The sequence below is a fragment of the Meridianimarinicoccus aquatilis genome (assembly GCF_004358675.1).
Taxonomy (GTDB): domain Bacteria; phylum Pseudomonadota; class Alphaproteobacteria; order Rhodobacterales; family Rhodobacteraceae; genus Meridianimarinicoccus; species Meridianimarinicoccus aquatilis.
The window spans coordinates 1-54,474 of the sequence record NZ_SMZO01000020.1 but is presented as its reverse complement, the minus strand read 5'-3'; the positions used below and the strand labels follow the sequence as shown (position 1 = coordinate 54,474).

Annotated in this window: 61 protein-coding genes and 1 tRNA gene (1 of these 62 only partly in view); 27 read left to right on the top strand and 35 right to left on the bottom strand. The window is 59.8% G+C overall.

What is annotated here, in order from left to right:
- The 4 genes from tolR to E2L05_RS10510 form a co-directional block, all read right to left on the bottom strand.
- A protein-coding gene (gene tolR / locus E2L05_RS10525; RefSeq protein ID WP_133342868.1) for a protein TolR crosses the window boundary here: on the bottom strand, positions 1-386 show its 5' portion. 103 nt of this gene lie to the left of the window's left edge; only the first 386 of its 489 coding nucleotides appear in the window; its start codon is at positions 384-386; its stop codon lies off the left edge, out of view.
- On the bottom strand, positions 386-1,057 hold the full coding sequence (gene tolQ, locus E2L05_RS10520) for a protein TolQ (protein ID WP_133342867.1): 672 nt from the start codon (positions 1,055-1,057) through the stop codon (positions 386-388). Before tolQ ends, tolR begins: the two co-directional genes overlap by 1 nt.
- 165 nt (positions 1,058-1,222) lie before the next feature.
- Positions 1,223-1,621, bottom strand: a complete 399-nt coding sequence (gene ybgC / locus E2L05_RS10515; RefSeq protein ID WP_133342866.1) for a tol-pal system-associated acyl-CoA thioesterase — start codon at positions 1,619-1,621, stop codon at positions 1,223-1,225.
- Positions 1,622-1,730: 109 nt separating this feature from the next.
- Positions 1,731-1,997 carry a DUF6356 family protein gene (locus E2L05_RS10510; protein ID WP_133342865.1) on the bottom strand — a complete coding sequence of 89 codons (267 nt, stop codon included), beginning with the start codon at positions 1,995-1,997 and terminating at the stop codon, positions 1,731-1,733.
- Between the two features lie 106 nt (positions 1,998-2,103).
- Here E2L05_RS10510 and E2L05_RS10505 point away from each other — a divergent pair, with 106 nt between their 5' ends.
- Entirely contained in the window at positions 2,104-2,565 is a 462-nt protein-coding gene (locus tag E2L05_RS10505) for an Lrp/AsnC family transcriptional regulator (RefSeq protein ID WP_133342864.1), read from the top strand.
- 18 nt (positions 2,566-2,583) lie between these two features.
- Here E2L05_RS10505 and E2L05_RS10500 read toward each other — a convergent pair whose 3' ends face one another.
- From E2L05_RS10500 to ruvC, 4 genes are all read right to left on the bottom strand, one after another.
- Positions 2,584-3,225: a hypothetical protein gene (locus E2L05_RS10500; RefSeq protein ID WP_133342863.1), complete on the bottom strand. Its 642-nt coding sequence runs from the start codon at positions 3,223-3,225 to the stop codon at positions 2,584-2,586.
- A 174-nt stretch (positions 3,226-3,399) separates the two neighbouring features.
- Complete coding sequence (gene ruvB, locus E2L05_RS10495) at positions 3,400-4,431, bottom strand: Holliday junction branch migration DNA helicase RuvB (protein WP_133342862.1); 1,032 nt, start codon at positions 4,429-4,431, stop codon at positions 3,400-3,402.
- A 4-nt stretch (positions 4,432-4,435) separates the two neighbouring features.
- Positions 4,436-5,113 carry a Holliday junction branch migration protein RuvA gene (gene ruvA, locus E2L05_RS10490; protein ID WP_133342861.1) on the bottom strand — a complete coding sequence of 226 codons (678 nt, stop codon included), beginning with the start codon at positions 5,111-5,113 and terminating at the stop codon, positions 4,436-4,438.
- Positions 5,110-5,616 (bottom strand): crossover junction endodeoxyribonuclease RuvC, encoded by a 507-nt coding sequence (gene ruvC, locus E2L05_RS10485; RefSeq protein ID WP_133342860.1) that lies wholly within the window; start codon positions 5,614-5,616, stop codon positions 5,110-5,112. The genes ruvA and ruvC overlap by 4 nt, the downstream gene beginning before the upstream one ends.
- Positions 5,617-5,945: 329 nt before the next feature.
- On the opposite strand from ruvC, the gene E2L05_RS10480 reads away from it, so the two are divergent.
- Positions 5,946-6,152 carry a DUF1127 domain-containing protein gene (locus E2L05_RS10480; protein ID WP_208016247.1) on the top strand — a complete coding sequence of 69 codons (207 nt, stop codon included), beginning with the start codon at positions 5,946-5,948 and terminating at the stop codon, positions 6,150-6,152.
- Positions 6,153-6,254: 102 nt separating this feature from the next.
- Here the strand turns inward: E2L05_RS10480 and E2L05_RS10475 are convergent, their stop codons facing one another.
- From E2L05_RS10475 to E2L05_RS10460, 4 genes are all read right to left on the bottom strand, one after another.
- Positions 6,255-7,124, bottom strand: a complete 870-nt coding sequence (locus E2L05_RS10475) for a 50S ribosomal protein L11 methyltransferase (RefSeq protein ID WP_133342859.1) — start codon at positions 7,122-7,124, stop codon at positions 6,255-6,257.
- A gap of 84 nt (positions 7,125-7,208) precedes the next feature.
- Entirely contained in the window at positions 7,209-7,871 is a 663-nt protein-coding gene (msrA, locus tag E2L05_RS10470) for a peptide-methionine (S)-S-oxide reductase MsrA (RefSeq protein ID WP_133342858.1), read from the bottom strand.
- 64 nt (positions 7,872-7,935) lie between these two features.
- Positions 7,936-9,171 (bottom strand): MFS transporter, encoded by a 1,236-nt coding sequence (locus E2L05_RS10465; RefSeq protein ID WP_133342857.1) that lies wholly within the window; start codon positions 9,169-9,171, stop codon positions 7,936-7,938.
- A gap of 187 nt (positions 9,172-9,358) precedes the next feature.
- Positions 9,359-11,551 (bottom strand): primosomal protein N', encoded by a 2,193-nt coding sequence (locus tag E2L05_RS10460; protein ID WP_133342856.1) that lies wholly within the window; start codon positions 11,549-11,551, stop codon positions 9,359-9,361.
- A 115-nt stretch (positions 11,552-11,666) separates the two neighbouring features.
- Between E2L05_RS10460 and fsa the strand changes: the two genes are divergently transcribed.
- The 3 genes from fsa to E2L05_RS10445 are packed head-to-tail and all read left to right on the top strand — an operon-like array spanning position 11,667 to position 13,996.
- Positions 11,667-12,320, top strand: a complete 654-nt coding sequence (gene fsa / locus E2L05_RS10455) for a fructose-6-phosphate aldolase (protein ID WP_133342855.1) — start codon at positions 11,667-11,669, stop codon at positions 12,318-12,320.
- Between the two features lie 42 nt (positions 12,321-12,362).
- Positions 12,363-13,079, top strand: coding sequence for a DUF484 family protein (locus E2L05_RS10450; protein ID WP_133342854.1), 717 nt, complete (start codon positions 12,363-12,365; stop codon positions 13,077-13,079).
- Complete coding sequence (locus E2L05_RS10445) at positions 13,076-13,996, top strand: tyrosine recombinase XerC (protein ID WP_133342853.1); 921 nt, start codon at positions 13,076-13,078, stop codon at positions 13,994-13,996. Before E2L05_RS10450 ends, E2L05_RS10445 begins: the two co-directional genes overlap by 4 nt.
- A 41-nt stretch (positions 13,997-14,037) precedes the next feature.
- Here E2L05_RS10445 and E2L05_RS10440 read toward each other — a convergent pair whose 3' ends face one another.
- The 5 genes from E2L05_RS10440 to folK form a co-directional block, all read right to left on the bottom strand.
- Positions 14,038-14,793 (bottom strand): pyridoxine 5'-phosphate synthase, encoded by a 756-nt coding sequence (locus tag E2L05_RS10440; protein ID WP_133342852.1) that lies wholly within the window; start codon positions 14,791-14,793, stop codon positions 14,038-14,040.
- 35 nt (positions 14,794-14,828) lie between these two features.
- A complete protein-coding gene (locus E2L05_RS10435) occupies positions 14,829-15,473 on the bottom strand; it encodes a DUF2062 domain-containing protein (protein ID WP_133342851.1) in 645 nt (214 codons plus the stop codon).
- A 30-nt stretch (positions 15,474-15,503) separates the two neighbouring features.
- Complete coding sequence (locus tag E2L05_RS10430) at positions 15,504-17,633, bottom strand: RelA/SpoT family protein (RefSeq protein ID WP_133342850.1); 2,130 nt, start codon at positions 17,631-17,633, stop codon at positions 15,504-15,506.
- Between the two features lie 24 nt (positions 17,634-17,657).
- Entirely contained in the window at positions 17,658-18,011 is a 354-nt protein-coding gene (gene rpoZ, locus E2L05_RS10425; RefSeq protein WP_133342849.1) for a DNA-directed RNA polymerase subunit omega, read from the bottom strand.
- Positions 18,012-18,083: 72 nt separating this feature from the next.
- Entirely contained in the window at positions 18,084-18,671 is a 588-nt protein-coding gene (folK, locus tag E2L05_RS10420) for a 2-amino-4-hydroxy-6-hydroxymethyldihydropteridine diphosphokinase (protein ID WP_133342848.1), read from the bottom strand.
- A 118-nt stretch (positions 18,672-18,789) separates the two neighbouring features.
- On the opposite strand from folK, the gene E2L05_RS10415 reads away from it, so the two are divergent.
- Positions 18,790-19,377 carry a LabA-like NYN domain-containing protein gene (locus E2L05_RS10415; protein WP_133342847.1) on the top strand — a complete coding sequence of 196 codons (588 nt, stop codon included), beginning with the start codon at positions 18,790-18,792 and terminating at the stop codon, positions 19,375-19,377.
- A 40-nt stretch (positions 19,378-19,417) separates the two neighbouring features.
- Positions 19,418-19,861, top strand: a complete 444-nt coding sequence (locus E2L05_RS10410; protein WP_394346551.1) for a YqaA family protein — start codon at positions 19,418-19,420, stop codon at positions 19,859-19,861.
- Between the two features lie 13 nt (positions 19,862-19,874).
- Here E2L05_RS10410 and E2L05_RS10405 read toward each other — a convergent pair whose 3' ends face one another.
- Positions 19,875-20,474 (bottom strand): hypothetical protein, encoded by a 600-nt coding sequence (locus tag E2L05_RS10405; protein ID WP_133342846.1) that lies wholly within the window; start codon positions 20,472-20,474, stop codon positions 19,875-19,877.
- A 205-nt stretch (positions 20,475-20,679) separates the two neighbouring features.
- Here E2L05_RS10405 and ispH point away from each other — a divergent pair, with 205 nt between their 5' ends.
- From ispH to E2L05_RS10375, 6 genes are read left to right on the top strand one after another with little or no spacing between them, the layout of a single operon-like run.
- On the top strand, positions 20,680-21,630 hold the full coding sequence (gene ispH, locus E2L05_RS10400) for a 4-hydroxy-3-methylbut-2-enyl diphosphate reductase (RefSeq protein ID WP_133342845.1): 951 nt from the start codon (positions 20,680-20,682) through the stop codon (positions 21,628-21,630).
- A 5-nt stretch (positions 21,631-21,635) separates the two neighbouring features.
- Positions 21,636-22,250, top strand: a complete 615-nt coding sequence (locus E2L05_RS10395; RefSeq protein ID WP_133342880.1) for a LysE family translocator — start codon at positions 21,636-21,638, stop codon at positions 22,248-22,250.
- Entirely contained in the window at positions 22,247-22,723 is a 477-nt protein-coding gene (locus tag E2L05_RS10390; RefSeq protein ID WP_133342844.1) for a DUF3429 domain-containing protein, read from the top strand. The genes E2L05_RS10395 and E2L05_RS10390 overlap by 4 nt, the downstream gene beginning before the upstream one ends.
- 1 nt (position 22,724) lies before the next feature.
- On the top strand, positions 22,725-23,348 hold the full coding sequence (locus E2L05_RS10385; RefSeq protein WP_133342843.1) for a glutathione S-transferase family protein: 624 nt from the start codon (positions 22,725-22,727) through the stop codon (positions 23,346-23,348).
- Positions 23,345-23,812 (top strand): ribonuclease HI, encoded by a 468-nt coding sequence (rnhA, locus tag E2L05_RS10380; protein ID WP_133342842.1) that lies wholly within the window; start codon positions 23,345-23,347, stop codon positions 23,810-23,812. The genes E2L05_RS10385 and rnhA overlap by 4 nt, the downstream gene beginning before the upstream one ends.
- Positions 23,809-24,435 carry a trimeric intracellular cation channel family protein gene (locus E2L05_RS10375; RefSeq protein ID WP_133342841.1) on the top strand — a complete coding sequence of 209 codons (627 nt, stop codon included), beginning with the start codon at positions 23,809-23,811 and terminating at the stop codon, positions 24,433-24,435. Before rnhA ends, E2L05_RS10375 begins: the two co-directional genes overlap by 4 nt.
- A gap of 79 nt (positions 24,436-24,514) precedes the next feature.
- Here the strand turns inward: E2L05_RS10375 and E2L05_RS10370 are convergent, their stop codons facing one another.
- The 4 genes from E2L05_RS10370 to def (E2L05_RS10355) all read right to left on the bottom strand — a co-directional run bounded on the left by E2L05_RS10370 (position 24,515) and on the right by def (E2L05_RS10355) (position 27,226).
- Entirely contained in the window at positions 24,515-25,102 is a 588-nt protein-coding gene (locus tag E2L05_RS10370) for a L,D-transpeptidase (RefSeq protein WP_133342840.1), read from the bottom strand.
- A 92-nt stretch (positions 25,103-25,194) separates the two neighbouring features.
- Positions 25,195-26,094, bottom strand: coding sequence for a methionyl-tRNA formyltransferase (gene fmt, locus E2L05_RS10365; protein WP_133342839.1), 900 nt, complete (start codon positions 26,092-26,094; stop codon positions 25,195-25,197).
- A 103-nt stretch (positions 26,095-26,197) separates the two neighbouring features.
- The gene (def, locus tag E2L05_RS10360) at positions 26,198-26,701 is read right to left on the bottom strand and encodes a peptide deformylase (protein ID WP_133342838.1); all 504 of its coding nucleotides are present in this window, start codon (positions 26,699-26,701) and stop codon (positions 26,198-26,200) included.
- Positions 26,702-26,704: 3 nt separating this feature from the next.
- Positions 26,705-27,226: a peptide deformylase gene (gene def, locus E2L05_RS10355; RefSeq protein WP_133342837.1), complete on the bottom strand. Its 522-nt coding sequence runs from the start codon at positions 27,224-27,226 to the stop codon at positions 26,705-26,707.
- A gap of 97 nt (positions 27,227-27,323) precedes the next feature.
- On the opposite strand from def (E2L05_RS10355), the gene E2L05_RS10350 reads away from it, so the two are divergent.
- Both E2L05_RS10350 and E2L05_RS10345 read left to right on the top strand, forming a co-directional pair.
- Positions 27,324-28,499, top strand: a complete 1,176-nt coding sequence (locus E2L05_RS10350; RefSeq protein ID WP_133342836.1) for a MalY/PatB family protein — start codon at positions 27,324-27,326, stop codon at positions 28,497-28,499.
- A 19-nt stretch (positions 28,500-28,518) separates the two neighbouring features.
- Positions 28,519-29,109 (top strand): hypothetical protein, encoded by a 591-nt coding sequence (locus E2L05_RS10345; RefSeq protein ID WP_133342835.1) that lies wholly within the window; start codon positions 28,519-28,521, stop codon positions 29,107-29,109.
- 24 nt (positions 29,110-29,133) lie between these two features.
- Here the strand turns inward: E2L05_RS10345 and cobM are convergent, their stop codons facing one another.
- The 4 genes from cobM to dgcN form a co-directional block, all read right to left on the bottom strand.
- Positions 29,134-29,910, bottom strand: coding sequence for a precorrin-4 C(11)-methyltransferase (gene cobM, locus E2L05_RS10340; protein WP_133342834.1), 777 nt, complete (start codon positions 29,908-29,910; stop codon positions 29,134-29,136).
- 4 nt (positions 29,911-29,914) lie between these two features.
- Positions 29,915-30,769, bottom strand: coding sequence for a D-amino-acid transaminase (locus E2L05_RS10335; protein ID WP_133342833.1), 855 nt, complete (start codon positions 30,767-30,769; stop codon positions 29,915-29,917).
- Positions 30,770-30,973: 204 nt separating this feature from the next.
- Positions 30,974-31,939 (bottom strand): N-acetyl-D-Glu racemase DgcA, encoded by a 966-nt coding sequence (gene dgcA, locus E2L05_RS10330; protein ID WP_133342879.1) that lies wholly within the window; start codon positions 31,937-31,939, stop codon positions 30,974-30,976.
- 4 nt (positions 31,940-31,943) lie between these two features.
- Entirely contained in the window at positions 31,944-32,945 is a 1,002-nt protein-coding gene (dgcN, locus tag E2L05_RS10325; RefSeq protein WP_133342832.1) for an N-acetyltransferase DgcN, read from the bottom strand.
- Positions 32,946-33,103: 158 nt separating this feature from the next.
- On the opposite strand from dgcN, the gene E2L05_RS10320 reads away from it, so the two are divergent.
- From E2L05_RS10320 to E2L05_RS10310, 3 genes are all read left to right on the top strand, one after another.
- A complete protein-coding gene (locus tag E2L05_RS10320) occupies positions 33,104-34,060 on the top strand; it encodes an L-malyl-CoA/beta-methylmalyl-CoA lyase (RefSeq protein ID WP_133342831.1) in 957 nt (318 codons plus the stop codon).
- Between the two features lie 138 nt (positions 34,061-34,198).
- Positions 34,199-34,624, top strand: coding sequence for a DUF4399 domain-containing protein (locus E2L05_RS10315; protein ID WP_133342830.1), 426 nt, complete (start codon positions 34,199-34,201; stop codon positions 34,622-34,624).
- Between the two features lie 95 nt (positions 34,625-34,719).
- The gene (locus E2L05_RS10310; RefSeq protein ID WP_133342829.1) at positions 34,720-35,682 is read left to right on the top strand and encodes an acetyl-CoA carboxylase carboxyltransferase subunit alpha; all 963 of its coding nucleotides are present in this window, start codon (positions 34,720-34,722) and stop codon (positions 35,680-35,682) included.
- A 75-nt stretch (positions 35,683-35,757) separates the two neighbouring features.
- Here the strand turns inward: E2L05_RS10310 and E2L05_RS10305 are convergent, their stop codons facing one another.
- Positions 35,758-36,411 (bottom strand): hypothetical protein, encoded by a 654-nt coding sequence (locus tag E2L05_RS10305; protein ID WP_133342828.1) that lies wholly within the window; start codon positions 36,409-36,411, stop codon positions 35,758-35,760.
- A gap of 182 nt (positions 36,412-36,593) precedes the next feature.
- Positions 36,594-37,316, bottom strand: a complete 723-nt coding sequence (locus E2L05_RS10300) for a lysophospholipid acyltransferase family protein (RefSeq protein ID WP_133342827.1) — start codon at positions 37,314-37,316, stop codon at positions 36,594-36,596.
- A gap of 38 nt (positions 37,317-37,354) precedes the next feature.
- On the opposite strand from E2L05_RS10300, the gene E2L05_RS10295 reads away from it, so the two are divergent.
- On the top strand, positions 37,355-38,281 hold the full coding sequence (locus tag E2L05_RS10295; RefSeq protein WP_133342826.1) for a zinc-ribbon domain-containing protein: 927 nt from the start codon (positions 37,355-37,357) through the stop codon (positions 38,279-38,281).
- 6 nt (positions 38,282-38,287) lie between these two features.
- On the opposite strand, the gene E2L05_RS10290 is transcribed toward E2L05_RS10295, so the two are convergent.
- On the bottom strand, positions 38,288-40,864 hold the full coding sequence (locus E2L05_RS10290) for a TIGR02302 family protein (protein WP_133342825.1): 2,577 nt from the start codon (positions 40,862-40,864) through the stop codon (positions 38,288-38,290).
- 160 nt (positions 40,865-41,024) lie between these two features.
- Positions 41,025-42,305, bottom strand: coding sequence for a diaminopimelate decarboxylase (lysA, locus tag E2L05_RS10285; RefSeq protein WP_133342824.1), 1,281 nt, complete (start codon positions 42,303-42,305; stop codon positions 41,025-41,027).
- A 448-nt stretch (positions 42,306-42,753) separates the two neighbouring features.
- Here lysA and E2L05_RS10280 point away from each other — a divergent pair, with 448 nt between their 5' ends.
- The 6 genes from E2L05_RS10280 to E2L05_RS10260 all read left to right on the top strand — a co-directional run bounded on the left by E2L05_RS10280 (position 42,754) and on the right by E2L05_RS10260 (position 48,435).
- On the top strand, positions 42,754-43,878 hold the full coding sequence (locus E2L05_RS10280; protein ID WP_133342823.1) for a TRAP transporter substrate-binding protein: 1,125 nt from the start codon (positions 42,754-42,756) through the stop codon (positions 43,876-43,878).
- A 77-nt stretch (positions 43,879-43,955) separates the two neighbouring features.
- Positions 43,956-44,540 carry a TRAP transporter small permease subunit gene (locus tag E2L05_RS10275; protein WP_133342822.1) on the top strand — a complete coding sequence of 195 codons (585 nt, stop codon included), beginning with the start codon at positions 43,956-43,958 and terminating at the stop codon, positions 44,538-44,540.
- On the top strand, positions 44,537-45,955 hold the full coding sequence (locus E2L05_RS10270) for a TRAP transporter large permease (RefSeq protein WP_133342821.1): 1,419 nt from the start codon (positions 44,537-44,539) through the stop codon (positions 45,953-45,955). The genes E2L05_RS10275 and E2L05_RS10270 overlap by 4 nt, the downstream gene beginning before the upstream one ends.
- The gene (locus tag E2L05_RS10265; RefSeq protein ID WP_133342820.1) at positions 45,945-47,288 is read left to right on the top strand and encodes an amidase; all 1,344 of its coding nucleotides are present in this window, start codon (positions 45,945-45,947) and stop codon (positions 47,286-47,288) included. Before E2L05_RS10270 ends, E2L05_RS10265 begins: the two co-directional genes overlap by 11 nt.
- A 16-nt stretch (positions 47,289-47,304) precedes the next feature.
- Entirely contained in the window at positions 47,305-47,466 is a 162-nt protein-coding gene (locus tag E2L05_RS20775) for a hypothetical protein (RefSeq protein WP_164685229.1), read from the top strand.
- 3 nt (positions 47,467-47,469) lie between these two features.
- Entirely contained in the window at positions 47,470-48,435 is a 966-nt protein-coding gene (locus E2L05_RS10260) for a 2-hydroxyacid dehydrogenase (protein ID WP_133342819.1), read from the top strand.
- A gap of 73 nt (positions 48,436-48,508) precedes the next feature.
- Here the strand turns inward: E2L05_RS10260 and E2L05_RS10255 are convergent.
- Positions 48,509-48,594: transfer RNA gene (locus E2L05_RS10255), tRNA-Leu, on the bottom strand.
- A 103-nt stretch (positions 48,595-48,697) separates the two neighbouring features.
- Here E2L05_RS10255 and E2L05_RS10250 point away from each other — a divergent pair.
- Positions 48,698-49,501: a rhomboid family intramembrane serine protease gene (locus E2L05_RS10250; RefSeq protein ID WP_133342878.1), complete on the top strand. Its 804-nt coding sequence runs from the start codon at positions 48,698-48,700 to the stop codon at positions 49,499-49,501.
- Here E2L05_RS10250 and E2L05_RS10245 read toward each other — a convergent pair whose 3' ends face one another.
- From E2L05_RS10245 to E2L05_RS10230, 4 genes are all read right to left on the bottom strand, one after another.
- Positions 49,502-50,761: a D-amino acid dehydrogenase gene (locus E2L05_RS10245; RefSeq protein ID WP_133342818.1), complete on the bottom strand. Its 1,260-nt coding sequence runs from the start codon at positions 50,759-50,761 to the stop codon at positions 49,502-49,504.
- Positions 50,762-50,925: 164 nt separating this feature from the next.
- Positions 50,926-51,747: an inositol monophosphatase family protein gene (locus tag E2L05_RS10240; protein WP_133342817.1), complete on the bottom strand. Its 822-nt coding sequence runs from the start codon at positions 51,745-51,747 to the stop codon at positions 50,926-50,928.
- Between the two features lie 67 nt (positions 51,748-51,814).
- A complete protein-coding gene (locus E2L05_RS10235) occupies positions 51,815-52,438 on the bottom strand; it encodes an FMN-binding negative transcriptional regulator (protein WP_133342816.1) in 624 nt (207 codons plus the stop codon).
- The gene (locus E2L05_RS10230; protein ID WP_133342815.1) at positions 52,435-53,349 is read right to left on the bottom strand and encodes a LysR family transcriptional regulator; all 915 of its coding nucleotides are present in this window, start codon (positions 53,347-53,349) and stop codon (positions 52,435-52,437) included. The genes E2L05_RS10235 and E2L05_RS10230 overlap by 4 nt, the downstream gene beginning before the upstream one ends.
- Before the next feature lie 92 nt (positions 53,350-53,441).
- Here E2L05_RS10230 and metF point away from each other — a divergent pair, with 92 nt between their 5' ends.
- A complete protein-coding gene (metF, locus tag E2L05_RS10225) occupies positions 53,442-54,308 on the top strand; it encodes a methylenetetrahydrofolate reductase [NAD(P)H] (RefSeq protein ID WP_133342814.1) in 867 nt (288 codons plus the stop codon).
- Positions 54,309-54,474: the final 166 nt, after the last annotated feature.

Here is a 54,474-nt window from a genome sequence, read left to right as displayed (position 1 = left end):
ATCACGCGCGCATAGGAAATGCCCCCATCTGCGCGCAAATAAATCTGGTCATCGCTGCGCTCAGCCGCAATGCCCTGCAAACGCGTCACCAACTCGGCTGGGGCAACTTCGGTCGTCTGAATCATCACCTGACCGTCTGGCAATAGCGTCACTGTCAGGGGCTCTTCTTCGCTGGATGGCAATGAGGTCGCCGCAGTCTCTGGCAATTCGATTGGCACCCCAACGGTCATTAGCGGCGCGGCAACCATGAAAATCACCAGCAAAACCAACATGACATCCACAAAGGGCGTCACGTTGATCTCGGACATGGGCGCAACAGCGCGGCGTCGGCGCGAGCGTCCGCGGCGTGCTGATGGCTGACCTGAACTTGATAATTGCGCGCCCATCAGTCGTCGGCCTCTCTCGACAAGAGGGTCGCGAATTCATCTGCAAAGACTTCGTACCCGCCGACGATCTGCCCGCTGTCAGTTGTGAGTTTGTTATAGAAAACAACTGCCGGAATTGCCGCCAACAGGCCGATCCCCGTCGCCAAAAGCGCTTCGGCAATGCCCGGCGCGACCACCACAAGCGACGTGTTCTGGCTGACCGCGATCTGCTCAAACGCGTGCATGATGCCCCACACGGTGCCGAAAAGGCCAACGAAAGGCGCCGTAGAGCCAATCGTCGCCAGCACGGTCAACCCTTTGTTCAAACGCTCGGATTCACGCGCGATTGACACGTCAAGCGAACGGTCAATCCGCGCCGTTGCCCCGGGGATCATCCCGCCGGTGCTGCGCAAAGACCGATGCCATTCTGTCATCCCCGCCACAAAAATCCGTTCGGGGCCGGTGCGCGGGTTATCAACCAAGTCGGCAAACAACCCGTCCAGCGGCTCACCCGACCAAAAAGCACGGTCAAACCGCGCAGCAGCCCGGCGCGCAGACCTGAACGCAAGGTGTTTTGAAATAATGATCGCCCAAGACCAAACCGACGATGCGATTAGCAAGATCATCACCAGCTTTACGGTCAGGGTGGCGCGCGCAAACAGCGCCCAGAAGGAAAAATCTATCGGATCCATATGCTTGCCTGTCTGCCCGCGGCGGTTTTGCCGCATTTGTTAAGGGGATATTACCTCAATCAAGCATTCGGCGCCATGCTGCGCGGTGTGCGCAGGCGGTCACTTTTTCGCGGCCCGGCGACACAGCCCAGCGTTCAAGCGGTTAAGTGTCTGCACTGATTGCGCTTATTCCCCAGCCTTCGCCATCGCAATGCGCAGGTTTTGCGGCATCCGGGCCGGGCGGCCATTTTCTTGCAAGGCGGCGATCGTCACGACGGATCGCACAAGAACATCGGCCCCCCGCAGCACGTTTTGCTGCAAAGTCACACGCGCGCCACCAATGTGAGTGACCGTAGTTGCAACGATCAACAAGTCATCGAAAACCGCAGGCGCAACATAGTCGATTTCAACACGCCGAACCGCAAAGACAACGCCCGCGTCGCGCTTCAGCGCCACTTGATCAACGCCGATCTCGCGTAAAAACTCCGACCGGGCTCGTTCAATGAACTTCAGGTAATTGGCGTAATAGACGATTCCGGCAAGGTCAGTGTCCTCGTAGTAAACCCGGATTGAATGACTATGCATGGGGTCGTCCGATTTGATGAGGTCGAAAGCAACAGGTGCATCGCAGGAAAACCCGATCACCCGCCCAAGTGCAAGCATCGGCGATACTGTGGCCTGTCACCCAGTCCTTTCAATCAGCATCCAAACGCTCGCCATGCGGATGACGCGCTTCGATTTGTGCATGGATCGCCTTGATCTTGCGGCTCGCCGTTGTCTCGAACAATGGCGGGATCAACGCATGTACCAGCGCAGCAAACGCGGCCATGAAAAGACTGGCAGAAAAGCCGAATGCAAACCGCGCATGCTGAGCATAGGTTTCGTTAACGCTTGCCGGATGGTCCACGAAGCTTCGGAAGAAGCCGGGTTTGACATGAGGGGCGGTGCTTTCTGTGGCCATGATTGCCTCCAGTTAAAAGTTGATGACCCTAGATTCGTCGATTCTGCAGTCAATTGTTTCCCATTTTTCCTTACTTTTTCTAATTTTTTGGGATAAATTCCCGAAAATGGAACTATCAATCGACGAAACAGACCGCCGTATCTTGCGAGCCCTGCAGCGAGACGCCGGATTGAGCGCAGACGCGCTTGCAGAGGCGGTCGGCATGTCGCGGAACGCCTGTTGGCGACGGGTCAAGCAGCTGGAAGCGTCTGGCGTGATCGCTCGCCGGGTTGCCTTGGTCGATCCCGAAGCGGTTGGCATGGGTTTGTCCGTCTTCGTTTTGCTGCGCACCAGCCAACATGACGCCGACTGGCTAACGAAATTCGAACGCGCGGTGCGTAGCATGCCGGAAATCGTGAGCGCCCACAGAATGGCAGGCGATATCGACTACATCCTGCGGGTGCGGATCGGCTCAATGAAAGAATATGATAATTTTTATCAGCGCCTGATAACACGGGTTCCAGTGTCAGAAATCTCGGCAAGTTTCGTGATGGACGATATCAAAGACACCACTGAACTTCCAGTCTGACACCGCGACGCCCAGTCCCTATTGCGCCGCCGCCATACGTGCGAACAGGCGCAGCGCGTGGCTGGCATCTTCGGATGCGGGCGGCAGCACTGGATCATAAGCTGCTCGGATCAAGGCCCCTATTTCCGGGCGCAAAACCACGCGGCCACCCGGCGTTTTGGCAAGCGCTGACTGCTCGGTAAACGCTGCGTCGGACCACAGCAGAACAGATTGAACCATCTGCGTCAGCGCAAGCGTCTCCGCATCAAGGCTCGCCAACTGCGCATCCATCCGCAGAAAGACAAAGCACGCCTTTATTCCGCCATCTTCATCAAATCGGAAAATGCGATATTGATTGGCACCCACCGTCTGAAGTCGATCCACCAAGGGACCAAGGTCGGGGATCATCCGGTCAAGGTTCGGCGTTTCCGTCAATTCTGACCAGTCGCGAACAAAGAACACCATCAGGTTCGCGCCCAGTTCAGGGTCAGTTTCCGCCATCTTGTGGTCGGCCAACGCTACAACGGCCTCGATCGCGCCCTTCAAAACCGGGATCGTTTCTTCTGTTACGCCGAAGATCACCGGAACGATAGGGCGACCCCACCGGGCAAACAGAAACTGGCCGTCAGTACGGGTAAACAGCGCGGATACGGCGTCGGGAGAAAGGGATGTGTCTTGCATGACGGCTTTATGCCCGGCACATCTCGGCTGAGCAACCACGCAGCCCCGCCATCAAGCCACATCATCGCCCCCAAAATCCGACCGCGCGGCGCGAAGCGACGCGCCGGGCCCAACGGGAGTAGCGGCTTGCAAAGGCGCGTGCGACGGGCGGGAGTTCCCCGGCTCTGGCTTCGCTCAACCTCCGCCAAAGAGATCGTCCTGCGGCCGCCGAGGGGCGTCGAGCCCAAGATGCCTCCAGGCTCCCTGCGCCAGCATCCGCCCTCGCGGGGTTCGCTGGATCAACCCCTGCTGTAGCAAATAGGGCTCAATGACTTCCTCAAGCGCATCCCGGCTTTCAGACAGAGCCGCTGACAACGTCTCAATCCCCACAGGCCCGCCGCCATAATGGTCCGCGATCAACTTCAGGTATCGCCGGTCCGCTCCATCAAGGCCAAGATCGTCCACACCCAGCCGGGTCAGCGCGCTATCCGCGATGGCGTGGTCAATGCGCCCATCCCCTTCAACCACGGCGAAATCTACCACCCGACGCAAAAGTCGGCCCGCGATCCGCGGCGTGCCCCGCGCGCGCCGCGCTATTTCCCGCGCGCCAGCTGGATCGGCGGGAACCCCCATCAACCGGGCACCGCGCGTCACGATCTTGTCCAACTCGTCGATGGTATAAAAATTCAACCGTGTTGGAATCCCGAACCTGTCGCGCAGCGGCGTGGTCAAAAGGCCAAGCCGCGTGGTGGCACCAATCAGGGTGAAAGGTTGCAATTCGATCCGAACGGTCCGCGCGGCAGGGCCTTCGCCGATGACCAGATCCAATTCATAATCTTCCAGTGCTGGGTACAGCACTTCTTCCACCGCCGGGTTCAGGCGGTGGATTTCATCGATGAACAGCACATCGCGCGCTTCAAGGTTGGTCAGAATCGCCGCCAGATCCCCGGCCTTGGCCAGAACCGGCCCTGAAGTCATACGAAAATTCACACCCAGTTCGCGGGCAATGATCTGCGCCAGCGTTGTCTTGCCAAGCCCGGGCGGGCCGTGGAACAACGTGTGATCCATCGCCTCGCCACGCTGACGGGCGCTTTGAATGAACACCCGCAGGTTGGCGCGTGCCTCTGCCTGACCGGTGAACTCGTCCAGAGTTTGTGGGCGCAGAGCGCGATCCCGATCCTCGGGCTGCGGGTCGGGGCGCAGGTCGGGGTTCAGGTCGTCTGACATGGGTTCAGTCCTTTGGCGCGAGCAGTCTAAGCGCGGCGCGGATCAGCGTTTCTGTGCTTGCATCAGGCGCCTCGCCCGCCGCTTGCGCAACGGCAGAGGCGGCATCAGACGGGCTGTATCCCAGATTGGTCAATGCCGACAGTGCATCAGACTGGGCAAACGCATCAGTGGTTCCGGCGGATGGTGCCGGTGAAACGGCCACAGGCGGCTCAATCACCCCTCCAACCGGATCACCCGTCGGTGCAGCGGGTTGCGCTCCCACGCCCGACATCGCCATGACCGACGGCGCTTTGTCTCGCAGTTCATTCACAACCCGCTGTGCAATCTTCGGGCCGACACCGGGGGCCGCCTTGACCGCATTTGCATCGCCAAGCGCGATCGCCCTGCTCACCCCGTCTGGCCCCAACGTCCCAAGGATCGCCACGGCAGCCTTGGCGCCGACGCCCTGCACCGTGGTCAAAAGGCGATACCATTCCTTTTCTGCCAACGTCTGAAAGCCGAACAATTGCAGATTGTCTTCGCGCACCAGTAAATCCGTATACAGCGACACGAACCCGCCCTTGGCAGGCAGGGTCGCCATGGTCCGGTCAGAGCAATAGACCAAGTACCCTACGCCGTTCACGTCGATCATCACATGGTCTGCCCCGCGATACGCGAGCTGCCCCGACAACCGCCCGATCATGACGCTGCCTTTCGCAATGCGGCCTGAAGGCGCCCCGATGATTGCAAATGCCACGCGTGACACATGGCGATTGCCAATGCGTCCGCCGCATCAGGCCCATCTACCGTCACTCCGGGGAATTGCAGCCCGATCATATGCTTTATTTGGGCCTTATCGGCATGCCCCACGCCCACGACGGCTTTCTTGACCGCGTTGGGCGCGTATTCCCCAACCGTCAGCCCGGCTTGCGCGGGCACCAAAAGCGCAACTGCGCGCGCCTGTCCCAGTTTGAGCGTTCCCACCGGATCGCGATTTACAAAGGTTTGTTCGACGGCAGCGTGGGTGGGTGTGTACCGTGCCACCACAGCGGTCAATTCGGTATGAAGCGCCAGCAACCGTGTGGCCAGATCACCGGTTCCAGACAAGCAGGTGCCATGGGCAAGGTGACGAAATCGCGAGCCATCCACATCCACGATCCCCCAACCCAGTCGCCGAAGCCCTGGGTCAATCCCCAATATCCGCATCGTTGATCCTGCTCTTTATAGTTTTTCAACGGATTAGCACGAAACAAGAACATTCGCAAAGACCAAAGCCTTGAAGCGACCACTGGCCTCGCAGGGGCCGCGCATTGCGCCCCTCATGCTCCGCCATCCAGGCTTTGCGCACAGGCACGCCCTGAAACTATTTTTCACAATATTGTCATACAATTAACCACAAACGAAGCCATGCGAAAAACGCAGGGGCGCCTTGCAATTTGCGCCATTGCGCGACGCGCGCGGCAGGCATAGCTGCAAGTTTCCAAACCGCACAATGATTCAGCGGTTCGCCCACGTTCAAATCAAAGGACCACACCATGACGACCCAAGCTAACGCAATCTCGACAGGCATGGCGCCAGCCGCGCCGTCGTTCTTCAGCACCGCCTTGAAAACACTTCGCGCTTACTACACCGCCGAAATGACCCGCCGCGCCCTTGCTAACCTGACCGCGCGCGAATTGGACGATATCGGCATCACTGCCGGCGATATTGATCGGATTGCCCGCCGCGGCGCAGGCTTGTGAGTGCTGCGCACCGAATGCGCGCGCATTCCTTCAGGGCCGCTGGATGCAAGACATCTCGCGGCCCCTTTCATTGCACCTGACCGCCAAACCTAGCTGCCCCGGTCAGTCCCGGACCAAGGTCAGCGTTGTCCAATCGCCGATCACTTCCGCCGTTCCGTTGGTGTAACCGGCTTCGGCATAGGCCGCGCGCACATCCGCCGCCTGTTCATTCAAAATCCCAGACAGAATCGCGATCCCGCCTTGGGCGGTCGCCGCAGCCATATCCGGCGCAAGGTCGATCAACGGCCCTTTCAGGATGTTTGCGAACACCAGATCATAGGGCATTTGCGCCCGGCACATCGGATGGTCGAACCCAGCGCCTACAAAGCAATGCACACGGTCCGCGACACCGCCGGCGGCAAGGTTCGCCTCTGCCACTTCGATAGCGACCGGATCAATGTCTCCGGCAACCACATCAATGTCGTACAAGCGCGCCGCCGCCATCGCGAGAACAGCCGTACCGCATCCGATATCGGCCACCTGCTTGGGCGAAAAACCATCATCGGCCAGACGGTCAAGCGCCCGAAGGCACCCCAAAGTCGTCCCATGATGGCCGGTTCCAAATGCCATGGACGCCTCGATCAACAGACCAATGCGGCCTTTGGGCAACTTGTCGGCATCGTGACTGCCATAGACAAAGAACCGCCCCGCTTCGACCGGTGCAAGTTCGCGCCGCACCTTGGCAACCCAATCCGTCTCGGGCAATTCGGACACCGTAAAAGGCCGTGCAGAGTGCACAGCGGCAAGAAGTGCGAGGCCAATCTCGTCTGGCGCTTCTTCAAAATATGCGCCGACCTCCCAAAGGCCGGAGCCGTCTTCCATTTCAAAAGCCCCGACCCCTGTGGGCTCAGGCTCAAAAGCTTCTAGGGCGTCGGCAAGAGCACGGGCGTCATCGCCGGTGTCCAGTGTCGTCAGGGCGGTCCAGGTGGTCACGTCTCGTCTACCTCGTTGCCGGTCTCGTTCAATCGCGGCAGATGTCATGGCAGCGGGCCAAGATCAAGCCGCGCTGCTGACCGCTTACACGTCAGGCTCTGCAAGCACGCCGATCGGACAGGTCACACCGGTGCCGCCCAGACCGCAATATCCTGCGGGATTTTTGGCAAGATACTGCTGGTGATACTCTTCGGCGAAGTAGAAACTTGGTGCTGGAAGCACTTCTGTCGTCGGCGCACCAAACCCTGCCGCTTCGAAACGCGGCGTGATCATTGCCAAACTGGCGCGGGCTGCGTCGGCCTGTGCGTCATCATAGGTATAGATGCCCGACCGGTATTGAGTCCCCACATCGTTGCCTTGCCGCATGCCTTGCGTGGGATCGTGCCCTTCCCAAAACACCTTGAGCAGATCGTCATAACTGACTTTTTTGGGATCAAAGATCAGGCGCACCACTTCATTGTGACCCGTGCGGCCTGTGCACACTTCTTGATAGGTTGGGTTCGGCGTATACCCACCCGCATAGCCCACCATTGTCAGCCACACGCCGGGAATGTCCCAAAACATTCTTTCAACGCCCCAGAAACACCCCATGCCGAACATCGCTTCGCACATGCCAGCCGGGGTTTCAGCATCCAACGGACGATCTGACAGAAAATGTGTCCCGGGCATTTCATTCGCTGCATTGCGCCCCGGAAGCGCTTGCTCAGGCTTGACCATTACGGCCTTCTTTGTCTGAAAAAAGAACATGTTTCTTCCCCCCAATCGCAGACGAATACTGTCCGAAAGATATGGTGACGCGCAAGTCCGTTAACTAGACGGGTCGCGATACGACTCTTGCCGAAAACACTGTTTCCGCGCCGGGCGATGGATTTCGCGGGATGATCAGGGCCAATCCGAGGGATACAGCCGCCATAGCGGCCGCGAGGCCAAACACCGATGCGGGTGACGTTAACCATAAATAGCCCAAAAGCGCCGGAAGGAAAACGGCGGCGATGTGATTGATCGTAAAGGCAACCGCAGCCGTTGGGGCAATATCTGCCGGGTCAGCAATCTTCTGGAAATATGTACGCAGCGCAAAGGCGAGCGCAAAGAACGTATGATCCGCGATATAAAGCCCGATTGCCAGCCCGACTCCCCATCCAAATTGGTACAAACCGCCATAGGCCAGAAAAACACCCATCAACCCGATATATTCAAAGCTTAGCGCAGCGCGTTCCCCGAATCGCCCGACGGCGCGGCCCATCAGTGGGGCGATCACCATACTCACCACATAGTTGACCAGCAGAAGCATCGTGACTTGGTGAACCTCAAAGCCGAACTTCTCAACCATCATGAATGCCGCGAAGACCACGAATATCTGCCGACGCGCGCCCGACATGAACTGCAATGCGTAGTACAGCCAGTACCGGCGGCGCAGCACCATACGGCGCACCTGCGGATGGGGCGTTTCAAATTGCGGAAACGCAAATAGGGCAAAGATGGCCAGCGCCGCAGTCGTACCGCCGGCAATCATATAGACGGTATTGAATTCCAAATCCAACGCCAGCCAAGTCAACGCCAGCAGCCCATAGGCAACCAGTGACGCCGCTGACCCGGCCGACACCAACCAACCAAGCACGCGCGGTGCATTGTCCTTGTCGATCCATTGCAATTGCAGGGATTGATTGACCGTCTCGAAATAGTGGAACCCGATGGAACTGAGCATCGTCAATGTCAGAATTCCGCCCAAACTTGGGAACTGTGCGGTCAGCGCCGTCGCGACGCCCAACAGGATCAGCGACACGAGACCCAAGACCTGCTCGCGTATAAACAGCAGCAGGGCAATCACTCCGACAGCCAAAAATCCCGGAATCTCGCGCACCGTGTGTAGCCAGCCGATATCAGACCCGTCGAAGCCCGCAGCTTCGATCACAAAATTATTGAGCAGCGCAGACCACGTCGCAAAGGCAATCGGCATGGCTGCGGCCATCAAGACGAGCAATGAAACGGGCCGCCGCCAACGCGGAAGCGTGGCCGCCCCGGACAAGGTATGGGTACTTAGCTTCATGCCGACCCCATACTCCCCCACACCACCTTGTGCGAGAAAAATCACGCTATCACGGCAATGATCCTGACGGTTTCTTTGGCCTTCATTCCTGCGCAGAATTGCACGCCCCGTGAGGTTACACGCAATTCCGCACAGGCTGGAATGAAGTTACTTGGTCAGCGGCTCCCGGCGGACGCCGTTGCAAACATTACAGGAAGCTTTGCGGATCGACATCCACAGACAGCCGCAGCCCGCCACGCAGGCGAATTGGTGCGATCCAACGCGACAAGGCGGCCTGCAGCGGAGCGGTGCGCGGGGCTCGAACAAGCAGCCTTACCCGGTGACGCCCCCGTATTCGGGCAATCGGGGCGGGCGCAGGGCCCCAAACCTCTGCACCGATCTCTCGCAAGGGCTGTGCATTGCGTGCAAGCTGGTTGCCCAGTTCAAACACCGCTTGCACTTCCGGCCCAGACAAGATGATCCCGGCCATCCTCCCGAATGGTGGCATGCCCAGCGCCTCGCGTTCTGCTGCCTCTGCGGTCCAGAAAGGCTCCTCCGCGCCAGTCAGGATCGCGCGGATGACGGGGTGCTCGGGCTGAAACGTTTGAAGCAGAGCCTGACCGGGGCGCTCTGCGCGTCCTGCCCGCCCGGCAACTTGCCGCATCAACTGAAAAGTCCGCTCTGCCGCGCGCAAATCTGACCCTTGCAGCCCGAGATCCGCATCTATGACACCGACCAGTGTCAACAAGGGGAAGTTGTGCCCCTTTGCCACCAATTGCGTGCCGATAATGACATCCGCAGCGCCTTCGGCGATGGCCGCTATCTGAGCTTTCAACTCTCGCGCGGTTCCGAACAAATCTGACGACAGCACGGCAATCCGCGCATCCGGAAAAGCGGCCGCAGCTTCTTCGGCCATACGCTCGACACCTGGACCAACGGCTGCAAGCCGACCTTCTACACCGCATGTAGGGCAGGCTTCCGGCATCGGGCGGGACGCGCCGCACTGATGGCACACCAACCGCTTCAGGAAACGATGTTCGACCATTCGCGCATCGCAATCATCGCAGCCAATCTGCCCCCCGCAGGCCCGGCACAGCGTGACAGGAGCATAGCCGCGCCGGTTGAGAAACAGCAGCGCTTGTTCACCCGCTTCCAGTCGGGCCTCTACGGCCTTGCGCAGCGTGGGCGAAATCCATGTTGAGCCCGGCAACTCCTCGGCCCGCATGTCAATCGCGGCCATATCCGGCAAAGACGCCGTGCCATGGCGCGATGACAAAACACAGCGATCATACTTGCCGGACTGCGCATTGACCCATGTCTCAAGGCTAGGTGTCGCAGAGGCCAGAACTACGCGGCACCCTTCCAGCGAAGCGCGCAAAACGGCCATATCGCGAGCGCTATAGAACACGCCCTCTTCCTGCTTGTACGAACTGTCGTGCTCTTCGTCGACGATGATCAGCCCCAAATTTCGGAACGGCAAAAACAAAGCCGATCGTGCGCCGACGACCATCTGCGCCTGCCCTTGCCCAACCATAGCAAAGGTGCGCCGCCGCTCGGTCATGGTCACACCTGAATGCCATTCAGCAGGGCGCGCGCCGAAACGCGCTTCTACCCGCGTCAAGAATTCGGATGTCAGCGCGATCTCCGGCAACAGAACCAACGCTTGCCGACCCCGCGCAAGGCATTCCGCGACGGCCTCAAGATAAACCTCTGTCTTACCCGATCCGGTCACGCCCTGCAGCAAGGTCGTGCCGTACTGTCCCGACGCAACCGAGGCGCGCAGGCCCGATGCCGCAACACTCTGATCAGCAGACAACGGGTGGCCGAGTCGGGCGGGGTCCAGCCGGGCAAAGGGCAGATCGCGGGGCACATCGACCGCCTCCAGCACACCTTGTGCAACCAAGCCCTTGATCACTGATCCGCTGACGCCGGCGCCCGCCGCCAGTTCTGCTTGCGTGACCGGGGCGCCATCCCATGCGTCCAGCGCATCAAGTACCCGTGCGCGGGCATCAGTCATCCGGTCCGGCTCTCGCACACCGCGCCGATACACACGCCGCAGGGCCTGTTCGCTGCCAAGCCCCGGCACTCGCGTCGCCAGCCGAAGCATCATCGGCAGGGGTGTCATGGTATACTCCGCCGCGCGGTCCAGAAACCTGCGCAACACTGCAGCCATCGGCACCGCATCCAGCACACGCCCCACCGGGCGCAGCTTTTCACGCGGCAACCCGCTAATGCCCTGCCCCCAGACGATGCCAAGCACACGCCGGGGACCAAGCGGTACCTCGACATAATCGCCGGTGGCGCAGCCGCCCTCGGGCGCAATGTAGTCCAGACACCCGTCAAGCGGCTGAGCCGTCAGAACAGCCACCGCGTCGCCGGGCGCGAAATGCAGATCTTCCATGCCCCACGGCTTACCCAAGCCTGCGCGCGCCGGAAAGGCCCCATGCGACCCTTCCCCTTGCGCTACTGCTGCGGTATCGACAGCGCAACCTTCACTCCCATCCAAGGAGACAGCTATGAAATTTTTCGTGGATACCGCTGAGATCGACGCAATCGCTGAATTGAACGATCTGGGCATGGTTGACGGGGTCACAACAAACCCGTCGCTGATTGCGAAGTCCGGTCGCAACATTCTCGAAGTCACAAAGGAAATTTGCGACCTCGTCTCTGGCCCGGTCAGCGCCGAAGTCGTCGCCGCTGACGCCGAAGGCATGATCGCAGAAGGTCGCAAACTTGCCACCATCGCCGAGAACATCACCGTGAAAGTGCCCTTGACCTGGGATGGCCTGAAAGCCTGCAAGGTACTGTCCGGCGAAGGCCGCATGGTTAACGTGACCTTGTGCTTCTCGGTTAACCAAGCGTTGATCGCGGCCAAAGCAGGCGCAACTTTCATTTCCCCATTCGTCGGGCGGTTGGACGACGTCAACATCGACGGCATGGAACTGATCGCCGACATCCGCGAAGTTTACGACAACTATGGCTTCGACACCCAAATCCTGGCGGCATCAATCCGCACGGCCAACCACATCGCGGAATGCGCGCGCATCGGAGCGGATGTCATCACGGCACCGCCTGCTGTGATCAAGGGGTTGGCCAACCACCCGCTGACCGACAAGGGCCTCGCGACCTTTGCAGCAGATTGGGAAAAGACGGGACAGACGATTCTGTGATGTGCTAAGCTACCTCAAAACAAAATCGTTAGAGGCAGCAGCATGACCCAAACTGATATCGGCAGCGCCCCTGCGGCGCTGCGCGAGCAACTCCTTTCTGACCCCGGCATTATCCTGGACGACCCGGACATCTTGCGTGCCTTGGTTGGTGCCGAAGAGGCCTCACGCGGGGCTAACGTGCGGGATATGCGCGGGCTCGCTATGAAACGGCTCGAAGATCGGCTTGATCAGCTTGAGAACCAGCATCAAAGTGTCATTTCCGCCGCCTATTACAATGTGTCGACCACCAGTCAGGTGCATCGCGCGATCCTGACAATGATCGCACCGACAGATTTTGATTCCTTCCTCGAAAATCTTGATAGCAATGTAGCCGACTGTTTGCGCATCCGCGCCGTGCGATTGGTGATGGAAGCCGAAACCGACAGCCCCGACAGCGACCTGAACCCGATCTCCGGCACGCTCAGTGTGCTGCCGATCGGCGGCGTCGCTCAGGTCCAGACGCTCGGCGGCAAGACTGAGAGGCGCTATCCGGTCATCTTGCGTCAGGTCGCCACCGGGGCACCGCTGGTCTATGGCACTGCGGCGGCGGACATCCGATCCGAAGCAGTCGTGCAATTAAACCTCGGCGAAGGGCGTGCACCGGGCTTGCTGATCTTGGGCGCAGATGATCCGGCCCATTTCGCGCCGGGTCAGGCCACCGACCTGCTAGAGCTTTTTGCCCGCGTTTGCGAACGGCTTGTGCTTGGTTGGCTGGGATGAGCCTGATCGCCCCGGCCATGGCAGACCGGCTGGGCACCTGGTTAACTGCGCTGTCGTCTCTTGATGATGCGTCGCCGGCAACCGTGACCGCCTACCGCGCAGATGTGACGGGTTTTCTGGCATTCATGGGCGACTATAAGGGCGGCGCAGCAGCACCAGCCGCCCTGCGTACGCTGACAATCACCGACATGCGCGCGTGGATGGCATCAGAACGCGGGCGGGGCCGGTCGGCCCGATCATTGGCCCGCGGCTTGTCAGCTGTAAAAAGTTTCTATCGCTGGTGGGCAGACCATGATGATTTTGATGCAACCCCCGTGCTGTCAACACGCGCGCCAAGGTTTCAGCGTAAACTGCCGCGCCCGCTTGATGAAGATGCCGCAAGGGCAGTCATCGCTCAGGTTGATCTGCAATCGATGGAACCGTGGATCGCAGCCCGCGACAGCGCAGTTGTCACGCTATTGTACGGCTGCGGGCTTCGCATTTCAGAAGCCCTGTCCCTGAAAGGGCGCGACGCCCCCCTGCCCGACATGCTGCGGATCACCGGCAAGGGCAAGAAGCAGCGTGTGGTGCCCGTGCTGCCGGTCGCGGTACATGCCGTCGAGGTTTATCGCAAATCCTGCCCCCATGACCTGCCGCCGGACCAGCCATTGTTTCGCGGCGCACGTGGTGGCCCGCTGTCGCCCGCATTGGTCCAACGGTCCATGCGCGCCGCCCGGATGCAGCTTGGCTTGCCTGCCACAACCACGCCGCATGCCCTGCGTCACTCATTCGCGACGCATTTGTTGAACAGGGGCGGCGATCTTCGCACGATTCAGGAACTGTTGGGCCATGCCAGTCTGTCCACGACAGAAGCATATACCTCAATTGATGCGGCGCGGCTGCTATCGGTGTACAAGGCAGCGCACCCGCGGGCATAGCGGCGACTGCTACCCCCCAGCGAATGTTCGTTAGGGCAAGCCTAAATTGTGGCAGTTCGCGCGGCATCCATGTGTTTGCGCATCTCGGCAATAGCGGCCTCAAGTCCGACAAAAACGGACTCGCCAATCAGGAAGTGCCCGATATTCAACTCGCGCACCTGCGACAGTGCAGCGATAGGGGCAACACAGTCATAGGTCAGCCCGTGCCCGGCGTGCACTTCCAAACCCAGATCATGGGCAAATGCAGCCATCTCAGTCAGACGCGCAAGCTCGGCATCCCGTTCTTCCAATCGGCCTTCGGCATGCAGGTCACAATAGGCGCCCGTATGCAGTTCAATCACTGGTGCGCCTATTCGATGCGCAGCCTCAATCTGCCGTTGATCCGCAGCGATAAAGATCGAAACGCGGCAGCCTGCCTCGCGCAATGGCGCGATGAAATGGGCAAGACGGTTTTCTTCGCGCGCGACTTCAAGACCGCCCTCGGTGGTCCGCTCTTCGCGCTTTTCCGGCACGAGGCAAACAGCATGGGGCCGGTGGCGCAAGGCAATCGCCTGCATTTCGTCCGTCGCGGCCATTTCAAAGTTCAATGGCACGCTCAGCGCCTGTACCAAGCCATCGATATCCGTATCGGTAATGTGGCGCCGATCTTCGCGAAGATGCGCCGTAATACCGTCAGCCCCGGCAGCTTCGGCCAGCAAGGCCGCCCTCACAGGGCAAGGATATGTCCCGCCGCGCGCGTTTCGCACTGTGGCAACATGATCAATATTTACACCAAGGCGGAGTGGCTGGGATGACATGCCGCGTGATCCTTTTTTAGACGCTGAACAGCTACCTAGGGCGTGGCGCCCCCGTTGTCAGCCTTGTCAGGCTTCTTTCGCGCCAGACGTTTGCGCGCATGGGTTTCGCGACGCTTCTGATAGGCCAAGATAACCTTGTGCGACAAGACGTAGGCGACCGTGGCAGCAATCAGTCCCGGTATCAATGAGCCTACGGCGTAGGGTATGAACACGGCATGGAAAAAGGTGTGAAGTCGGTCCCACTCTGCCGTACCGCTTATGGTGATATTGACCAGATTTCGCGCCAACTCCCCGAATGCCGAAGCAAAGGCACTCAGAATTTGACTAAGCGGAATCGGCGTTTCGACCTGCATGATCAACTCGCCCGTATGGATCGAGGATGCCGCGATCAAGGGAAACGTAACCGGGTTTCCAACGAGGGTCGCAAGGAACGCTGCAATCTTGTTGCCCTGCACCATCCAGGCAAAGAAAATTGCCAGAAAGAAATGAAAGCCGAAAAACGGTGTAAAGCAAACAAACACACCGCACGAAATCCCACGAGCGATGCGCGCCGGACGATCCGGGAGGCGACGCAAACGAAGGCAGATGTAGCTTATGGCCCGGCGCCAGCCCCCACGCGGATAGACCAGCGCCTTAAGACGCTGTGCATTGGACTGCTTATCGCGCCGTTTAAAGACCAAAGGTCGGCTCTCCTGTACTCGGTCACCCGCTTAAGTTTGCAGCTTATCCCTGTATCGAGACAGCGCCGCGACATTGCTTTCGGCCTCAAGCGCGGTGGTTACCCGATGCAGATGCTCTGTATCGCTCAATTCCACATCCATGCGCACCCGATAGTAATCCGGCTTTCGGTCGACAAACACGAGGTCCGAGATATTGGCCTTCTGCTCGCCAATCAATGTGCAGATACGTCCCAGTACGCCCGCATCATTTGTTAGCACGATTTCGAAACTGACCGGGTGCACCGGCATATGCGGGCCACTGTGCCACCGCAGATCGATCCAACGGTCGTTCTGATCTTCGAATTGCGTCAATGACGGGCAATCGATCGCATGCACGACAACGCCCTTGCCGGGCATTGTAATTCCAACGATCCGCTCACCCGGAACAGGTTTGCAACATTGCCCACGGTCCCATGTCTGGTCCGCCTCAAGGCCCACAACGGCACGATTTGCGTCAATCTGTTCGCCCCGGTGATCGGCCAGTTCCGGGTACAGGGTGGTCACCACATCGCGCGCCGGTACTTCGCCAGAGCCCAGCCGGGACAGCAGTTCTTCTGCATCACGGCCAAACCCCATCCGCGTTGCCGCAGTCATCAGCGCCTTTTCCGAAACGCGCTTGTCGACCTGCTCAAACGCAACGCGCGCCAATTCGCGGCCCAGCTTGACAAATCTAGACCGGTTCTCGGCCCTGAGCGCGCGGCGAATGGCCGACTTGGCCTTCCCCGTTACGGCGATGTCCATCCACGTTGCCTGCGGGCTTTGCCCTTCAGCCGTGATGATCTCTACCGATTGACCGTTTCGGACCTGCGTCCAAAGCGGGACACGCTGCCCGTCGATCTTTGCGCCGACACAAGCCGACCCGATCCGGGTATGGATGGCAAAGGCGAAATCAAGCGGCGTTGCCCCGCGCGGCAGTTTCACCACATCGCCCTTCGGCGTGAAGCAAAACACCTTGTCCGAATACATCTCAAGCTTGACCGCTTCGAAGAATTCGTCGTCATCCGCCGACGCCTCGAAATGCTCTGCCAAACCGGCAATCCAAGCTGCCGGGTCAACTGCGAAGGGGTTTTCGGCCCGTTCGCCATCTTTATAAGCCCAATGCGCGGCAACACCGGCCTCTGCAACATCGTGCATTTCATCGGTGCGGATCTGCACCTCAACGCGCTTGCCATCCCGCCCCAGAACGGCGGTGTGCAAGCTGCGATAGCCGTTTTGCTTGGGTTGGCTGATGTAATCCTTGAACCGTGTCGGAACGGCCCGCCAACGACGGTGAATGACCCCCAATACATGGTAACAGGCCATCTGGGTATCTGTGATCACCCTAAACCCGTAAATGTCGGACAGCCGGGAAAACGACGTTTCCTTTTGCTCCATCTTGCGCCAGATCGAATACGGCTTTTTGGCCCTTCCAATCACGATGCCAGTGATCCCTTCGGCCGCAAGCTCGGTCTCGATATCGATCTTGATCCGGTCGATGACATTCCCGGCTTCGCCAGTCAGTTTCACAAAGCGCCGCATGATCGACACGCGCGCTTCCGGGTTGAGCACTTGGAACGACAGGTCTTCAAGCTCGTCGCGCATCCATTGCATACCCATCCGCCCGGCGAGCGGGGCATAGATATCCATCGTCTCGCGGGCTTTGCGGGCCTGCTTTTCTGGCGGAAGCGACTTGATGGTGCGCATGTTGTGCAAGCGGTCGAACAGCTTGACCAGAATGACCCGCACGTCCTTGGACATCGCCATGAACAGCTTGCGGAAATTCTCGGCCTGCTTTGTTTCGCTCGACGTCAGCTGCAAGTTGGTGAGCTTGGTGACACCATCCACAAGCTCGGCAATTTCCTTGCCGAACAGTTCGGTGATGTCGCCATAGGTTGCTGCGGTGTCTTCCACAGTGTCGTGCAAGATCGCCGTAATGATCGTTGCATCATCCAGCCGCTGCTCGGCCAAAAGCGCGGCAACAGCAACGGGATGCGTGAAATATGCCTCGCCAGAACGGCGCTTTTGGCCCTTGTGGACGTCTTTGGCGTACTCATAAGCCGCGCGCAGCTTTTCGACATCCGTGCGCGGGTTATAAGATGTGACGCGGGCAAGAAGCTCGTTGATCGGGATGAGCTGTTCCATGCCCTGCGACGTCCAGTTCTAAGGTCAGCCTGGATCCTGCGCCTGCATCAACGCGCGCAGCAATTTTTCTTCTGACATATCGTCGTCTGCGGGGCGGTCGCTTTCCACCCCCATCAGAAGCGACATCTGGTCGTCTTCCGGTTCGTCGACTTCGATCTGTGTCTGGTGGCTCTCGATCATGCGCTCGCGCAGGGCATCGGCCTGCTGAGTCTCGTCTGCAATCTCGCGGAGGCTGACAACTGGGTTCTTGTCATTGTCGCGGTCGACAGTGACCGGCGATCCGGATGCGATCTCGCGGGCGCGGTGCGCAGCAAGCATGACCAGTTCAAACCGGTTCGGAACTTTGTCGACGCAGTCTTCAACGGTGACGCGGGCCATGATTCGGCTCCTGTGGCAGAGAATACGGAAAGAAGACGGCTAGACCAATTCCAGACAGAGTGCAAGCAGGCCTCAGTCAGAGCCGTCAATTGGTGTGATTTCTTCCAGCAACTCTTGTGGAAGGTCAGCATACATTTGGGCAACGGTCTTTCCCGACACCGGGTGCTGCCAATCGGGCGCAATGTCGTTCAAGGGGACCAACACAAAAGCACGATCCTGAAGCCGCGGGTGCGGGACAATCAGTTGATCCGGCGTCTGGCGAAGCTGCTCGGGCGCGGGCAAGTCGCGCCATTGGGCAAACCTGCCTAGATCCGGCAGCACAGTTTGCCCAAAGGTCAACAGGTCAAGATCCGCAGTCCGAGCACCCCAACGATCCTTGCGCTGGCGTCCGCATGCGGCCTCTATCTTGTGAAGGTGATCCAAAACATCATGCGGCGTGGCACCATCGGGGACATTCAGCATGACGCATGCGTTCGCATAATCGGGCCCGGCCCCCGCCGGAAAACACGGCGTGCGAAAAATTCTACTTCGCGCCGCGACCGAGAAGCCATCCGCTTCGAGCAGTCGCATAGCAGCGCTAACAGTGTCAAAAGGCACACCAAAAACAGACTCAAGGTTGGCGCCTAAGGCTACATTTACCGATTTGTATATATCGCACATACTTTAGCTGACTAAAAAACCTATTGCGTCGACTGTATATTCCCATATCAACTGTCGGGCCTGAGGCCAAGGCAACCAGCATTGCCACAACGAGAGCATATTCGAGAGGAAGAATTTAATGTTTTACCGCGATGAACGGTTGGCACTTTTCATAGATGGTGCCAACCTGTATGCGGCAGCACGCGCACTTGGCTTTGACATAGATTACAAGCTATTACGCCAAGAATTCATGCGTCGCGGCAAGCTTTTGCGTGCGTTTTACTACACAGCATTGCTCGAAAACGATGAATATTCGCCCATCCGCCCATTGGTTGATTGGCTCAACTATAACGGCTTTTCGATGGTGACCAAGCCGGCCAAGGAATATACTGACAGCCAAGGTCGCCGTAAGGTGAAAGGCAACATGGACATCGAATTGACCGTCGATGCCTTGGAATTGGCCCCCCATGTCGATCACATTGTGTTGTTTTCGGGTGATGGCGATTTCCGTCCCCTGATCGAAGCGCTGCAGCGCAAAGGCGTCCGGGTTTCGGTCGTTTCGACAATCAGAAGCCAGCCGCCAATGATTTCTGACGACCTTCGACGCCAAGCGGACAACTTCATCGAACTGGATGAACTGAAAGATGTGATCGGCCGCCCGCCGCGCGAACCGCGTGAATACGACCCCGCCTTCCAACCCGCGACTGTGGACAGCGAGGAGCCCTGATCGGCCCTTCGGTGCGGTCCATGATCGGAGCGCGCCCATTCTGACCTCATCCGCTATCGCGGCTTTAGCCGGACTGTTCGCCGCAGCCTTTGGTGCGGCGACCATTCTTCCGTTCCAGTCGGAGATCGTTTTTGTCGGCGTTCAAGTGGCGGGCACATCCCCCCTTTGGGTCGTCGTGACCGTCGCAAGTATCGGCAACACCGCTGGCTCGGTTGTGAACTATGCCATGGGCCTTGGGATCGAACGGGTGCGTCACAGCCGCTGGTTTCCCGTCACAGAGAAACAGCTTGATCGGGCCCAAGGCTGGTACGCGCGCTACGGCGTTTGGACATTGCTCTTGTCATGGGCACCATTTGGCGACGCCTTCACGGTTGCCGCAGGGATCATGCGCACCCGCTTCTGGCTGTTCCTCACCTTGGTCGCCATTGCGAAAACCGGGCGCTACGCAGTGCTTGCTTGGATCACTGCGCAGGCCATGAGTTGAACGGCGGGCCCTGTCACTTCATGACGCGCGCCTCTTCAACCGGATAACCCAAGCCCCCTTGATGGCCAAACGCACCCTGATGGCAATCGCTACACGCTGAGATCACGTTGACGCCCATCGGCGTCCCGTTTGCGGCAACTGCCATGTAAAACCAATCATCAGTCTCGGGCGACGTGCCCTCGGCCACTTTTTCCATCAAGAACAACGGCCCCGGCTGGGCGTTTCCGTCATCGGTCACTGTGAAACTCTCTTTGGCGATCCAGGTCCCTACGGGGATCACGGGATCTTCGGCATAGCGCATGTATTCTTCGGCGCCCGTTTCATTGACCCAAGTCATCAAGAACCGGCTGTCGTGAAACCCCGGTGCCGCTGGAAAGCTGCTGGCCTGGGTCCAACCGCGATACTCCGCAATCTTGTCGGCGGGAATCCAACGCTTTGCCCCGGTTGTATATCCGTCGTGCAGCGCCTCGGCGAGACAGTCATAAACCTGCGCCGCTTCCTCGCCCGTCAGATCGTAACCGGGTTTACCGGGGTCACACGCCAAAGCCCCGCTCGCCGCAATCATCGCACTCAATACCGTTGCGCCGCCAATTTTTCTGGATTTGTTGGTCATCTCTTGTCCCTCCTGAGCGAACCCTCCTGCCCGCAGGTTGACCATCGCACATCGGCCCGAATGCGCAAAATGACGACCCATCACGAAATTCGTAGCGTGATGCGATCAGCCCAGAACTCGCTTTGGCATTTCAACTTTGTGCCGCGCTCTGCTCTGGACCCGCACGCCGGGACGGCTTAGGTCTATTCCAATATCCGGAGGCATCATGACCAATCCGCCATTGACCATCCTTCTTGCTGCCCCGCGCGGCTTTTGTGCTGGCGTGGACCGCGCCATAAAGATCGTCGAAATGGCGATCGATAAATGGGGGGCGCCCGTCTATGTGCGGCACGAAATCGTTCACAATAAATACGTTGTGGATGGCTTGCGCGCCAAGGGGGCTGTCTTCGTCGAAGAACTGGAAGACTGCCCAACCGACCGCCCTGTCATCTTTTCAGCACACGGCGTTCCCAAGTCCGTTCCGCTTGAAGCAGCGCGGCGCGAAATGATCTATGTGGATGCGACATGCCCACTGGTCAGCAAGGTGCATATCGAAGCCGCCCGGCACGCGGAAAACGGGCTACAAATCATCATGATCGGTCACGAAGGCCACCCAGAAACGATTGGCACGATGGGGCAGTTGCCACAGGGGGATGTGCTGTTGGTTGAAACCGAAGCTGACGTTGCCACCGTAGCCCCGCGCGATCCGCAATCACTTGCCTATGTCACACAAACCACTCTGTCTGTGGATGACACGATCGGCATTGTCGACGCTTTGAAAGCACGGTTTCCCGCCATCGTCGGCCCGCACAAAGAAGACATCTGCTACGCCACCACCAACCGGCAAGAAGCCGTCAAGGCAGCCGCCCCTCGCGCCGACGCGCTGCTGGTTGTCGGTGCACCGAATTCAAGCAATTCCAAACGGCTTGTCGATGTCGGCGCGCGCGCTGGCTGCGCCTATGCCCAGCTTGTTCAACGCGCAAGCGACATCGACTTCCGGGCGCTGTCGGGCATTCGCACCCTCGCCCTGACGGCTGGGGCTTCGGCGCCCGAAGAACTGGTCAACGAAGTTATCGATGCCTTTCGAGACAAGTGGGACGTGTCCATAGAACTTGTCGAAACCGCGCAAGAGAATGTGGAATTCAAGGTGCCGCGCGTACTGCGCGAGCGCGCGTGATCCCTATGATTTCGGCACAATTTCTGCTGACCGCTCTGGTTGTCGTCCTTATTCCCGGGACCGGCGTTGTGTACACGCTGGCCGTTGGGCTGGGTCAGGGCCGCCGCGCCGCCTTTGCCGCCGCCTTCGGATGTACCGTCGGCATTGTTCCGCATCTGGCCGCTGCAACACTTGGCTTGGCAGCCTTGCTGCATACAAGCGCCTTGGCGTTCCAGATCGTGAAATTCGCTGGTGTCGCCTATCTCTTGTGGCTCGCCTTTCAGGCGTTGCGCGAAAACGGCGCACTGTCGGTTGCGCCCGATGCACAGCCGACAACAGGCTGGGTGGTTGCCCGGCGCGGCGCGCTGATCAACATCCTGAACCCCAAGCTGTCGCTGTTCTTCTTGGCGCTTCTGCCGCCGTTTCTGTCCGGCAACCCTGCGACAGCCACCGCTGAAATCGTTATGCTCGGAGCGGTCTTCATGGCACTGACTTTGGCTGTTTTTGCCCTTTACGGCGTATTTGCCGCCGCAGCGCGCACCCGCCTGCTCGGCAACCCGGCCCTTCTTCGCTGGCTGGGGCGGAGCTTTGCCGCAGTCTTCGCAGCGTTGGCAGCGCGTCTCGCGGTAGAACGCGCATGACCGTCCCGAATACAGCCCCTGACACCAGCATCCCGAATTCCGCGCTTGCCCTCGGCCTTGCCGGTGTGCTGCCCTTCGCATGGGGCGCGCTGACAGACATGAACCCGGAACTGCACGGCTGGGCGGTGCGCAATTTCGGGGCGCGCTTTGCCGGACAAGACGTGCTGATTTTCTACGGCTCGGTCATCTTGTCCTTCATGTCAGGCGTCTTGTGGGGGTTTGCAGCCCGTGCCGAGGGGCGCACCGCTACAATCGGCTTCACCCTCAGCGTGATCCCCGCACTATGGACATTCTTTTTTGTCGGTGGCGGCGAAGACCGCGCCACTTGGGCGTTGATCATTGGATTTCTGGGCCTTCTAGGCCTCGACTACGGCTTTGCGCGGTTCGGCCTTGCACCGCCGTGGTGGATGAACATTCGCACGCTTCTGACCAGCCTGGTTGTAGGGTGCCTGACACTAGGACTTATATTCTAATATGACCGAAGATCTGACACTGTATGCAATGCCATCGTCCGGAAACAGCTATAAGGTACAGCTTTTGCTGGGCCTGCTGGGGCGTAGCTATGCGCAAATTTCGTGCGAGTATGAAAGCGAAGCGTTGGCTCAGGCGCACGACGCAGGCGCATTGCCATTGGGCAAAGTACCGGCGCTGCATTTGGCCGATGGCACGATCTTGTCTGAATCTGGCGCGATCCTTTGGTACCTGGCGAACGGCACGCCTTGGGTCCCTGCCAATTTGGTGCAGCAAAGCGAAATGCTTGGCTGGATGTTCTTTGAACAGAACCGCATGGAAGGCGTGATCGCCGTACGTGCGGCGCTGCGCACCTATCCCCACCGGGCGGCATCAGCTACGCCCGAACGCCTTGCCGCCCTTCTGGACGATGGCCACGATGTTCTTTCTGTGGTTGACGCGCACCTGACCGGCCGTGACTGGCTCGTGGGCAGCACGCCGACAATTGCCGATATTGCGCTTTATGGCTACACGCACAGCTCCGGCTCTCGCGGCGGCTATGATATGGCCCGCTTCCCGGCCATTAATGGGTGGTGCGAACGCGTGGCCGCCCTGCCCGGCTATGTTAAATTACAGGTGCCTGAGTGACCAATCTCTACGCTTACACAGACGGCGCGTGCAGCGGAAATCCCGGTCCGGGCGGCTGGGGCGCACTGCTGATCGCACGTGATGGCGATACAGTTGTGCGAACCCGCGAACTCAACGGCGGCGAGGCCGACACCACCAATAACCGGATGGAACTTCTGGCAGCGATTCATGCGCTCGAAACGCTTTCGCGCGCCTCTGAAGTGACGGTGATCACGGACAGCGCTTATGTCAAAGGCGGTGTGACCCAGTGGATCCACGGCTGGAAGCGCAACGGCTGGAAAACATCGCAAAAGAAGCCAGTCAAGAATGAAGACCTCTGGCGCCGCCTTGATGCCGCTGCCGCCCGGCACTCCGTGATCTGGGAGTGGGTCAAGGGCCACGCAGGCCACCCTGAAAATGAACGTGCCGATGAATTGGCCCGCGCGGGCATGGCCCCATACAAGCCCGGACACAGCGCCAAATGACCTTGCCTGCCCTGCTGGACCTGGCATCGGTCTTCGTCTTCGCGCTGACCGGCGCACTTGTGGCCAGCCGCGCCTTGCTGGACCTTGTGGGGTTCTTGTTCGTGTCCTGCCTGACGGCGGTGGGCGGCGGTACTGTGCGCGACTTGCTGCTGGACCGCGCGCCGGTCTTCTGGGTCCAGGCCCCACATTACGTGCTGGTGGCGGCGTCCGCAGCTGTACTGGTGTTTTTCACAGCCCACTTTCTGGAAAGCCGCTACCGCGTGCTGGTCTGGCTCGATGCCGTGGCACTGTCTGTCGCTGTTGCAGCAGGCGTCGCCGTGTCGCTTGGTGCCGGGCACGGGCCCTTTATCGTCACTCTCATGGGTGTCATCACCGGCTGCTTCGGCGGGTTGATGCGGGATGTGGTCTGCAACGAGGTGCCGCTGGTGCTCAAGGCGGGCGAGCTCTATGTCACCGCGGCCTTCGCCGGGGCCATGGCCGCGCAACTGGCGTTTGCTTTCACAGACCTTCCAACACTGCCGCTTCTCGCGTGCATGTTTGTGACCTTCGCGCTGCGGGCAGGGTCAATCCAGCTTGGCTGGAAACTCGACGCCTACAAGCCACGCCCACCGCGCCACAAGTAACCCAACGCTGCCACGGACGAACGCACCGCGCGCGAGCGCGGTGCAGACATCGTGCCATGCCGCAGGCATGCCCTTTGGATCAAATCAGTTTGACTTTGGCTCCCACGACCACCTGATCAAACAAGCTGGCGATCTGCTCATTGAACAAGCCGATGCACCCGTCCGAAGATGGTCGGCCAATCTTGCGCACATCATGGGTTCCGTGAATTCGGTAATATTGCCACGACAGGTACAACGCATGGCTGCCCAACGGGTTGTCCGGGCCGGGCCCCACAACGGCGGGCCATTCGGGATTGCGCTCGCGCATGGACGGCGTTGGCCGCCAGCTTGGGCCTTCGACCTTCTGGGTCACCTCTGTGTACCCAAGCCGTGTCAACTCGGGCGAAATTGGCACGCTGGTTGGAAACACCTGCACCGCGCGGCCATCGCGATGCCAGAAGTGCAAGGTTCGCGTGGCGGTATCCGCTAAAAGCAGGTCGGTCGAACGGGTTTCGAAATGTTCTTGCCACTTGTGGCTGCGAAAGCCGGCCAAATTGCGCCGCACCCGTTCTTCAGCGATGGTTTCGGATGTTTCGGCCGGGCTGGTCTGAGCTTTCGCCGCAGCCGCGCTTAAACCCAATGCCGCGGCCCCGGCCATCAGGCCACGGCGAGTCAAAAAATCAGTCATGTAGAATCCTGCTCGTTTTTTTTGAGTGGTTCACATGTGACCGCGATTGATGACGACGCAAAGCGACAAGTTTTCAACCCTTCGTGAGCGGCTCATTCCAACAGGTCAGGCAGAGGCGTCCCGCGTAAAATTTCAGCAGCCTTCATCGGGCGCTTGCCCTCTCGCTGCGCTTCTAGGATCTCAACCGCGCCCTCACCACAGGTGATCGTAAACCCGTCCTTGACCTGCCCTGGCACACCCGCGCGGTCCGAAAGACTGGACCGCAGCAGCTTGAGCCGCGCACCGGCGGCCATGCACCATGCCCCGGGAAATGGCGAAAGGCCCCTGATTTTCCGGTCCACCACTACGGCGGTCTGGCCCCAATCAATGCGCGCTTCGGCCTTGTCGATCTTTGACGCGTAGGTCACGCCATCTTCGGATTGCTGGACTGCGGTCAACGTGTCCAAGGACGCCAGCGCCTGCACCACCAATCGCGCTCCCATCGCCGACAGTGCGCCGTGCAGATCGGCGGCCGTGTCCTTTGGCCCGATCGGCATGGCCTCCCGCAGCAGAACCGGGCCAGTGTCCAGCCCTGCTTCCATCTGCATGATGCAAACTCCGGTCTCGCGATCGCCAGCCATGATCGCACGCTGAATTGGCGCCGCACCGCGCCAGCGTGGCAGCAACGATGCATGAATGTTCAGGCACCCACGCGCTGGGGCATCCAGAATTGCTTGCGGCAGGATCAGGCCATAAGCCACCACGACCGCTGCATCTGCCTTGAACGCGGCGAATTCTGTCTGGGCCTCGTGCCCGTGCAGAGAAACCGGGTGACGGACAAGCAACCCCAGCGCGTCGGCGCGCGCGTGAACCGGCGAGGGTCGATCCCGTTTGCCGCGTCCGGCAGGGCGGGGCGGCTGACAGTACACAGCCGCTATCTCGTGGCCCGCTGCAACCAAAGCATCAAGAACCGGGACCGAGAAATCGGGCGTTCCCATAAAGATCAGCCGCATGACAATCCCTTTTCGCTGCAAGGGGCGCTCCCGCCCGTCTTCGACATCTTGCGATGTCTCATTCCGTTGGGCCGCGCAGGCTGCGCCTGCACGCGCGCCTTTGTCAGACGCCCCGCGCCGCTTTGGCGGCTTTCTTAAGCAGCATCGCGCGCTTCGTGCGGCTTAGTCGGTCGAAATACATCCGACCTGCCAGATGGTCGATCTGATGTTGCACCGAGACGGCCCAGAGACCCACAAAGTCGCGATCTTCCATCTCGCCAAAGGCATTCAGAAACCGCACCGTCACCGCCCGCGGCCTTGTGATTTGAGCGGACACGCCGGGCAGGCAGGGGCTCGCCTCGTCATAGGGGCGCGGCTCCACGCTGGCGTGAAGCACTTCAGGGTTGGCCATGCGCACCGATTGGCCCCGCGCTTCGGAAGCATCCACCACCGCAACACGTTGCATCACACCGATCTGGCACGCCGCAAGCCCAACACCCGGCATCGCATCCATTGTATCGATCATGTCATCCCAAACAGCCCGAACGGCACTGTCCACCTGCGGGACATCCATGCAAGCAGAGCGCAGCCGACCGTCAGGCCAGCGAAGGATCGGGCGAACAGCCACCCGTCAGCCCCGCGCCGCGTCGCGCTTGAACTTGACCATTTTACGGGTGATCAACTGGCGCTTGAGCGAACTGAGATAATCGATGAACAGCTTCCCATCCAGGTGATCGATTTCGTGCTGAACACAGGTCGCCCAAAGACCGGTAAAATCCTGCTGCTGTTCGGTCCCGTTCAAGTCAATCCACGACACGGTCACCTCGGCGGGGCGAGTCACCTCGGCATACTGATCCGGGATCGACAAACAGCCTTCTTCATAAACACTTAAATCGTCTGACGCAGCGATGACCTTTGGATTGAACAGCACCATCGGCTTGGGCTCAACCCCTTCTTCTTTTTCGCAATCCATCACAATCACACGACTGCTGACACCGACCTGCGGAGCAGCCAACCCGATACCGGGCGCGTCATACATGGTTTCCAACATATCATCGGCCAGCGTGCGCAAGGCATCTGACAAGTCGGCCACTGGCGGCGCGACCTTTTTCAGGCGTGGGTCGGGGTGGATCAAGATCGGTTTCAGGCTCATGCGCCTGCATTTAGGACAAGCGCGGCGCGCGTGCAATCACGGCTTGCGCCCAGCCTGCGGTTCAATAGGGTCCGCGCGACCACTTTGGAGACACATCATGACTTTCGACACCCTCATCGACCGGCGCGGCACCCATAGCAGCAAATGGGACGGGATGCAGGCCAACTATGGCGTTTCACCCGAAGAGGGTCTTGCAATGTGGGTGGCAGACATGGATTTCGCCTCTCCAGAACCGATACGCTCTGCGGTGCGCGCACTCGCTGATCACGGCGTTTTTGGGTACTTTGGCGATGACAGCGCCTATCGCGCCGCGATCTGCTGGTGGATGAAAGAGCGACATGGATGGACGGTAGACCCGAAAGCCATATTCACCACTCATGGGTTGGTGAACGGCGTTGCCATGTGCCTTGAGACGTGGACCGACCCTGGCGATGGCGTCGTACTATTCACGCCAGTCTATCATGCGTTCGCCCGCATCATCCGCGCGTCTGGTCGCACTGTGGTTGAATGCCCACTGACACGCGACGAAAGCGGCACCTACCAAATGGATTTTGCAGCCTATGACGCCATGATGACGGGCAAGGAGCGGATGGTGATCTTGTGCTCCCCCCATAATCCCGGCGGGCGGGTCTGGACCCAAGGTGAATTGCAAGGCGTCGCCGATTTCGCCCGGCGCAATGATTTGTTGCTCGTATCAGATGAAATCCACCATGACATTGTAATGCCGGGCGCAAAGCACATTCCGATGCCAGTGGCCGCCCCCGATGTGAGCGACCGACTGGTGTTGCTGACCGCCGCTTCAAAGACTTTCAACATCGCCGGTAGCCACGTTGGCAACGTCATTGTTCATGATCCCGACCTGCGTGCACGTTTTGCTGCTCGCATGGCTGGCATGGGCATATCGCCCAATGCGTTCGGCATGCACATGGTGACCGCAGCCTATTCGGCCGAAGGGGCGGCCTGGGTGGACGAATTGACAGCCTATCTTGATGAAAACCGCCGCGTCTTTGACGATGGCGTCGCCACAATTCCGGGTCTTCAGTCCATGCCCATGCAGGCCACCTATCTTGCCTGGGTGGATTTCAGCGGAACGGGCATGGCCCCGGCCGAATTCACGAACCGCATCGAACAAGGCGCAAAGATCGCTGCAAGCCATGGCAGTACATTTGGACTTGGGGGCGAGAGTTTTATGCGCTTCAATATCGGGATGCCTCGCGTGCAAATTCAGGAAGCTGTAAGCAGATTGCAAACAGCGTTCTCGGACCTGCAATAACACTGAAAGGACGACAGACATGATCCGCACAACTTTGATTGGCGGGGTTCTCTTTCTGATCCCGGTCGTCTTCGTCCTGTATTTCCTTGGGTACGCCTATAAACTTTCCAGTGCCTTCGCCACCAAGCTGGCACAATTCATGCCAGTCGACACGGTGGGCGAACTGGCAGTTGTGAACATTCTGGCAGTGCTGCTGATCGTTCTTGTTTGTTTTGTGGCGGGGCTGGCGGCGCACCTGCCCTATCTGACCCGCCACGTGGAAAAGATAGAAGCGATTCTGGTCGAACTTTTCCCCGCCTTCACCATTGCCAAAAGCATGGCAAGCGGCGTGACCGGCCAAGATGATCAGAACGCCTTGCTCAAGACGGTTCTCATCGCATTTGACGATCACGAAGCTTTGGGATTCGAGATCGAGCGCACGGAAACGCGGGTTATCGTCTTTCTTCCCGGCGCTCCGGCAGCATGGTCAGGACAGGCTGTTGCCGTTCCAATAGACCGTGTGACCCGCCTGAACCTTCCGGTTCACCAGGTCACCGGTTTGTTGCGTAAACTTGGACGCGGCACGCATGCCGCGATCCTGCGCGGACAGGAAAAACAGATGACGAAATAGTCCAAACAGCTGACGCACAAACGGCTACCCAGCGGCGGCGCGTACTCTTGGGCGCAAGACATGGGGCATATCCGGATCGTAAAGCGCGCTATCCTTGAAGTCGCGCACCTCGCCCAGCACGGGCCCAACCATAATGAGCGCGGTGCGCGTGATCTTGGCAGCCCGGACCTTCTCGCGAATATCCGACAGGGTGCCGCGCAGGAACATTTGGTCAGGCCAGCCCACACGGTACGCCACGACAACAGGGCAATCCGCGCCGTAATGGGGTATCAGCACGCGCTCAATCTCGCGCAGGGCACGCACGCCAAGGTGGATCGCCAGCGTCGTGCGCGTGCGGGCGAAATTCTCAAGCGTCTCGTGTTCCGGCATGGATGTGGATTTCATCGACACGCGTGTGAGTACAATGGACTGCGCCACTTCTGGCACCGTCAATTCCTGACCCAGCGCAGCAGCAGCGGCTGCATAGGCGGGAACGCCGGGGACGATTTCATAGGCAATATCATCAGCACGAAGGCGGCGAATTTGCTCGGCGATGGCACCGTACAGGGACGGATCGCCCGAATGTACGCGCGCCACGTCCTCCCCCCTAGTATGTGCAGCAACAATCTCGGCATGGGTATCGTCAAGCGTCATGGTCGCGGTATCAAGCACGCGCGCGTCTGCGGGCGCCTCGGCGACCACCTGCTCAGGAACAAGAGATCCCGCGTAAAGACACACGGGACATGCCCGGATCAAGCGCTGCGCCTTGAGAGTCAAAAGCTCCGGGTCACCGGGACCGGCGCCAATAAAGTAAACTGTCATCGGGTTACACAGCCATCTTTTCAGCTTCTTCAATATAAATCTCGCGAAGCCGTCTAGACACCGGGCCGGGCGCGCCATCCCCAAGTGTCACACCGTCAATTTCGACCACGCCCGTCACAAAAGTGGTTGCCGAGGTGATAAACGCCTCTGCCGCATCCTTTGCCTCATCCATGGTGAAGGGGCGCTCTTCCACCTGCATCTGCGCCTCGCGCGCAAAGCGCAACACAGCAGCACGTGTGATGCCATGCAGAATGTCGTTGGACAGTTGCCGGGTCACAATCGTGCCTGCGCGGGTGACGATATAGGCGTTGTTTGACGTACCCTCGGTGACGAAGCCATCTTCAACCATCCACGCATCATCAGCGCCGGCGTCTTTGGCCATCATCTTGCCCATGGATGGGTACAAAAGCTGCACGGTCTTGATGTCGCGGCGGCCCCAGCGCTGATCCTCGATCGATATGATCTTCAGACCCTTTTCAGCCTTGGGGGACTTTTTCAGCGTCATGGCCAGCGTGAACATCACCAGGCTCGGCTTCGGATGCTCCGGGTACAGAAAATCACGATCCGCCGCGCCGCGTGTGATCTGCAGGTAAACGCCGCCTTCTTTCAGGTTGTTGCGTTTGACCAACTCGCGATGAATTTCCAGCAGCGCATCCATGCCTTCAGGTTCGGGCATGTCCAACGCCGTCAATGATCGTTCCAAACGGGTTAAATGCCCGTCGTAGTCCACCAATTTACCGTTCAGAACCGACGTCACTTCGTACACGCCGTCGGCCATCAGAAATCCGCGATCAAAGATCGAAATCTTGGCGTCCTCCTCGGGCAGGAACTCTCCGTTGACATAGACGATGCGGCTCATGACGATCTCTCCTGCTGTCTTCCTTGGTCAGGTAACGCGCTGAAAGCCCAAGGTCCAGAGCAGTGGGCGCGGCGCGCCGTCCTTACCGCACTCGCACGTGCAGGCGAAGCCTGCCGGGCCCAACGGGATGCGGCATCGCAAGATGCCAAAGACGGGCGGGAGCATTTCTTTCCGGCATCTCCCGCCCTTGGCTCCAGAGCAGTGTCAGCCCCAAAGCTCACGGTCCGGAGGGTGCACGCCCCGCTCGTCGTATGCCAGCGGGTGGGCGCGATCCTCTGCCAACAAGAGCGGTCCATCAAGGTCGGTCACAAGCGCGCCCTGCGCCACAAGAACCGCAGGCGCCATCGCCAGTGATGAGCCGACCATGCACCCGACCATAACACCAAATCCTTCCGCCAGAGCCGCGTCACGCAAAGCCAGCGCCCCGGTCAGGCCACCCGTTTTGTCCAGCTTGATATTGATCACGTCGTACTTGCCACGCAGCGCGGGCAGCGATGCCGCGTCAAAGCAGCTTTCATCGGCACAAACCGGGACGGGCCGTGCGATCCCTGCCAACGCCTCGTCCTTTCCCGCTGGCAGCGGCTGTTCCACCAGATCCACACCCAGAGTTACCAGATGCGGCGCAAGATCGGCATAGGCCTGCACGCTCCAGCCTTCATTGGCATCAACGATGATTCGCGATTTCGGCGCCCCTTTGCGCACGGCTTCGAGCCGGGGCAGATCGTCCGGTGTGCCCAATTTGATCTTGAGCAGCGGGCGATGCTTGTGCCGTTCTGCGGCACGGCGCATTTCATCGGGCGTATCCAGCGACAAGGTGAACGCGGTGATCTGCGGTCGCGGCTCTGGCAAACCCGCCAGCTCCCACACACGGCACCCGGCGCGCCTAGCCTCCAAATCCCACAGCGCGCAATCAACAGCATTGCGGGCCGCCCCCGGCGGCAGCAACGTCTGCAAACTGTCGCGCGTGACATTCGCCGGCAGGCTTTTGATCTGCGCCTTCACCGATCCGCGACTTTCGCCATACCGCGCATAGGGCACGCATTCGCCATACCCATGCAGGTGCCCGTCTTCAGCCCGCACAGTGATCACCTCGGCCGCGGTTTTTGTCCCGCGCGAAATGGTAAAGGCTTCTGCCAGTTGAAAGTCGTCATAACTTACATGCAGATGCATCGGATCAGACCGCCGCCAGCGCATCGACCAAGCGCGCCGCGCCCTGCCGATACGGATCGACAGCAGGCAAGCCCATCCGGGCCTCGACTTCGGCCAAATGCGCCAGCGCGTCAGCTTCTGACATGTGCTGGGTGTTCACCGAAATACCGACCACGCGGCATGCCGGATTGGCCACCTGCGCAAGCCCCAGCGCCGTATCGCGCAGAACCTCAAGCGATGGCGCAGTATAGGTTGGCAACCCGCGCATATGTTCGCGCGTTGGCTCATCGCACAGGATCAATGCATCAGGCTGGCCGCCATGGATCAACGCCATGGTCACGCCGGAATAGGACACGTGGAACAGGCTGCCCTGCCCCTCGATCAGATCCCAATGGTCCGGGTCATTGTCCGGCGTCAGCCATTCCACCGCCCCTGCCATGAAATCCGCAATCACGGCATCAAGCGGGACCCCGTCCCCAGTGATAAGAATGCCGGTCTGCCCCGTGGCGCGGAACGTGGCCGACATGTCCCGATTGCGCATCTCGGCTTCCATCGCAATCGCGGTGTACATCTTGCCGACAGAACAGTCGGTTCCCACCGCAAGGCACCGCTTTCCGGTCCGTTTCACGCCGTCCGCGATCGGGTACTCAACCGACGGCACCCGAACATCATGCAAGGTGCGCCCTGTGCGCGCCGCAGCTTCGACCAAGGCAGGCGCATCGCGCAACAGTGTGTGCAGCCCCGACGCCAGATCGAACCCGGCCTCAAGAGCCGCCACCAAAACTTCAGTCCAGGCAGGAGAGATTTTTCCGCCGCGATTTGCGACGCCAATCACCAGTGTTTCAGCGCCAGCAGCCCGCGCATCGGTCAGTGTCATATCGGGCAAGCGCATGTCCGCCTTGCAGCCCGGCAACCGTAGCTGCCCAACGCAAAAGTCGGGACGCCAGTCGCGGATACCCTGCGCCACTTTTGCCGCAAGCGGGTCTGGCGCATCGCCGAGAAACAGTAAGTAAGGGGTTCGGATCATGGTAAGACTCCTTTCGGACCGACGCTGTCAGAGATGTACGGAATTGGACAGCCCGGCAAGATGCTGCGCCGCAACAAAACAATGCTTGCGCAGCATTGCGCAACAATCTATCCAAGCGGCAAATGTTCACGCAACTATAGAACCCGAAAGGTGCCAACATGAGTTTTCGCCTCCAGCCGCAGCCTGTGGCGCGTCCCAACCGGTGCCAATTGTTCGGGCCCGGATCAAACACCAAATTGTTTGCCAAGATGGCGGCCAGCGCTGCGGACGTGATCAACCTTGATCTCGAAGATTCGGTCGCGCCAACCGACAAGGACATCGCCCGCGCCAACGTGATCGAAGCGATCAATACGGTCGATTGGGGCAACAAGACAATCAGCGTCCGCATCAACTCGCTGGATACGCCTTATTGGTATCGTGACGTGGTCGATCTGCTGGAACAGGCTTCTGAACGGCTGGACATCATCATGATTCCAAAAGTCGGGTGCGCGGAAGACGTGTATGCCGTGGATGCGCTGGTCACCGCGATCGAGCGCGCCAAGGGCCGCACCAAGAAAATCGGTTTCGAAGTCATCATCGAAAGCGCGGCAGGCATCGCCCATTGCGAAGCCATCGCCGCCGCATCGCCGCGCATGCAGGCCATGAGCCTCGGCGCAGCTGATTTCGCTGCCTCCATGGGGATGCAAACCACAGGCATCGGCGGCACGCAGGAAAACTATTACATGCTTCGGGACGGAACCAAGCATTGGTCCGACCCTTGGCACTGGGCACAGACCGCCATCGTCGCCGCCTGCCGCACACATGGCGTGTTGCCAGTCGATGGCCCGTTTGGCGATTTCAGCGATGACGAGGGCTATCGCGCCCAAGCTTTGCGGTCGGCGACGCTGGGTATGGTCGGCAAATGGGCGATCCACCCCAAGCAGATCGCGTTGGCGAATGAGGTCTTCACCCCATCCGACGCCGCAGTCAGCGAAGCGCGCGAAATCCTTGCCGCCATGGAAGTTGCAAAGGCAAATGGCGAAGGCGCGACGGTCTACAAAGGGCGTCTCGTGGACATCGCATCGATCAAGCAAGCCGAGGTGATTGTGCGCCAGTCCGAAATGATCGCGGGCTGATCCTCCGAAACAGACGAATTTGGGGCGGCCTTGGTGCCGCCCCTTTTGTTTGCAGCGCACGCAAAGCTTGAGTGTTTCTCTCCCCACGCTACCCTGACTCATGGCCCGAAAGTGGTCAGATCAACCGGGAGGACACCAATGAAACACACCTTTACCGCGACCTTGCTTGCCGCCTGTGCGCTGGCAATGCCAGCCATTGCACAGCAGACCCCTGCCCCCGAAGGCGCAACCGTCTATTTTATCTCCCCTAGTGATGGGGCAACCGTGTCAAATCCGGTCACCATTCAATTCGGTTTGAGCGGTATGGGCGTTGCGCCAGCTGGGTACGATGTGGACAACACTGGGCACCATCATTTGTTGATCAACATCGACCCAAGCGACGTGGACATGACGACCAGCCTTCCAGCAAGCGACCAAGTGGTGCACTTTGGCGGCGGCCAGACCGAAGTGACAAAGGACCTGCCTGCTGGCACGCACACCCTGCGATTGCTGCTTGGCGACTATAGCCACGTGCCCCATGACCCGCCGGTGATGTCGGAAGAAATCACCATCACTGTGGAATGACACAGACGGGGCAGATCGCAAACCGCGTCGGCCCGATTGCATAACTGCAGCGCAGCGTCCATATACGCTGCGTTGACACGATTTGGATCCGCCCAATGAACCATTATCTCGATTTCGAAAAACCCCTCGCAGAGATTGAGGGAAAAGCAAACGAATTGCGGGCCATGGCGCGGGCCAATGAAGAAATGGATGTCGAAACAGAGGCAGCTGCGCTTGACCGCAAGGCCGCTGAACTTCTCAAGGATATCTACAAGAAATTGACGCCTTGGCGAAAATGCCAAGTGGCGCGGCACCCGGATCGCCCGAACGGAAAAGACTACATTGCAGAATTGTTCACGGAATACACACCCCTTGCGGGCGACCGGAACTTTGCCGACGATCACGCTGTGCTCGGCGGTCTTGCCCGGTTCAATGACATTCCGGTTGTGGTGATTGCCCACGAAAAGGGGCACGATACTGCGACGCGCCTAAAGCATAATTTCGGCATGGCCCGCCCTGAAGGATACCGTAAGGCGGTGCGCCTGATGAAAATGGCGGACCGGTTTGGCCTGCCTGTCGTGACACTTGTGGATACACCCGGCGCTTATCCTGGCAAAGGTGCCGAAGAACGTGGCCAATCAGAAGCCATAGCCCGGTCCACCGAAGCTTGCCTGCAAATCGGCGTCCCGCTGGTTTCTGTCATAATTGGCGAAGGCGGGTCGGGTGGCGCGGTCGCCTTTGCGACGGCCAATCGTTTGGCGATGCTCGAACACTCTGTCTATTCGGTTATTTCACCCGAAGGCTGCGCCAGCATCCTTTGGAAAAACGCTGACAAGATGCGCGAAGCCGCTGAAGCGCTGCGCTTGACCGCTCAAGACTTGCGCCAGCTTGGCGTTGCCGATGTGATCATTCCCGAACCAATCGGCGGTGCGCAACGTGATCGGGCGGCGACAATCGCGCGGGTCGGTCAAGAAATTGCGCGGATGCTGTCACAACTGGATGGCAAGGATCGCGCACAGCTCGTGGCTGATCGACGGCGCAAGTACCTTGATATGGGTAAGATGTCGTTGGCCGGATGATCGCCTCACGTTTAAAAGTGCTGTCCGGGGCCAAACCCAGCGACAGTCCGACTCGCGCGCTTGCGAAGTTTCGAATCAGAACCTGAAACCGACGGACAGTTTTACATAGGGAATGAAATCAGGCGCATCGCCTTCGATATTCGCGATCTCGGCGTCAATATCAGACTGTGACACCTGCCCAGAACGGTCCTGAAGGGTCACATCGAACCCGCCTGTGTACATGGCACCCAGATCCGCCGACAGGGTCCAACGCTGCCCAATGGACCCGTCATATCCCAGTGACAGCGTCGGCATGACATAATTCTCAGCCTCAGCATCAAATGCCAGGTCGATATTGTTGTAAATCGTGTCACCGATTTGCCCGCTGCCTTGCCCCGTGCCGTCTGCTTCATATTTGCTCAGGAACGCTCCGCCGGACAGACGCAGGCCACCGCTCAGCGGGTAATAGTCCGCCAAAAGACCGATCCCGCCAATGCTGGCATTCAGATCATAGTCTATTCCGTCTTCCGACGTGTCAAAATCGCCGCCAAAATACCCTGCGGGCACCCGCACACCAAGCTTGTCTGAAATTCGATAGGTGCCTTCGATCGTCGGGCCAAGTGTGCTGACCCCAAGATTGATACCAAATTCACCTGGTTCTTGAGCCTGCGCCGCACCCTGCGCACCCAGAAAAACTGCAAGAGCACAGAAGCGGCGAACTGTTTTAAAGGGCGGCCTAAAAGTATGCATCACAACTCCATCAGCGAAAATCCGCCGAGTATTTCCCTTTCTAACATGACAAAGGCCTCGGTGAACTGTGCGTTTGGCCCTTTAACGCAAATTTTTCTTGCATTTCCGTTACCGGGGTAAATGGACTTGGACGATAGGCCAAAATTACCCGCATCGTGCGCAAAAAATAAGCAAACAGTTACCTAACGACGCGCCGCTTCTTGCGACAGGCGGTCTGAAGCAGATTCTATGGTCGATTCGATTTCACTCATGAAGTCGGCAGTTTCAAGACCCGGTTCAATCGTTGGCAAAAACTCTATCACGGCCACACCGGGTTTCCGCAACACCGCCTTACGCGGCCAGAAAAGCCCAACATTCGTGGCCACTGGAACGCACGGCTGCCCACTTTGGCGATACAACAGAGCTGTCCCAATCTTGTAAGGCTTTTTCGCCCCCGCAGCGACGCGCGTGCCCTGCGGATAAATCACCAACTGTCCTGGCAAGGATTGGCCCGCTGCAACATCAGACAGCAATCTGGTCACAGCCTGTCCACGCCGCCCCCTGTCAACAGGAACGCAGCCGATGCGCATTGCATACCACCCCACCACAGGGGCGCGCCGCAATTCCGTTTTCATGATGAACTTGGGGCGCGGCAAAACCGAGGTCAGAATAATCGTGTCAAAAAAGCTCTGATGCTTCGATGCCACGAGAACCTCGCCAGTGGGCACCGGGCCACGCACCTCTGACTTCAGCCCGCAGAACAGCCACGCGGTGAACCGCACATATTTGCAATACGCCTGCATTCCCGCGATTGCACCGCGCCGGTCCCACAAAGCCCAGGGGATGTAGAGGGCACCGATCACCGGAATGGCCAGGTACATCTGCCCGATAAAGATCAGCGAAGCGGCATAGCGCAGAAGGATCATACAGGTTTGGCCTTTGATTGCAGCGCGTGTTGCGCACCATGGATGCAACGCTTGTGCCTGAGCGGACCTCTCGGTTCAAGCGCAGGGCGGCTTTGCGCCGCCAGCGCGGGCTGATAGGCTGGCGCGGTAACAACAGGCAAGGACTGGCAGGCATGCGGATCGAATGCCCCGAATGCGGGACCGCCTATGAAATTCCCGACCGGGCGGTGCGCGATCCGGGCCGCGACGTACAGTGTTCATCCTGCGGGACGGCGTGGTTCCTGTTGCGCAGTCCAAGCGCGCAGTCAAAGGCGCCGACCGCCAAGGCAACTGTCAAGCCTGATCGGTCCGCAATGGCACAGCCGTTGCCCGATCCCCCCCAAGAGCAGGCCCCACAGGCGCAGGCCTCTGACGACCTGCCCCGACGCAAGATAGACCCGGCCGTCCTTGATATCCTGCGCGAAGAAGCAGACGTCGAAGTGCGCGCCAGACAGGCCAAAAGAACACCGCCGGGCGACGAAGCGCAGACGTCCTCTCACCCGCAAGACACCGGTGCGCGCGGGCGCCTTGCGCGACTTGCCGCCGCCGAACGGCTGAACCCATCGTCGGACGCACCAACCCCAAGCGGTGATGACGGCTTGGTGGAAGACCCACGCGCCTCTCAACGCGACCCGCAGCCCCCTTTTCTGGATGCGCTTCCGCGACCTGAGTGGCACCCAAGCAAACCGGGGCGCGATCTTCCGGTGGTCACGCACCCGGCAGAACTGGCCTTGGTCGCAGAGAAACGTCGGCAGCGCGGCTTTCGGTTGGGCTTTGTCGGCACCGCCGGTCTGTGCTGCGCTGCTCTGGCTCTCTATCTCTTGGCCGCCGACTTAAACGGCCAAGCTCGCTTCCCGTTTGCGGCCGACATCCTGGCGCAAGGGGATCGCGTGCAGACATTTCTGGTCGATTTCATGCGCAGTGTCTTGCCCGACACAGAAGCCTAGGCCGTTCTAAAAGCGGTCGAGCAGACGGCGCAGATAATCCAGCTCTTCTTCCGGGCGCGCCTGCTCGCCAGATCTGCGGCGCAGTTCCTCCAGCAAGTCTTGGGCGCGGCGATACACGTCTTCATTCTGAAGAATGTTATCGCGGGTTCCCAGCCGACCTTCACCGCCCTGATCGCGGCCCAACGGATCACGGCGACCGTTTTGCCCACCGGTCCCGGCGGACTGCCCTTGCTGACCCTGACCTTGCTGCTGATTTTCCGCCAGTTCTTCGCCAAGGCTCTGGATGCCATCCCGAAGACGATCCATCGCCTCGGCCTGACTTTCCATGGCACCGGCAAGATCATCGCTGCGCAGCGCATCTTCCGCGTTGTCCATTGCGCGCCCAGCCTCGTCAAGGGAACGGCGCGCCTCGTCTGATCCGGGGCCGATGCCCGGCAAACCGTCGCGCTGGCGTTCCAATTCGTTGCTCAAAGCGCGCTGACGATCGGCAAGCTGATCGCTCAGGCTTTGGCCCGGCTGTTGGCCCTGTCCTTGTTGGCCCTGGCCTTGCCCCTGTTGGCCCTGCCCTTGCCCTTGCTGGCCTTGCCCCTGTTGGCCCTGCCCTTGCTGACCACCTTGACCTTGTTGCCCCTGCTGGCCCTGCTGGCCTTGTTGACCCTGCATACCCTGAAACGATTCGTCGGACAAATCCTGTTGATCGCGCAGGGTTTCCTGCAGCCCCTGAAGCGCCTGTTGGCCCGGACTGGACTGCCCTTGTTGCCCGCCCTGAGCCATCTGCATATTTTGCATCATCTGCGCGAGTTGATCCAGAAGCGCCTGCGCCTCGTCCATGCGGCCCTGTTCCATCAACTCCTGCAATTGCTGCAACAAATCTTCCAGATCCTGCCCTGACAGCTCTTGCATGTCGGCCATGTCCTGCTGCGGCATATTCTGATTTTGCATCTGCTCGGCCATCTGGCGCATCACATCCGCCATCGCCTCGCGAAGTTCTTGCATCAACTCGGCGATTTCCTCGTCGGTGGCGCCGTCTTTCATGGCTTCGGACAGGCGCTCCTGCGCGCGGCGCAGGCGAGCCATCGCATCGGACAAGTCGCCTTCTTCGATCCTGAGGGCAAGCTCCCACATGGCTTCGGCGATTTCAGCGCGGTCCTCATCGCCCGGCCCTTCAGCGCCAAATGCCTCAAGCTGGCGCACGATGAAGCGGGTGCGCAAATAGTCCGACTCGACCGTGAAAATCTCTTCGGGCCGGTTCGACACAGCTCGTAAAAGCCGGGCCACCCGCGGACCATTCACGCGCGCCCACAACAAGTCACGGCGTTGCTCGATGATGGATTTGGCGAGCGGGTCAAAGAACCGACGCCCCGGTAATGCATTCAGGCTCAGCGCCTCGGCCTGACCAATCTGTCCCGCCGCATCCTCAGCCTCGAATACAATGGTCACAGGTAAATTCGCAAAAGGGTGCTTTGAAAAGTCCTCGACCAACGCTTCGGTAAAGGCCGTGCGCACCCCGGTAATAGGCAGCGGCAGCTCCAACTCTATCGGATCGCGCGGATCAGGCTCAGCAACCAGCCCAAAGCGGCGCGGCACGGCTTCCAGATCAAGACGAATGGTGGCCCGCGCGTTCACAACGCCGAAATCATCCTGCGCCGAGAAGGGTTGAGTCATCTCGCCCGATGCGGTGCGCTGCACTTCGCCCTCTGGCGCAATTTGCGGCGGGGTATCAAGCGCAAGCTCAATGTCCCACGCCGCCCCATTCGGCCCCATAATTTCCAATGTGCCGGGTTTTGCGATCTCGAAACTGTGGACAGGTTCAGCAGCACTGTCCACTTCCCCGGTCCGGCTCGAGACCGTTTCGGCGACGGTCAAGGCCCCCACTTCCCCATAAAGACGCAGATCAACACGGCTGCCTGCCGGCACGGTCAGCGGGCCGGGCGGAATATCGGCAAGGTAGAGACTGGGTTGGCCAGTATAGGCAGGCGGTTCAATCCACCCTTCCCAGCTTGGCCCAACAGCGACTGGAACAGAGCCGGTCACCGTTGTCGGCATGGCCGTGTCCAACCGCCAAAACGAGCCGAACAAGGCTGCGACGACGAACAAGGTCAGCGCCACATAGCGCAAACCAAATCTGTCAAAGCGCGAGAGCCGCAAATCGGGGTGCACCGGGCGCGCTTCGGCCAATCGAAGCGTCATGCGGCGAATATGCGCCTTCCACACCATTTCCGATGCAGGATCCCCGGCACCGATGGCTTGCCTGTCGGCCAATGCGCTGAGTGGCCTGCCCTCAATCGTGGAATCAAGCCGCTGCTCGGCATCCGCAGCGGTCGGCCAGCGGAACAGTCGCACACCGCGCCACAGGCTCCAAAGCAGCCCGCCGGTACATGCCAAGACGGACGCCCAGAACATTTCTAGCGGCAAGAGCGTTGGCAGCCGTAGCAGCACGGCGGCCAGCGACAGTAACAAGATTGCCCAAAACGGCCAAAATGCACGCGTCAGGTTTTCGGCGCCAATGCCGATCCGAGTCAATAATAGCGGTCCGCGAACACGGCGGATCGGGTCAAATGGACGTCTCGAAGGGTCTGGCATGCAAGACTCCGACAGTGCGACCGGAATAGATCGCCCTGTGATGGTATCTCGCAAAGCGGCAACGTCAAAGGGGGGGCGTGTTCACAATGCGCAACACCGGCCATTCAAGCGGTGGTTTTCCGATGCTTTGCCAAGAATGCAGGCACCGAGCGGCAGAGCCCTAGTCCAGTTCAGCGCCCAGCCAATCCGGCACCGTATCCCGCGCGATCATCTCTTCGATGCTGGGCCGGGGCCGGATCACTGCCCACTGATCCCCCTGCACAAGCACTTCAGGCACCAGCGGGCGCGAGTTATACTCGGAGGCCATAACAGCCCCGTACGCTCCGGCGGAGCGAAAGGCGACTAGATCCCCCTCACCAAGGGCGGCCATGTCGCGCCCCCGCGCAAAGGTGTCGCCCGTCTCGCAGACCGGCCCGACCACATCAAAGGGGCGCTGTGCCGCGCCGGGTTCAGGCTCCACCAGCGGGACAATGTCATGGTGCGCATCGTACATCGACGGACGCACCAAATCATTCATGGCGGCATCCAGGATCAGAAATTCACGCCCCTCGCCCGATTTCAGATACACCACCTCTGACACCAACACCCCGGCATTGCCGGAAATCAAACGGCCCGGCTCAATCTCGATCTCACACCCCAGATCGCCAACCGTCCGCTGAATCAGCGCGCCGTATTCACGTGGCAATGGCGGAGCTTCGTTCGACCGCGTGTAAGGAATCCCAAGTCCACCCCCCAGATCGAGGCGGCGAATGTTGTGCCCATCTTCGCGCAGGACGCGGGTCAACTCAGCCACCTTCCGATACGCGGCTTCGAAAGGTTCCAAATCTGTCAGTTGGCTGCCGATATGCACGTCGATCCCAATCACATCGATCCCCGGCAGGCGCCCAGCCAAGGCATACACCTCGCGCGCACGTGCAATCGGAATGCCGAATTTATTCTCGGATTTGCCCGTTGCAATTTTCGCGTGGGTCTTGGCGTCCACATCGGGGTTGACCCGCAAGGTGATCGGCGCTGTCAGGCCAAGACTGCTGGCAACTTCGGACAAGCGTTCAAGCTCTGGCTCTGATTCGACGTTGAACTGACGAATCCCGCCTTCCAACGCGGTGCGCATCTCAAGCCGGGTCTTGCCGACGCCGGAAAACACGATCCGTTCGCCCGGAATGCCAGCAGCACGCGCCCGCGCATATTCGCCGCCGGACACCACATCCATGCCCGCGCCCGCATCGCCCAACAGGCGCAAGATGGCCTGATTGGAATTCGACTTCATTGCAAAGCACACAAGATGATCCATCCCGTCCAGCGCTTCGTCGAACAGACGATAGTGGCGCAGCAACGTGGCCGCCGAATAGCAATAGAACGGGGTGCCCACCTGAGCTGCAATCTCGGCCAACGGCACGTCCTCAGCATGCAGCACGCCGTTGCGGTATAGAAAATGGTCCATGGCTGCACTCCGAACTTCGACGCGTTGATCCCGCGCCTCATAGCAAAGCCGCCACGGTTTGCAATGAGGCGCGCAAATCTGCGGCACCAAGAGCGCGGCGCAACACACCCGAGATATGCGCCCATCTGCCCAAACAATTGGGCGCCGATCTTGCTCATGCATTGAAGAAGGTAACAATTGAAACGCAGCAGTTCCCGGCTATCATGAAGTCAGGCGCTGTATGCGGACCGCGCCGTCGGAAGGGGGGCACATCTAAAATACAACCAGAGGGCCATGGCAGCGCAAGATGCAAAACTTTGTATACAATAGCGCCAGCGCGGCTTGTATTTTGGATAGATCGTGTTACCAATTCTCGCAGGCGTGGAGGCGCTAAACTATTTATCGCGGCGCTCTGACAAGCCGTGCAACGTGACGGAAAATACCGGACACGTCTTCAGGGAGGAAGAAAATGACAACCAAATCCATCAATCGGCGCTCGTTCCTGCGCAAAAGCGCACTTGCGGGCGGCGCGTCCGTCGGCGCACTCGCGGCTCCGGCCGTACTGGCGCAGGCACCGCAGATCGTTAAGATGCAGACCTCTTGGTCGGCATCCAACATCTGGCAAGATTTTGCCAAAGACTATGCTGACCGCGTCGAAGCAATGTCGGGCGGACGGCTTAAGGTTGATCTGCTGCCAGCGGGCGCAGTCGTTGCGGCATTCCAAGTGCTTGATGCTGTGAATGACGGCGTTCTCGACGCCGCTCACTCTGTGCCTGTGTATTGGTACGGCAAGAACAAAGCAGCGTCACTCTTCGGCACCGGCCCGGTTTTCGGCGGCTCTGCAACAACCATGCTCAGCTGGTTCTATGAAGGCGGCGGCAAGGAGCTTTATGACGAACTTACGCAGGACATCATGGGCCTCGACGTCGAAGGCTACCTTGGCTTCCCAATGTTTGCACAGCCCTTCGGTTGGTTCAAAGAAGAAGTGAACACTGCCGCTGACCTGGACGGTTTCAAATACCGGACAGTTGGCCTTGCGGCAGACCTTCTGCAGTCCATGGGCATGTCGGTCGCACAGCTTCCCGGCGGCGAAATCGTGCCTGCGATGGAACGCGGCGTCATCGATGCGTTCGAATTCAACAACCCGTCGTCCGACAAAGACTTCGGCGCACAGGACGTGGCCAAGAACTACTACCTGTCGTCCTATCACCAGGCGTCGGAAAGCTTTGAATTCCTGTTCTCCAAATTCTTCATGGAAGAGCTGGACCCAGATCTGCGCGCCATCATGATCCACTCGGTCGAAGCTGTGTCGACAGCGAACACCGCAAAGGCGATGCGCCGCTATTCCGCAGACCTCAAGTGGCTTCAGGAAGAAGCCGGCGTGACCGTACACCGGACGTCGAAAGACATTCTCGATGCTCAAATCGCAGCTTGGGACAAGCTGATTCCCGATCTGGAAGCAGATCCGTTCATGAAGAAATGTCTCGACAGCCAGCGTGCCTGGGTTGAGCAGGTGACGTTCTACGAACTGATGAACGCACCAGATTACGCCTTGGCGTACAACCACTACTTCCCCGGCAAACTCAAAATGTGAGCCTAGCCTTGTCGTAAAGACATTTGCACCCCGGCGGCTTCACCGCCGGGGTTTCCCTTACATCCGGAGACATCCCCGTGATCGGTTATATACGGTTTGCTGACAGCTTATCCGCGTGGTTCGGAAAGGCGTTCGCTTGGCTCATCATCTTTATGGCTGCAGGCACCGGCTACGAAGTTTTCGTGCGCTATGTTCTGAACAGTCCGACATCCTGGGCGCTTGATGTGTCCTTCATCATGTACGGATCTCTGTTCATGATGGGCGGGGCTTACACGCTGTCGCGCGGCGGGCATGTACGCGGCGACTTCCTCTACCGCCTTTGGCAGCCCAGAAATCAGGCTAAAGTTGATCTTGTTCTCTACATTATCTTCTTCTTTCCCGGCGTCACCGCCTTGATCATGGCAGGCTGGAAATATGCTGCACGGTCATGGGGTTACGGCGAAGTTTCGGTAAACAGCCCGGCGGGCATCCCGATCTACCAGTTCAAAACCGTGATCGTGGCAGCCGGTATCTTGTTGTTCATCCAAGGCGTTGCGCAGGTTTTCCGCTGCATTATTGCAATCCGCACCAATGAATGGATCGCCGCCGACGAAGACGTCTTCGAAACCGAAGACCTGCTTATGCAACAGGCCGCCAAGGCCGAAAAGGACGCGCATCCATGACCGATCCCCAAATCGCCCTTATGATGCTTGGGCTGTTCATCGTCTTCGTGTTTCTGGGATTTCCGATCGCGTTCACCTTGATGGCCATGGGCATCGGCTTTGGCTACTACGCCTATTTCGAAGAACGTCGTATGTGGCGCGACTATTTCCGTCTCGATGAGGACGCGGGGTGGTGGGAAAGTACGACAGCCTATTTAGACGGCTTCTTGAACAACCGAATATTCGATTTGTTCGTGAACCAAACCTACACGGTCATGTCGAACGAAGTTCTGACAGCCGTGCCACTGTTCCTGTTCATGGGCTATATCGTGGAACGGTCGAACATTGTGGATCGTCTGTTCACCACCCTCAACATTGCTTCAAAGAACGTGCCAGGATCGATGGGCGTGGCCGCCCTGATCACCTGCGCACTGTTCGCGACTGCAACCGGCATCGTTGGCGCCGTTGTGACCTTGATGGGCCTTCTCGCCCTGCCCGCTATGCTCAAGGCGCGCTATGATAAATCGTTTGCCAGCGGCATCATCTGCGCCGGCGGAACCCTCGGTATTCTGATCCCCCCGTCGATCATGCTGATCGTCTATGCGGCTGCCTCAAACGTGTCCATCGTGCGGCTGTACGCCGGGGCGCTATTGCCGGGTCTGACGCTTGTGGGTCTTTATCTGGTGTATGTCGTTGGCCGATCGATCATTCAGCCATCGGTCGCGCCGCGCCCCACCAACGACGAAGTCCCCGATGTTCCAATGGGCAAACTGCTCATCATGATCGCGACATCCTTTGTTCCACTCGCCTTCCTGATCTTCGCGGTGCTTGGCTCTATTTTGTTCGGTCTTGCTACCCCTACCGAAGCCGCATCCATCGGTGCACTTGGCGGCATCCTGCTTGCCTTCATCTATCGCGCCATGACGTGGCAACGCCTGCGTGAAAGCGTGTATCTCACGCTACGCACCACCGCGATGGTCTGCTGGCTGTTCGTTGGCTCCTACACCTTCTCGGCGGTGTTTTCATATCTGGGCGGTGAACACGTTATTTCGGAGTTCGTGCAAAGCATGGACCTGACGCCAATCCAGTTCCTGATCATGGCACAGCTCATCATCTTCTTGCTGGGCTGGCCGCTGGAATGGTCCGAGATCATCATCATCTTCGTGCCGATCTTCTTGCCGTTGCTGGTGTTCTTCGAAATTGATCCGCTGTTTTTCGGTGTGCTTGTCGCGCTGAACCTGCAGACCAGCTTCCTGACGCCGCCTATGGCCATGTCAGCCTATTATCTAAAGGGCATCGCGCCCCCAGAGGTAAAGCTGACGCAGATCTTCGCCGGGTGTATGCCCTTCCTGTTCTGCGTGATCGTCGCCATGGTCCTGATGTACGTGTTCCCGCAGATCGTGTTCTATCTTCCGGAAGCATTCTATGGCTCTTGATCGCACCAACCTTCTGGCGATTGACGCCTGCACCCTTCGGGACAGGCTCGCGACCGGCGCGATCCGGGCCATTGACCTTCTTGAGGCATATCTGGCCCAGATCGCGGAACGTGAACCGGAGGTTCAGGCATTTGCTTGGATCGACCCAGAGCATGCCCGCAAACAGGCCGCCGCGCTGGACGAACATCGCCTGCGGGGGCGGCCCACAGGGCCGCTCCACGGGCTGCCCATCGCCCTGAAGGATGTCATCGACACAGTCGGCATCCCCACGGAAAACGGCAGCGTACTGGATGCCGGGCGCAAACCCATGCACGATGCGTTTGTAACAGAACGCCTCAAGGCGGCTGGTGCGATCATCATCGGTAAAACGGTGACAACGCAACTTGCCTTCATGGACCCGGGCCCAACCCGCAATCCCCATAACCTGGCGCATACACCCGGCGGGTCATCGCAGGGGTCAGCAGCGGCTGTTGCGGCGGCAATGGTGCCCCTTGCCATTGGCACCCAGACCGGCGGTTCGGTGATCCGCCCCGCATCGTTCTGCGGCGTGACGGGCTACAAACCCACCTTTGGCGCCATCCCGCGCCGCGGGGTTCTTCCGCAGTCACCCAGCCTTGACACGGTGGGCGTGTTCGCACGTTCGCCCGCAGAGGCCGCGATGCTGGCCGAGGTTCTGTTCGGCTACGACGCCGGAGATCCGGCCACCACGCTGGCACCGCATCCCGACTTGTACCGCACCGCGATCAGCGAACCGCCCCTGAAACCCGTGTTTGCTATCGTCCAGCCCCCCGGCTGGAAAACTGCCGATCCCGACCTCCGTGCCGCGTTCGACGAACTGGCCGAAGAACTGGGCGAACAAGCCTTTGTCGCCCCGCTTCCCACGGTCTTCGACAACGCTGCCACTATTCGTGCGCGGATCAACTTTGCCGAAATGGCGCGCTGTTACTACACATATGGGCGCGATGGGGGCGATCAGCTTGGTCCACAGGTGCGCGCGGCAATCGACGAAGGCAACACGGTCCTTGCCCGCGATTACTTGTCTGCGCTGGACATGCCCAAGATCATGAACGCCGCGCTGGAAGAGATCTTCGAACGGTGCGACGCCATCCTGTGCCCCGCTGCAACCGGTCCTGCCCCAAAAGGGTTGAAAAGCACCGGCGACGCGATCTTCAACGGACTGTGGACACTTTGCGGAACCCCCGCGATCACCATTCCCGCGTTCACCTCTGCCAGCGGGCTGCCCATGGGGCTGCAACTTGTGGCGGCGCGCGGCAATGACGCCCGCCTGCTGCGCAACGCCAACTGGCTGCACACACAGATCGACCAGCCCTGACCCCGAAGGAAACCAAATGAACAAGCTCCTTGCCCTGCTCGCCTTCATCGTCATCGGTGCCTTCATCGGCATTCTCGTCATGGAAGTGCCGGAACCCGATCTTGCCATGGTCGCGCTGCTGACTTTCGGGCTGGTCAGCTACGACTTCGTGACCTCTGCGCGCGACAAGAAAGACTGATCTATGGCCAACAAGCCTACTCTTTGGGTGCCGCGGCACCTGTCTGCTGCCACGCTGGAACGCGCGCGCCGGGACTACGATGTTATTCTGAACGACACGGACACAGCCGGCACGCCGCAACAGATCATCGAAATGAGCAGCAAGGTCGATGCCATGCTGCCCTGCCATTCAGAACGGTTCGACGCCGCCACAGTGGCACAGATGGATCCGCGCACTAAGATCGTCGCGAACCACTCTGTCGGCACCGACCATTGCGATCTTGCTGCCCTTGGCGCGAAGGGCATCATGGTCACCAACACGCCCGACGTTCTGTCTGACGCCACCGCTGAAATTGCAATGCTGCTGATGCTCGGCGCTGCGCGGCATGCCGTGGCTGGCGACCGCATGGTCCGGTCAGGTGCGTGGGATTTCTGGTCCCCGGCCTTCATGGTCGGCACGCAAGTCAGCGGGGCGCGCCTTGGCATCGTCGGCATGGGGCGCGTGGGCCGCTCATTTGCACGCATGGCCCGCGGCTTCGGGATGGAAATCCACTATTACAACCGCTCTCGCCTTTCGCCAGAAGACGAACAAGGTGCGACCTATCACGACAGTCTGGACAGCCTGCTGCCAATCTCGAACTTTCTGGCACTGCATTGCCCGGCAACTCCGGAAACCACAGGGCTGATGAATGCCGAAACGCTGGCAGCTCTGCCCAAAGGCGCGATCCTCGTGAACACGGCGCGCGGCGCGTTGGTCAAGGAGGCCGACTTGGTCGATGCCCTGGACAGCGGGCATATCGCAGCGGCGGGGCTGGATTGTTTCGTGACCGAACCGGGCGGAAACCCGGCGTTCTCGCGGTTTGATAACGTGTTCATGATGCCCCATGTGGGCAGCGCGACGGTGCGCACCCGCGACGCTATGGGCTTTCGGGCGCTCGACAATCTTGATGCGTTCTTCCGGGGCGACCGCCCCCGCGACGCACTGACCTGAACTCGCACGGCCCCGGTCCAAGCCGGGGCTCGCCTACCGCCTGCAAACGGGCGACACCAAAGGGCACAGATGGTGGTACGGGCGGCGGGACTCGAACCCGCACGGGCATACGCCCCTCAGATTTTAAGTCTGGTATGTCTACCATTCCATCACGCCCGCACGCCCGCTCTTGCTAGCCTCTCTGGTCGGGGGATTCCAGTGCTCTTGAGGGAAATTGCACCGCGCCCTTGACCAAGCCCCCCCGGCGACGCACTTGTTGCCCATGTTTCCGATCCGCGACCACAATCCGGCCACGCGCCGCCCTTACGTGAACTACGCGCTGATCGTGGCGAACGTTGTGATTTTCGTATCGTACCTGCCGATCTCAACGAATATGGCGGCTTTGTCGGCGTTTTTTGACATGTGGGCCATCGTGCCTGCCAAGATCAGCACCGGGCAGGATTTCCATGCGCTTGTGAGCTCCATGTTCCTGCATGGCGGCTGGATGCACCTTCTGGGCAATATGTTGTTTCTCTACATCTTCGGGGACAATGTCGAAGACCTGCTGGGTCATCTTGGCTATGCCGCATTCTATTTCGCCAGCGGAATCGGGGCGGGCGCCCTTCAGGTGCTGGCCGATCCGGGATCTGCTGTTCCGATCGTTGGCGCATCGGGCGCGATCGCCGGCGTGATGGGCGGCTACCTGCTGCTGTTTCCCCGTGCTCGCATCGACATTCTGATCTTTCTGATTGTCATCGTCCGGATCATCTCGGTTCCTGCCTGGATGATGCTGGGACTGTGGTTCGGGATGCAGGTCGTCAACGGCGCCACCTCACAGGCTGGCACAGGTGGCGGCGTGGCCTATTGGGCTCATGCCGGCGGGTTCGTCACCGGAATGGTCTTGTTGGTGCCCGCCTGGCTGCGCCGGGGCGGCATCAGCTTTTGGAAACGAACACATGGCGCACCAGACCATCCTGCGGCGCGCTATCGGTACATCAAATCCGATGTGCCCAACGTGCCGCGCCCGCCCAGACCGCCCGCGCCGAAAGCCCCCGGCGCGGTGCCTGTGATCCGCAGACGCCGCTGATCAGCGGGCGTAGCGCTCTGCCGTCAGACCATCGAGCGAAATATCAGGCTTGTTGCCCAGAACCGTATCCGCAACCACACGGGCGGACCCGCATGCCATGGTCCAGCCAAGCGTGCCGTGCCCGGTGTTCAGGAACAGGTTGTCGTATTTCGACGGCCCCAGCACCGGCGTGCCATCGGGGGTCATCGGGCGCAAGCCGGTCCAGCCTTCGGCCTTGGAAATGTCGCCGCCTTTCGGGAACAAATCGCCAATCACATGGCGCACCGTATCCGTCGCATGCGGCCCCAGCCGGTTGGAATAGCCCGCGATCTCAGCCGTCCCCGCCACCCGGATCCGGTCTCCAAGCCGCGTGATAGCCACCTTGTGCGTCTCGTCCATCAACGTGGATTGCGGTGCAAACGCATCGTCCGTTACCGGCAATGTCACCGAATAGCCCTTCACCGGATAGATCGGCAACTTGATCCCCACAGGGTTCAGCACCGATGGCGCATAGCTTCCCATGGCGCAGACATACGCATCCGCCGTGAGACGGCCGGCAATCTCGGTGTCCACACCAACAACCTTGCCGCCTTCTGTCGCGATTCCGCGGATCGACTGACCGTACTGAAAATCAACGCCCATCTCGGCACATTTCTCGGCCAGCGCGATGGTGAACATCCGGCAATCGCCCGTGCGATCCGCCGTCAGCCGCAAACCGCCGACGAACTTGTTGCGCACCTCGGCCAAGGCCGGCTCAACGGCAATGCATGCGTCGCGCCCCAGCACCTCGTAAGGCGAATCGTATTCCGCCAAAATCTCCTGATCGGCTTTCGAGCCTTTCATCTGTTTGGCCGTCCGGAATAACTGCAACGTGCCTTGTTCGCGCCCGTCATATTCTATGCCCGTCTCGGCGATGAGATCCGGCAAAACGTCCCGCGAATAGTTCGACACCCGCACCATGCGGCCCTTGTTCACGCGATACGAATCTTCGTTGCAGTTGCGAATCATCTGCACGCTCCAGGCCCACATGGTCGGGCTGATCAGCGGCCAGATGAACAACGGACGACGCTTCATGAACAGCCACTTGATCGCCTTCATGGGGATGCCCGGCGCAGCCCAGGGCGAGGTCATGCCATAGCTCAGCTCGCCCGCGTTGGCGTAACTTGTTTCAAGGCCGGGCCCATCCTGACGATCCAGAACCGTCACATCGGCCCCACCCTTGGCAAGGTAATACGCGGTGGTGACGCCAATCACGCCAGCCCCCATCACGACAACTTTCATGGCGTCCGATGCTCCTGTTCCGGGATTGCACTTCTTTGTGTGCCCCCTTTGCGCGACCTGCAAGGGCGAACGCAAAAGAACACCCCCGCCGATGGCACGGCCAGGGGTGTAAATCGCACACCAAATGGGTAGACGTCTAACTTTTAGGCGAACTGCCGGGTCCGTCAGACCGGAAAGGTCTTTGGTGCCGACGTGTCTACGTTGCGGATCGTTTCCACAAATTGCTTGGACAACGGATCGTTACAGGCGATTACACCGCGCCCTTCGAAAATGCCGCGCCCTTCGTGCAATGGCATGACAAATCCGCCAGCTTCACGCGCAATGACCAGTCCCGCGGCCATATCCCACGGCTGAATACCGCGCTCCCAATAGCCGTCAAACCGCCCCGCCGCCACATAGGCCAGATCAAGCGAGGCAACGCCCCACCGCCGAACACCGGCACATTGGGGCATCAAACGCGCCAGATCCTGCAACACGGTTGGCAGGTTCGCACCGCCGCCAAACGGCACGCCAGTGGCGAATACCGCTTCGATCATCTTGGCCCGGGACGACACGCGCAGCCGCTGGCTGTTGTTCATCCATGCGCCCTTGCCCTTTTCGGCATAGAACATTTCGTCCTTGGCGGCATCAAACACAACACCGGCGACAATCTCGCCCTTGTGCTCAAGCGCGATGGAGACGGCCCAATGCGGCATCCCGTGCAAAAAGTTGGTGGTGCCATCCAGCGGATCAACGATCCAGCGGCGCGTCGGGTCTTCCCCATCTTCGCCGCCGCCCTCTTCGGCCAACCAGCCATAGCTGGGCCGCGCGCCCATCAGGTCTTCTTTCAGCATCGCTTCGGCGGCAAGATCCGCCTTGGACACGAAATCGCCCGGCCCCTTCATCGTGGCCTGAAGGTTCTCCACCTCGCGAAAATCCTTCACGAGAGACCGGCCCGCCCTGCGTGCGGCCTTGATCATGATGTTCAGGTTGGCGCTGCCCTGCATTGGAATGCTCCTTGTTCAGGGCGCGCGTATACGCGCCGCCGCACCGCTTGCCAAGGGCGCGCCGCGCTTAGCGGTCCCGCGCCATCCGGTCCGCCAACGCAACGTGCCCTGCGGCGCGCACTCCGTCCACGGCACCGGCAAAATCCACCGCCTCGCGGTTCTGGCTCAGCTTGGACTTGGCCAACACCTGCGTTACGTCGATGCGCAGGGCCACAATCGCCTCCAGCATCGCCGCCATATAGTCGTCCGGCGCATCGGCCATCCGCCACGCGGCATCGCCATTTACCCGGCGTTCGTGCAACCGGGTCAGCAACCCCACCGCTGCCCGCTTGCGCGCAACCTCATGCTGAAACCGGATCGTGCCTCGCATATGCACCACCTGATAATTCCATGTGGGCACATGCCGGTGATGCTCTGCCTTGGTGGGATAGTAATTGGGCGAGACATAGCCATCCAAACCGCGAAAAATCACAAGCACCTCCTGCCCGTCCTGCAGGACACGGTGCATATCGTTGGCCTGCGCCACGTGGCCGATCAGCTGGCCATCCGGCCCGGCCAGCAGCGGCACATGGTTCGCAACCAGCCCAGCCACCTCCGTCTGCCCGACAATGCAGGCCAGTGGCGCCCCTTCCAGAATGGCGGCGATCTCGGCCGGGTCCGTTTCGGCGAAATGTTCGGGAATATAGGTCATGCGTCGACACTGCGCTGCAACTTCACAGGCTCTGTGCGCGCCAGCCGCAGGAACTGCGCGACATAGGGCTTTGCCACATCCCCCGCCCGCGTCGCCGCAAACAGCCGCCGTGTCACCCCGGCCTCGGTCAGCGGCCGGATCACATAATCAGAATTGCCCCGTACTGACCGCACGACCCAATCGGGCAGCACCGAAACCCCCCGGTTCGACGCCACCAGCATCAGGATCACGGCGGTCAATTCCACTTGGCGCACGCTGCGCGGCGCAACGCCCGCTGGCATCAAAAGCTGGCTAAAGACATCAAGCCGCTCGCGGTCCACCGGATAAGTGATCAACGTCTCGTCGCGAAAATCTTCGGCCACAACAAAAGGGCGACCCGCCAGCCGATGAGTTTTGGACGCAACAAAAACAGCGTCATAATCGAACAGCGGCGAGAACACGATCCCGTCCAGATCTTGCGGGTCAGACGACACCACCAGATCAACATCCTCTCGCGCCAGCGCTGGCAACGCGCCAAAGCTCAGGCCGGGGCGAATATCCACATCAATATCCGGCCAGGTTTTCCGAAATGATTCGAGAACCGGCAGCAACCAGTCGAAACAGGCATGGCATTCAATAGCGATATGAAGCCGCCCAGACCGCCCCGCCTCGTCCCCGCGCAGGTCATCTTCCACTGCTTCGACCTCGGGCAGCACCCGTTCGGCAAGGCGAAGCAGTTTCAATCCAGACGGCGAAAGGCGCATGGGCTTGGCTTTACGCAGGAACAGCTCAACCCCGGCCATTTCCTCCAAGCCTTTGACTTGATGAGACAAAGCCGACTGCGTCAGGTTCAGGCGCTCCGCCGCGCGGGCCAATCCACCCGCCTCATGGATCGCGCGCACAGCCCGCAAATGCTTCAGCTCAAGATACATCCCGCGGATCCTTCATTATCTTCTTGAGGATTATGAATTTGGCTCACCAAACGATTCATGACATGTCAGGCGTCAAATAAAAGGAAAAAACCATGACCACGCCCCGCATCTCGTTCGAATTCTTCCCGCCGAAATCTCTCGACGCGTCGTTCAAGTTGTCGGAAACCGTGCGCATGTTGGCGCCGCTTGATCCCGGCTTCGTGTCGGTGACCTATGGCGCGGGCGGCACGACCCGCAAGCTGACCCACGAAGCAGTGGTCGCGATCCACAAGAATTACGGGCTGAACGTCGCGGCGCACCTGACCTGCGTTGACGCAAGCCGGGCCGAAACGCTGGAAATCGCCGAAAGCTATGCTGCGGCAGGTGTGACCGAACTCGTGGCCCTGCGCGGCGATCCGCCCAAGGGCTCTGGCGGGTTCGTGCCGCACCCCCAAGGCTTCAATAACTCTATCGAGCTGATCGAAGCACTGGCCGAGACCGGCAAATTCAAGCTGCGCGTCGGCGCCTACCCTGACCCGCACCCCGAAGCCGTGTCTGCCAACGCCGATGTTGAGTATCTCAAGCGCAAGATCGACGCCGGTGCACATTCGGCGATCACTCAGTTCTTTTTCGGGGCCGAAACCTTCTTCCGCTTCCGCGACCGCTGCGCGGCGGCGGGCATCACCGCGCCGATCATCCCCGGCATCGTGCCCATCGACAACTGGAAGGGCGTGCGCAAATTCGCCGTTGCCTGCGGCACCGTGATCCCACCCGAGGTGGATGCAGCCTATGAAACGGCAATCCGCGACGGGCGCGAAGCGGACCTGTCCATCGCAATGTGCACCGAGCTGTGCAGCGATCTGATGGAAGGCGGGGTCGAAGACCTGCACTTTTACACGCTCAACAAGCCAAACCTGACCCGCGATATCTGCCATGCACTGGGGGTCACACAGGCCGCCACGCTGGAAAACGTCGCCTGATCCCAGCGAGGGTCACAAACAGACACAGCGCGCGCCCGTATCAAGGGCGCGCGTCGCGTTTCCCCTCAGCCGGTCGAGGGCGCGGGCGGCGGCAGGCAGCCAGACACTGGCAGATCGTGACGCACCGCCCACGGGTGACCTGCTGCCGTGACATGCAGCCGCTCTG

Coding starts and splice junctions, on each gene's coding strand:
- tolQ (WP_133342867.1), bottom strand. CDS start 1,057: ATGGATCCGATAGATTTTTCCTTCTGGGCGCTGTTTGCGCGCGCCACC.
- ybgC (WP_133342866.1), bottom strand. CDS start 1,621: ATGCATAGTCATTCAATCCGGGTTTACTACGAGGACACTGACCTTGCC.
- E2L05_RS10510 (WP_133342865.1), bottom strand. CDS start 1,997: ATGGCCACAGAAAGCACCGCCCCTCATGTCAAACCCGGCTTCTTCCGA.
- E2L05_RS10505 (WP_133342864.1), top strand. CDS start 2,104: ATGGAACTATCAATCGACGAAACAGACCGCCGTATCTTGCGAGCCCTG.
- E2L05_RS10500 (WP_133342863.1), bottom strand. CDS start 3,225: ATGCAAGACACATCCCTTTCTCCCGACGCCGTATCCGCGCTGTTTACC.
- ruvB (WP_133342862.1), bottom strand. CDS start 4,431: ATGTCAGACGACCTGAACCCCGACCTGCGCCCCGACCCGCAGCCCGAG.
- ruvA (WP_133342861.1), bottom strand. CDS start 5,113: ATGATCGGGCGGTTGTCGGGGCAGCTCGCGTATCGCGGGGCAGACCAT.
- ruvC (WP_133342860.1), bottom strand. CDS start 5,616: ATGCGGATATTGGGGATTGACCCAGGGCTTCGGCGACTGGGTTGGGGG.
- E2L05_RS10480 (WP_208016247.1), top strand. CDS start 5,946: ATGACGACCCAAGCTAACGCAATCTCGACAGGCATGGCGCCAGCCGCG.
- msrA (WP_133342858.1), bottom strand. CDS start 7,871: ATGTTCTTTTTTCAGACAAAGAAGGCCGTAATGGTCAAGCCTGAGCAA.
- E2L05_RS10465 (WP_133342857.1), bottom strand. CDS start 9,171: ATGAAGCTAAGTACCCATACCTTGTCCGGGGCGGCCACGCTTCCGCGT.
- E2L05_RS10460 (WP_133342856.1), bottom strand. CDS start 11,551: ATGGAAGATCTGCATTTCGCGCCCGGCGACGCGGTGGCTGTTCTGACG.
- fsa (WP_133342855.1), top strand. CDS start 11,667: ATGAAATTTTTCGTGGATACCGCTGAGATCGACGCAATCGCTGAATTG.
- E2L05_RS10450 (WP_133342854.1), top strand. CDS start 12,363: ATGACCCAAACTGATATCGGCAGCGCCCCTGCGGCGCTGCGCGAGCAA.
- E2L05_RS10445 (WP_133342853.1), top strand. CDS start 13,076: ATGAGCCTGATCGCCCCGGCCATGGCAGACCGGCTGGGCACCTGGTTA.
- E2L05_RS10440 (WP_133342852.1), bottom strand. CDS start 14,793: ATGTCATCCCAGCCACTCCGCCTTGGTGTAAATATTGATCATGTTGCC.
- E2L05_RS10430 (WP_133342850.1), bottom strand. CDS start 17,633: ATGGAACAGCTCATCCCGATCAACGAGCTTCTTGCCCGCGTCACATCT.
- rpoZ (WP_133342849.1), bottom strand. CDS start 18,011: ATGGCCCGCGTCACCGTTGAAGACTGCGTCGACAAAGTTCCGAACCGG.
- folK (WP_133342848.1), bottom strand. CDS start 18,671: ATGTGCGATATATACAAATCGGTAAATGTAGCCTTAGGCGCCAACCTT.
- E2L05_RS10415 (WP_133342847.1), top strand. CDS start 18,790: ATGTTTTACCGCGATGAACGGTTGGCACTTTTCATAGATGGTGCCAAC.
- E2L05_RS10405 (WP_133342846.1), bottom strand. CDS start 20,474: ATGACCAACAAATCCAGAAAAATTGGCGGCGCAACGGTATTGAGTGCG.
- ispH (WP_133342845.1), top strand. CDS start 20,680: ATGACCAATCCGCCATTGACCATCCTTCTTGCTGCCCCGCGCGGCTTT.
- E2L05_RS10395 (WP_133342880.1), top strand. CDS start 21,636: ATGATTTCGGCACAATTTCTGCTGACCGCTCTGGTTGTCGTCCTTATT.
- E2L05_RS10390 (WP_133342844.1), top strand. CDS start 22,247: ATGACCGTCCCGAATACAGCCCCTGACACCAGCATCCCGAATTCCGCG.
- E2L05_RS10385 (WP_133342843.1), top strand. CDS start 22,725: ATGACCGAAGATCTGACACTGTATGCAATGCCATCGTCCGGAAACAGC.
- E2L05_RS10375 (WP_133342841.1), top strand. CDS start 23,809: ATGACCTTGCCTGCCCTGCTGGACCTGGCATCGGTCTTCGTCTTCGCG.
- E2L05_RS10370 (WP_133342840.1), bottom strand. CDS start 25,102: ATGACTGATTTTTTGACTCGCCGTGGCCTGATGGCCGGGGCCGCGGCA.
- fmt (WP_133342839.1), bottom strand. CDS start 26,094: ATGCGGCTGATCTTTATGGGAACGCCCGATTTCTCGGTCCCGGTTCTT.
- def (WP_133342837.1), bottom strand. CDS start 27,226: ATGAGCCTGAAACCGATCTTGATCCACCCCGACCCACGCCTGAAAAAG.
- E2L05_RS10350 (WP_133342836.1), top strand. CDS start 27,324: ATGACTTTCGACACCCTCATCGACCGGCGCGGCACCCATAGCAGCAAA.
- E2L05_RS10345 (WP_133342835.1), top strand. CDS start 28,519: ATGATCCGCACAACTTTGATTGGCGGGGTTCTCTTTCTGATCCCGGTC.
- cobM (WP_133342834.1), bottom strand. CDS start 29,910: ATGACAGTTTACTTTATTGGCGCCGGTCCCGGTGACCCGGAGCTTTTG.
- E2L05_RS10335 (WP_133342833.1), bottom strand. CDS start 30,769: ATGAGCCGCATCGTCTATGTCAACGGAGAGTTCCTGCCCGAGGAGGAC.
- dgcA (WP_133342879.1), bottom strand. CDS start 31,939: ATGCATCTGCATGTAAGTTATGACGACTTTCAACTGGCAGAAGCCTTT.
- dgcN (WP_133342832.1), bottom strand. CDS start 32,945: ATGATCCGAACCCCTTACTTACTGTTTCTCGGCGATGCGCCAGACCCG.
- E2L05_RS10320 (WP_133342831.1), top strand. CDS start 33,104: ATGAGTTTTCGCCTCCAGCCGCAGCCTGTGGCGCGTCCCAACCGGTGC.
- E2L05_RS10315 (WP_133342830.1), top strand. CDS start 34,199: ATGAAACACACCTTTACCGCGACCTTGCTTGCCGCCTGTGCGCTGGCA.
- E2L05_RS10310 (WP_133342829.1), top strand. CDS start 34,720: ATGAACCATTATCTCGATTTCGAAAAACCCCTCGCAGAGATTGAGGGA.
- E2L05_RS10305 (WP_133342828.1), bottom strand. CDS start 36,411: ATGCATACTTTTAGGCCGCCCTTTAAAACAGTTCGCCGCTTCTGTGCT.
- E2L05_RS10300 (WP_133342827.1), bottom strand. CDS start 37,316: ATGATCCTTCTGCGCTATGCCGCTTCGCTGATCTTTATCGGGCAGATG.
- E2L05_RS10295 (WP_133342826.1), top strand. CDS start 37,355: ATGGATGCAACGCTTGTGCCTGAGCGGACCTCTCGGTTCAAGCGCAGG.
- E2L05_RS10290 (WP_133342825.1), bottom strand. CDS start 40,864: ATGCCAGACCCTTCGAGACGTCCATTTGACCCGATCCGCCGTGTTCGC.
- lysA (WP_133342824.1), bottom strand. CDS start 42,305: ATGGACCATTTTCTATACCGCAACGGCGTGCTGCATGCTGAGGACGTG.
- E2L05_RS10280 (WP_133342823.1), top strand. CDS start 42,754: ATGACAACCAAATCCATCAATCGGCGCTCGTTCCTGCGCAAAAGCGCA.
- E2L05_RS10270 (WP_133342821.1), top strand. CDS start 44,537: ATGACCGATCCCCAAATCGCCCTTATGATGCTTGGGCTGTTCATCGTC.
- E2L05_RS10265 (WP_133342820.1), top strand. CDS start 45,945: ATGGCTCTTGATCGCACCAACCTTCTGGCGATTGACGCCTGCACCCTT.
- E2L05_RS20775 (WP_164685229.1), top strand. CDS start 47,305: ATGAACAAGCTCCTTGCCCTGCTCGCCTTCATCGTCATCGGTGCCTTC.
- E2L05_RS10260 (WP_133342819.1), top strand. CDS start 47,470: ATGGCCAACAAGCCTACTCTTTGGGTGCCGCGGCACCTGTCTGCTGCC.
- E2L05_RS10250 (WP_133342878.1), top strand. CDS start 48,698: ATGTTTCCGATCCGCGACCACAATCCGGCCACGCGCCGCCCTTACGTG.
- E2L05_RS10245 (WP_133342818.1), bottom strand. CDS start 50,761: ATGAAAGTTGTCGTGATGGGGGCTGGCGTGATTGGCGTCACCACCGCG.
- E2L05_RS10240 (WP_133342817.1), bottom strand. CDS start 51,747: ATGCAGGGCAGCGCCAACCTGAACATCATGATCAAGGCCGCACGCAGG.
- E2L05_RS10235 (WP_133342816.1), bottom strand. CDS start 52,438: ATGACCTATATTCCCGAACATTTCGCCGAAACGGACCCGGCCGAGATC.
- E2L05_RS10230 (WP_133342815.1), bottom strand. CDS start 53,349: ATGTATCTTGAGCTGAAGCATTTGCGGGCTGTGCGCGCGATCCATGAG.
- metF (WP_133342814.1), top strand. CDS start 53,442: ATGACCACGCCCCGCATCTCGTTCGAATTCTTCCCGCCGAAATCTCTC.